The organism is Brevibacterium album DSM 18261 (assembly GCF_000426445.1).
Classification (GTDB): domain Bacteria; phylum Actinomycetota; class Actinomycetes; order Actinomycetales; family Brevibacteriaceae; genus Brevibacterium; species Brevibacterium album.
Map to the genome: position 1 here is coordinate 113,198 of NZ_AUFJ01000013.1, position 57,671 is coordinate 170,868.

At 72.1% G+C, this 57,671-nt stretch carries 42 protein-coding genes and 1 riboswitch (2 of these 43 running past the window's edge); of the genes, 30 read left to right on the forward strand and 12 right to left on the reverse strand.

Annotated elements, in window-relative coordinates:
• A protein-coding gene (locus K318_RS21150) for a LuxR C-terminal-related transcriptional regulator (protein ID WP_051297876.1) crosses the window boundary here: on the forward strand, nucleotides 1-2,204 show its 3' portion. 811 nt of this gene lie to the left of the window's left edge; 2,204 of the gene's 3,015 nt are visible here — the last part of the coding sequence; the start codon falls outside the window, past its left edge; its stop codon occupies nucleotides 2,202-2,204.
• 52 nt (nucleotides 2,205-2,256) lie between these two features.
• Here the strand turns inward: K318_RS21150 and K318_RS0110860 are convergent, their stop codons facing one another.
• A complete protein-coding gene (locus tag K318_RS0110860) occupies nucleotides 2,257-3,399 on the reverse strand; it encodes a YkvI family membrane protein (protein ID WP_051297877.1) in 1,143 nt (380 codons plus the stop codon).
• A gap of 450 nt (nucleotides 3,400-3,849) precedes the next feature.
• On the opposite strand from K318_RS0110860, the gene K318_RS21155 reads away from it, so the two are divergent.
• The 21 genes from K318_RS21155 to K318_RS0110965 all read left to right on the forward strand — a co-directional run bounded on the left by K318_RS21155 (nucleotide 3,850) and on the right by K318_RS0110965 (nucleotide 35,683).
• Nucleotides 3,850-5,409 carry a tyrosine-protein kinase domain-containing protein gene (locus K318_RS21155; RefSeq protein ID WP_051297878.1) on the forward strand — a complete coding sequence of 520 codons (1,560 nt, stop codon included), beginning with the start codon at nucleotides 3,850-3,852 and terminating at the stop codon, nucleotides 5,407-5,409.
• Nucleotides 5,387-6,049 (forward strand): arsenate reductase/protein-tyrosine-phosphatase family protein, encoded by a 663-nt coding sequence (locus K318_RS21160; protein WP_084500055.1) that lies wholly within the window; start codon nucleotides 5,387-5,389, stop codon nucleotides 6,047-6,049. The genes K318_RS21155 and K318_RS21160 overlap by 23 nt, the downstream gene beginning before the upstream one ends.
• 44 nt (nucleotides 6,050-6,093) lie before the next feature.
• Nucleotides 6,094-6,798, forward strand: a complete 705-nt coding sequence (locus K318_RS21165; RefSeq protein ID WP_051297880.1) for a sugar transferase — start codon at nucleotides 6,094-6,096, stop codon at nucleotides 6,796-6,798.
• 39 nt (nucleotides 6,799-6,837) lie between these two features.
• Entirely contained in the window at nucleotides 6,838-7,812 is a 975-nt protein-coding gene (locus tag K318_RS21170; protein WP_084500058.1) for a glycosyltransferase, read from the forward strand.
• Nucleotides 7,812-8,759, forward strand: coding sequence for a glycosyltransferase (locus K318_RS21175; protein ID WP_211233324.1), 948 nt, complete (start codon nucleotides 7,812-7,814; stop codon nucleotides 8,757-8,759). Before K318_RS21170 ends, K318_RS21175 begins: the two co-directional genes overlap by 1 nt.
• A 4-nt stretch (nucleotides 8,760-8,763) precedes the next feature.
• Entirely contained in the window at nucleotides 8,764-10,041 is a 1,278-nt protein-coding gene (locus tag K318_RS0110890; protein ID WP_156913933.1) for an EpsG family protein, read from the forward strand.
• Complete coding sequence (locus K318_RS21180; protein WP_156913935.1) at nucleotides 10,038-11,285, forward strand: hypothetical protein; 1,248 nt, start codon at nucleotides 10,038-10,040, stop codon at nucleotides 11,283-11,285. The genes K318_RS0110890 and K318_RS21180 overlap by 4 nt, the downstream gene beginning before the upstream one ends.
• A 71-nt stretch (nucleotides 11,286-11,356) precedes the next feature.
• On the forward strand, nucleotides 11,357-13,663 hold the full coding sequence (locus K318_RS25245) for a MurT ligase domain-containing protein (protein ID WP_051297883.1): 2,307 nt from the start codon (nucleotides 11,357-11,359) through the stop codon (nucleotides 13,661-13,663).
• Nucleotides 13,660-14,643 (forward strand): phosphotransferase, encoded by a 984-nt coding sequence (locus tag K318_RS0110905; protein ID WP_029089510.1) that lies wholly within the window; start codon nucleotides 13,660-13,662, stop codon nucleotides 14,641-14,643. Before K318_RS25245 ends, K318_RS0110905 begins: the two co-directional genes overlap by 4 nt.
• Nucleotides 14,640-16,154 carry an oligosaccharide flippase family protein gene (locus K318_RS0110910; protein WP_029089511.1) on the forward strand — a complete coding sequence of 505 codons (1,515 nt, stop codon included), beginning with the start codon at nucleotides 14,640-14,642 and terminating at the stop codon, nucleotides 16,152-16,154. The genes K318_RS0110905 and K318_RS0110910 overlap by 4 nt, the downstream gene beginning before the upstream one ends.
• Before the next feature lie 227 nt (nucleotides 16,155-16,381).
• Nucleotides 16,382-19,015, forward strand: a complete 2,634-nt coding sequence (locus K318_RS23760) for a helix-turn-helix transcriptional regulator (RefSeq protein WP_029089512.1) — start codon at nucleotides 16,382-16,384, stop codon at nucleotides 19,013-19,015.
• A complete protein-coding gene (locus K318_RS0110920) occupies nucleotides 19,012-21,906 on the forward strand; it encodes a LuxR C-terminal-related transcriptional regulator (protein ID WP_029089513.1) in 2,895 nt (964 codons plus the stop codon). The genes K318_RS23760 and K318_RS0110920 overlap by 4 nt, the downstream gene beginning before the upstream one ends.
• A 176-nt stretch (nucleotides 21,907-22,082) precedes the next feature.
• Nucleotides 22,083-22,246, forward strand: a riboswitch (glycine riboswitch).
• Between the two features lie 137 nt (nucleotides 22,247-22,383).
• Nucleotides 22,384-25,395 (forward strand): aminomethyl-transferring glycine dehydrogenase, encoded by a 3,012-nt coding sequence (gene gcvP / locus K318_RS0110925; protein WP_084500061.1) that lies wholly within the window; start codon nucleotides 22,384-22,386, stop codon nucleotides 25,393-25,395.
• 242 nt (nucleotides 25,396-25,637) lie between these two features.
• Nucleotides 25,638-26,915, forward strand: a complete 1,278-nt coding sequence (locus K318_RS0110930) for a glycine cleavage T C-terminal barrel domain-containing protein (RefSeq protein WP_029089515.1) — start codon at nucleotides 25,638-25,640, stop codon at nucleotides 26,913-26,915.
• A 161-nt stretch (nucleotides 26,916-27,076) separates the two neighbouring features.
• A complete protein-coding gene (gcvH, locus tag K318_RS0110935; RefSeq protein WP_029089516.1) occupies nucleotides 27,077-27,475 on the forward strand; it encodes a glycine cleavage system protein GcvH in 399 nt (132 codons plus the stop codon).
• A 265-nt stretch (nucleotides 27,476-27,740) separates the two neighbouring features.
• A complete protein-coding gene (locus tag K318_RS0110940; RefSeq protein ID WP_029089517.1) occupies nucleotides 27,741-29,168 on the forward strand; it encodes an L-serine ammonia-lyase in 1,428 nt (475 codons plus the stop codon).
• A 653-nt stretch (nucleotides 29,169-29,821) separates the two neighbouring features.
• Complete coding sequence (locus K318_RS21195; RefSeq protein ID WP_169721462.1) at nucleotides 29,822-30,688, forward strand: IclR family transcriptional regulator; 867 nt, start codon at nucleotides 29,822-29,824, stop codon at nucleotides 30,686-30,688.
• A gap of 168 nt (nucleotides 30,689-30,856) precedes the next feature.
• Nucleotides 30,857-32,023: a thiolase domain-containing protein gene (locus tag K318_RS0110950; protein ID WP_029089518.1), complete on the forward strand. Its 1,167-nt coding sequence runs from the start codon at nucleotides 30,857-30,859 to the stop codon at nucleotides 32,021-32,023.
• Entirely contained in the window at nucleotides 32,023-33,837 is a 1,815-nt protein-coding gene (locus K318_RS0110955; RefSeq protein WP_051297885.1) for an AMP-binding protein, read from the forward strand. Before K318_RS0110950 ends, K318_RS0110955 begins: the two co-directional genes overlap by 1 nt.
• A gap of 74 nt (nucleotides 33,838-33,911) precedes the next feature.
• On the forward strand, nucleotides 33,912-34,730 hold the full coding sequence (locus tag K318_RS0110960) for an SDR family NAD(P)-dependent oxidoreductase (RefSeq protein WP_029089520.1): 819 nt from the start codon (nucleotides 33,912-33,914) through the stop codon (nucleotides 34,728-34,730).
• Between the two features lie 128 nt (nucleotides 34,731-34,858).
• On the forward strand, nucleotides 34,859-35,683 hold the full coding sequence (locus K318_RS0110965; RefSeq protein ID WP_084500066.1) for an SDR family NAD(P)-dependent oxidoreductase: 825 nt from the start codon (nucleotides 34,859-34,861) through the stop codon (nucleotides 35,681-35,683).
• Nucleotides 35,684-35,788: 105 nt separating this feature from the next.
• On the opposite strand, the gene K318_RS0110970 is transcribed toward K318_RS0110965, so the two are convergent.
• Nucleotides 35,789-36,748: a DUF296 domain-containing protein gene (locus tag K318_RS0110970; protein ID WP_029089522.1), complete on the reverse strand. Its 960-nt coding sequence runs from the start codon at nucleotides 36,746-36,748 to the stop codon at nucleotides 35,789-35,791.
• Between the two features lie 268 nt (nucleotides 36,749-37,016).
• On the opposite strand from K318_RS0110970, the gene K318_RS0110975 reads away from it, so the two are divergent.
• Genes K318_RS0110975 through K318_RS0110985 form a run of 3 tightly spaced genes read left to right on the forward strand, consistent with a single transcriptional unit; the run spans nucleotide 37,017 to nucleotide 40,200 of the window.
• The gene (locus tag K318_RS0110975) at nucleotides 37,017-38,027 is read left to right on the forward strand and encodes a DctP family TRAP transporter solute-binding subunit (protein WP_029089523.1); all 1,011 of its coding nucleotides are present in this window, start codon (nucleotides 37,017-37,019) and stop codon (nucleotides 38,025-38,027) included.
• A gap of 35 nt (nucleotides 38,028-38,062) precedes the next feature.
• Complete coding sequence (locus K318_RS21200) at nucleotides 38,063-38,689, forward strand: TRAP transporter small permease (protein WP_051297886.1); 627 nt, start codon at nucleotides 38,063-38,065, stop codon at nucleotides 38,687-38,689.
• Entirely contained in the window at nucleotides 38,686-40,200 is a 1,515-nt protein-coding gene (locus K318_RS0110985; protein ID WP_029089524.1) for a TRAP transporter large permease, read from the forward strand. Before K318_RS21200 ends, K318_RS0110985 begins: the two co-directional genes overlap by 4 nt.
• An 80-nt stretch (nucleotides 40,201-40,280) precedes the next feature.
• Here the strand turns inward: K318_RS0110985 and K318_RS0110990 are convergent, their stop codons facing one another.
• Both K318_RS0110990 and K318_RS25250 read right to left on the reverse strand, forming a co-directional pair.
• On the reverse strand, nucleotides 40,281-41,630 hold the full coding sequence (locus K318_RS0110990; RefSeq protein WP_029089525.1) for a D-serine ammonia-lyase: 1,350 nt from the start codon (nucleotides 41,628-41,630) through the stop codon (nucleotides 40,281-40,283).
• Between the two features lie 223 nt (nucleotides 41,631-41,853).
• The gene (locus K318_RS25250) at nucleotides 41,854-42,759 is read right to left on the reverse strand and encodes a FadR/GntR family transcriptional regulator (RefSeq protein ID WP_051297887.1); all 906 of its coding nucleotides are present in this window, start codon (nucleotides 42,757-42,759) and stop codon (nucleotides 41,854-41,856) included.
• Nucleotides 42,760-42,835: 76 nt separating this feature from the next.
• On the opposite strand from K318_RS25250, the gene K318_RS0111000 reads away from it, so the two are divergent.
• Entirely contained in the window at nucleotides 42,836-43,666 is an 831-nt protein-coding gene (locus K318_RS0111000) for an ABC transporter ATP-binding protein (protein WP_342664208.1), read from the forward strand.
• Nucleotides 43,667-43,699: 33 nt separating this feature from the next.
• On the opposite strand, the gene K318_RS0111005 is transcribed toward K318_RS0111000, so the two are convergent.
• The 5 genes from K318_RS0111005 to K318_RS0111025 form a co-directional block, all read right to left on the reverse strand.
• Entirely contained in the window at nucleotides 43,700-44,125 is a 426-nt protein-coding gene (locus K318_RS0111005) for an HIT family protein (RefSeq protein WP_029089527.1), read from the reverse strand.
• Between the two features lie 237 nt (nucleotides 44,126-44,362).
• The gene (locus tag K318_RS0111010; protein WP_029089528.1) at nucleotides 44,363-45,025 is read right to left on the reverse strand and encodes a DUF6320 domain-containing protein; all 663 of its coding nucleotides are present in this window, start codon (nucleotides 45,023-45,025) and stop codon (nucleotides 44,363-44,365) included.
• Complete coding sequence (locus K318_RS25020; protein ID WP_245579866.1) at nucleotides 45,022-46,674, reverse strand: alcohol acetyltransferase; 1,653 nt, start codon at nucleotides 46,672-46,674, stop codon at nucleotides 45,022-45,024. The genes K318_RS0111010 and K318_RS25020 overlap by 4 nt, the downstream gene beginning before the upstream one ends.
• Nucleotides 46,671-47,621 (reverse strand): alpha/beta hydrolase, encoded by a 951-nt coding sequence (locus K318_RS0111020; RefSeq protein ID WP_245579867.1) that lies wholly within the window; start codon nucleotides 47,619-47,621, stop codon nucleotides 46,671-46,673. The genes K318_RS25020 and K318_RS0111020 overlap by 4 nt, the downstream gene beginning before the upstream one ends.
• Before the next feature lie 251 nt (nucleotides 47,622-47,872).
• Complete coding sequence (locus K318_RS0111025) at nucleotides 47,873-49,084, reverse strand: aminotransferase-like domain-containing protein (RefSeq protein WP_035281580.1); 1,212 nt, start codon at nucleotides 49,082-49,084, stop codon at nucleotides 47,873-47,875.
• Nucleotides 49,085-49,338: 254 nt separating this feature from the next.
• Here K318_RS0111025 and K318_RS21215 point away from each other — a divergent pair, with 254 nt between their 5' ends.
• Entirely contained in the window at nucleotides 49,339-50,667 is a 1,329-nt protein-coding gene (locus K318_RS21215) for a dicarboxylate/amino acid:cation symporter (RefSeq protein WP_051297888.1), read from the forward strand.
• A gap of 145 nt (nucleotides 50,668-50,812) precedes the next feature.
• Here the strand turns inward: K318_RS21215 and K318_RS21220 are convergent, their stop codons facing one another.
• On the reverse strand, nucleotides 50,813-52,648 hold the full coding sequence (locus tag K318_RS21220) for an ABC-F family ATP-binding cassette domain-containing protein (RefSeq protein ID WP_051297889.1): 1,836 nt from the start codon (nucleotides 52,646-52,648) through the stop codon (nucleotides 50,813-50,815).
• A 638-nt stretch (nucleotides 52,649-53,286) separates the two neighbouring features.
• Here K318_RS21220 and K318_RS0111040 point away from each other — a divergent pair.
• The 3 genes from K318_RS0111040 to K318_RS0111050 all read left to right on the forward strand — a co-directional run bounded on the left by K318_RS0111040 (nucleotide 53,287) and on the right by K318_RS0111050 (nucleotide 56,488).
• Complete coding sequence (locus K318_RS0111040) at nucleotides 53,287-54,069, forward strand: class I SAM-dependent methyltransferase (protein ID WP_051297890.1); 783 nt, start codon at nucleotides 53,287-53,289, stop codon at nucleotides 54,067-54,069.
• Nucleotides 54,066-54,881, forward strand: a complete 816-nt coding sequence (locus K318_RS21225; protein WP_051297891.1) for a class I SAM-dependent methyltransferase — start codon at nucleotides 54,066-54,068, stop codon at nucleotides 54,879-54,881. Before K318_RS0111040 ends, K318_RS21225 begins: the two co-directional genes overlap by 4 nt.
• 164 nt (nucleotides 54,882-55,045) lie before the next feature.
• Nucleotides 55,046-56,488 (forward strand): MFS transporter, encoded by a 1,443-nt coding sequence (locus tag K318_RS0111050; protein ID WP_029089532.1) that lies wholly within the window; start codon nucleotides 55,046-55,048, stop codon nucleotides 56,486-56,488.
• Between the two features lie 24 nt (nucleotides 56,489-56,512).
• Here K318_RS0111050 and K318_RS0111055 read toward each other — a convergent pair whose 3' ends face one another.
• Nucleotides 56,513-57,286 (reverse strand): DUF1345 domain-containing protein, encoded by a 774-nt coding sequence (locus tag K318_RS0111055; protein ID WP_029089533.1) that lies wholly within the window; start codon nucleotides 57,284-57,286, stop codon nucleotides 56,513-56,515.
• A gap of 44 nt (nucleotides 57,287-57,330) precedes the next feature.
• On the reverse strand, nucleotides 57,331-57,671 hold the 3' portion of the coding sequence (locus K318_RS0111060; protein WP_029089534.1) for a family 1 encapsulin nanocompartment shell protein. 469 nt of this gene lie beyond the right edge of the window; the window shows 341 of its 810 coding nt (coding positions 470-810); its start codon lies beyond the right edge, outside the window — the gene reads right to left on this strand; its stop codon occupies nucleotides 57,331-57,333.

Below are 57,671 nucleotides of genomic sequence, written 5' to 3' on the forward strand. Positions count from 1 at the left end.
CCGGCGCAGTGCTCGATCTGCTCGACCAGGGCATCCTCACCTGGCGGCACGATTCCGCGCCCGGGCACTCCTCGCTGCAGCTGGCGCCGGAGATGCTGCGGTGGGCTGTGGCCGCGACGACCTCGGCGGCGGAGAACGCGGCGGCCTGGTACGAGTTCGGCGAGGGGCTCGCGACGGCACCCGAGGACCGGGCGGTCCGGACTGCGCTCTCCGCCTGGAGGCTGAGCGTCGAGGCGGGCAGTGCGATCCCGGACGCCGCCGGCTGCGTGCGGACGGCGCTCTTCCACGGCTGGTACCTGTTCGCGGAGCGGCTGCTCACGGCGCTGCCGGGCGGGGCGGCGCCTCGCGGGGCGGGTGAGGCGATGGAGGCGGCACTGCCTCGCGGGGCAGGTGAGGCGACAGGGGCCGAGGCGGCGGGAGCGGCGGGGGCCGAGGCGGCGGAGCAAGCGGCGGCACCGGCCGATCCGGCCGCGCTCGAGGCCCAGGTGCTCCGGGCGGAGCTCGCATGGGCGCAGGGGGAGGTGGACCGGGCGCTGCGCCTGCTGGCTGCCAGCAGTCACCAGCTGTGGCCGGCCGGGCGGGAGGGCGCCCCGGCGGATCCGGGGACTCCGGCGGGCCTGAATGCGCGGGAGGGGTCGGGGGCTCCTGACGACTCGGGGGCACGGGAGGCATCGGGCGCCGGCAGCATCGGCACGGCCGCGCAGGAGTCAGCGCCGGCCCCTGGCGCTGGTCCGCAGGGTCCTCCGGCGGGTCGATTCCTGCTCGGGGGAGATCCCGGAGGGCCCGCCTATGATGCCGCGCTCCTCGTGGGGCAGATCGGGCTCTTCCACCCGGAGCGCGCCCTGGCCGTGGTGCTGGGCGAGGACCCGGCCGCGGTGCTGGGCGAGGCCCCGGCCTCGGCGGCTGAGGTCGAGGAGGAGCGGTTCCGGCTCGGACTGGCATGCGGCCGGGCGGCCGGTCTCACGCTGCTCGCGGATGTCATCGGGCTGCTCCACGAGGGCCGGTGGGAGGACGCCTTCACCGCGGTGCGTCGGAGGAGCCTCGATGTGGGTCTGGAGGAGAGTGCGCTCGCGCGGCTGTGGGTGGGTGCGAGCCTGGGCCTCGGCGGTGCGCACGACGACGGCCGCCACGTCCTCGCCGAGCTGCTGGAGGAGCTGCTGCGGGAGCAGGCGCAGCCCCATCTGGCCGGAACCGTGCGCGGGGTGCTGCTGATCGTCGCGATGCACATGGGCTGGGATCCGCACGAGTTCCTCACGAGCGTCCATCGCACGCATCGGCGCAGGCCCTGGCAGCCCGGGCTCGCCTCCGTCCAGGAGCTGACGGCGGCGGTGCTCGCGATGCAGGACGACAGGATGCTCGGCTGTCTGCACCATGCCCGCGGCGCGCTCGCGGCGACGGCGGATGCGGACCCCTTCGGCCTGCGCCCCGTGGCCCTGGCGATGCTCGCGGCTGCCGCGAGCTATCTGCCGCACCGGCCGGAGGCGGCCTGCGGCGAGCGGGCGAGGGCCGAGCTGCGGGAGCTGGGTCCCGTCCACGGCATCCCCTACCTGCGGTTCTTCGCGCAGGCGCTCGCGCTCGTCGGCAGCGGCCCGCCCACCCTCGAGGTGTCCGAGGCCATCACGGACGTGGCCTGGGCCGCGCGCGAGGCGGGCTATGCCGCGCAGGAGCAGCAGGCGCTCCTGCTCGCGGTGCCCGGGGGGTCGCCCCGTGCACTCGCCGCTGTGCTGGCCGAGGACTGGCAGGTGCACAACGAGAGGGCCGGGATGGTGCGTGCGCTCGCGGTCGCGCTGGCTGCGAGCGCAGACCCCGGGGCCGGGGACGCCGTGCTCGATGCCGCCGAGGCGTTCTTCGCCACGCATTCGCGCTTCCTCGCGCATGTGGTGCTCGGGGCGCGCTGGCAGGCGGAGACGGCCGGGGGCGGGGAGCCCTCGGCGCGTCTCCTCCGCCTCGTGCTCCGCGCACGGGCCGAGGCCGCGGAGTACTCCTGGCTGCTGAGCCGGTTCGCCCAGGAGCTCGACCTGAGCGAGCGGGATCGCATCATCGTGCGGGGGCTGCGCGACGGCGAGCGGACGGGGGCTGTGGCAGGACGCCTGGGCCTGTCCCCGCGCACCGTCGAGAGGCTGATCGCGCAGCTGCTCCACCGCTTCCGCTGCGCCGATCGCCTCGAACTCGTGCGCCTGCTCGAGGGATTCGTGGCGGAGTGACGGTTCCGCCGTACGACGCGCGGGACGTGCGGCTCCCGCAGGCGAGCGCGGCTCAGATGCGCTCGCCGCGTGCGGTCCTCACGACCCTCCCGGCGATCATGATGACCAGCAGCGCGATGCCCACATATCCGTTGATGCTGTAGACGAGCTTGACCATGTCTGCGAAGGGCAGGACGAGCCCCACGAGGGTGCCCGCAGCGGCGAGGGCCACCGTGAGGAGCTTGAAGGGGCGGGTGCGGTCCGGGAAGAAGCGCGAGGAGACCGTCCACAGCAGCGGCACCGCCGTCGTGTAGATCCCGGCGAGGATCATGACGGAGATGAGCCCTGCGACGAAGGGCCCCAGGCCGCCGGCGAGGACGAGCATGGGGATCTGCGCGTCGTGGACCTGCGCGATGCTCGCGAGCAGGCCCAGGCCCACCACCATGCAGGCGAGGGAGAACAGGCCGCCGCCCGCTGCGCCGCCGGCGATCACCTCGCGCCGGCTCTTCGCGGACTTCCCCAGCGCGGCGAGGAAGGCCGCGAGCCACAGCATGCAGAAGCCCACATAGGACAGCGCGTTGAGCGCCCAGTGGGGAGTCGCGTGCGTGACGTCCAGTTCGGCGACCAGGGCATTGCCCTCGACGATCCCGCCGGGGTTCTGGGCGATGCCGTAGACGCCCAGGCCCACCGCGATGACGACGATGACGGGGCCGATCTTCCCGATGATGTCCACGAGGCGGCCCAGGCCGAACCAGACGGTCAGGCCCACGACCACCGCGAGGCCGATCCCGCCGGCGTACTTGGACAGGCCGTAGTGCTCCTCGAACACGGCGCCGGCACCGGACACCATGACGGTGAAGCTGAGGAAGACGAAGAGGATGGAGAACCAGTCGAAGAAGCCGCCCACGTACTTCCCGCAGAAGTGGCGGTAGACCATCGTGGGACGTTCGAACTGCTGGGTCTGGCCCGCGCGGAAGAACTCGACGCAGACGTAGGCCATGAGCGCGAGCACCAGCAGGCCCGTGCCGAAGATCCCCCAGAAGCCGTAGGAGGCGAAGTACTGCAGGATCTCCTGCCCCGTCGCGAAGCCGGACCCGATCAGCAGGGCCAGGATCGCCCCGGCGTAGGTGAGGACGCGGAGCGGACTGGCCTTCTCCCGCGTGTTCAGCCCTGTTGTGCCGGTCCGGGCCGTGCAGGTCTGCGATGTTTCAGCCATGAACGTCCTTGCCCGGGCGGTGAGCTCTCTGTCGAGGTGTCTGTGCCGGCTCCGGCTGGAGAGCTCCACTGCTCGTCGTGTTGATATCTCACTGATGTATCAGACGTCACATACGCTAGCTCCGAATGTGACCCGCGCCAAATCCGCCTGTGTTGGAGGGGCTTCCGCACCGTGCGGGATCGCGTAGGAATGCGTAGTCGCGCTCAGGCATGCAGGTGATCTCACGTAGAGGGCGCGCCCAGATTGCGCAGGAAATCGTGCGCCCCGCGCAGCGATGACGTACGGAGACCGATGCTCCGACCGCTGCCGCGTCTATAGCGTTCATCGCACATTTCCCCAACCGAAAGTTGCAGCCCCCCCCCCCAGGGGCCGAGCGGGCAAGCGCTTCAGCGCCCGCGCCTTCCGGTCGCACAGCGCTGACGCGAGCACGAGAAGCAGGAGCCGCACGCCATGCCCCATTCCCCTCCGGACGATCTGCGGCCGCAGGCCGGTCCGCGGCAGGCCTCCGCATGGCGGGCGAGACGTCCGGAGGGGAGGCACAGCCGGGACGAGACCGGGGTGCTCGGCCTCAGCGACTACCTGCGCATGGTCCGCCGCCACCTCGCGATGGTCATCGTCATCGTGGTGGCCGGCCTCTCTGCCGCCGTCGCCGCCGTCCTGGTTCTGCCGCCCCGCTACGAGGCGACCACCGAGCTCTACGTCTCCGCTCTGGGGGACTACCGGAACACCGACGACCTCGTCCGCGGCTCCGAGTTCGCCCGCAAGAACGTGGAGAGCTACGTCCGCGTCGCGACCTCCGACAGCGTGCTCGATCCCGTGGTCGAGGAGCTGGGGCTGCGGGAGAGCGGCCGCGAGCTCGCCGAGGACGTCGAGGCGGACGCGGACGACGACACCTCACTCGTCTCGATCACCGTCACGCGGCCGGACCCGGGGGAGGCAGCCGGGATCGCGACCGCCGTGGGCGAGAGCCTCACCCGGGTTGTCGAGTCCGAGCTCGAAGGCGCCCGCGCGGGCGAGGCGGCCGGCCTCGTGAAGCTCACGACGGTGCAGGCGGCGGTGCCGCCCGCCGAGCCTTCCGGCCCCGGCACCCTCGTCCTCCTCGCCGCAGGTCCGCTGGCCGGCCTCGTCGCAGGGGTGGGTGCGGCGGTGCTCCGCGCGAGTCTCGACACCCGGATCCACCACCCCGACGACATCGCCGCGGTCACCTCCGTTCCGCTCGTGGGCGAGATCGCCTATGACAGGGAGGCGAAGCGCGCCCCGCTCACGGTGCAGTCGCGGGAGCCGAGCGCCCGGGCGGAGTCCTTCCGCGCCCTGCGCACCAACCTCCGCTTCCTCACCGCCGACCGGTCCGGCGGCGGCAGCGTCCTCGCGTTCTCCTCCGGCAGCCCGGGCGAGGGGAAGTCCACGACCGCGTGCAACCTCGGCATCGCACTCGCCGAGGCCGGCTCGCGTGTGGTGCTCGTCGACGGCGATCTGCGCCGCCCCAGTGTGGCCGAATACATGGGCATCGAGGGCGGAGCCGGACTCACGGACGTGCTCATAGGCCGATGCGAGCCCGAGGACGTCCTCCAGGGCTGGGGCGGCCGCGAGTTCAGCGTCCTGCCCAGCGGGCGGGTGCCGCCCAACCCCAGCGAACTGCTCGAATCCCCGGCCATGGCCGGCCTCTTGGCGGAGCTGCGGCGCCGCTTCGACTATGTGCTCATCGACTGCCCGCCCGTCCTGCTCGCGACGGACGCCACCGTGATGGGCAGGAACGCCGACGGCGTGCTGTTCGTCGCAGCGGCCGGATCGACCCGCGGACGGGCGCTCAGCGACGGACTGCGCGCCTTCGAGACCGCCGGGGCGCGGGTCAGGGGCGTCGTCATGTCGATGTCCCAGCGCAGCGCCTCGCGCGTGTACGGCTACCGGGACTATTCGCCCCGACCGGACCCGCGCACCGCGCCCGCGCACCTGACAGAACCGAAGCCACCGACGAGATGGATCGAACATGAGAACGCCGAACAGCAGTAGCCGCCGCACGGACGACTTCGTGCTCCTCCTGCTCTGCACGGGGAACATCTGCCGCTCGCCGCTGGCCGCCCTCCTGCTGCGGCGCGGTCTCGGCGATCTGCCCGTCCGCGTCCGCAGCGCGGGGACCGCCGCACACGACGGCAGCCCCATGACCGAGCCGGCCCAGCGGACTGCCGAGGCCCTCGGCCTGCGGACGGCCCGCGAGCACCGGGCCCGGCAGCTGACGCTCACCGACCTGCTCGAGGCGGACCTCGTCCTCGGCCTGGCACGGGAGCATCGCCGGGAGGCGGCCGAACTGCTGCCGAGCGCGAGTCGGAGGATCTTCACCCTCCGCGAGTTCGCCCGGCTCTCCGCCGCTCAGGAGGCTCCGGCCGCAGTGACGGGGCCCGAGGTGGCGGACCCGCGGCTCCATGCCGTCGCCGGCCTGCGCCTCGGGGTCGAGTCCGTCGCGCGGACCCGCGGTACCCTGCCGCCGCCGGCGGACCCCGCCGAGGCCGATGTCCTCGATCCCTACCGCGGCGGCGCCTCCGCCTACGAGCGCTCCGCCCGGCAGATCGTGCCCGCGGTCGAGGCCGTGGCCGAACTGCTGCGGCGGTCCGCCGCCGGCCGCACGGAACAGCTCTGGGCGGGACTCTCGTGATGCTCCGGCAGATAACGCGGCCCGGAGGGGAGGGCACTGCCCGCATGCGCGAAGCCGCTGACGCTGAGGACGTCCGGGACACCGCGCTGGCGCTGCGGGACACCTCTGAGCACGCGCTCGCCGGGACGGCCCCTCCGCGACCGGAGGGGCCGGCACGCGCCCTCAAGCGCATGCTCGACGTGAGTGGAGCGCTCGCGGGCCTCCTCGCGCTCGCACCTCTCCTGCTGCTCCTGGGTCTGCTCGTGCGGCTGGACAGCCCGGGTCCGGTCCTGTTCACGCAGCAGCGGGTGGGCGCACACGGGCGTCTCTTCCGCATGGTCAAGTTCCGCACCATGGTCCCTGACGCGGAGGCGCGCCTGCCGGAGCTGCTGGAGTCCTCCGACGGCAACGGCCTGCTCTTCAAGATGCGCAGCGACCCCCGCGTCACCCGGATCGGGACCTGGCTGCGGAGGTTCTCCCTCGACGAGCTGCCGCAGCTGCTCAACGTCCTCGCCGGCGACATGTCGCTGGTGGGTCCCAGGCCGCCGCTGCCGCACGAGGCGGAGCGCTTCACTCCCGTCATGCGCCGCCGCCAGCGGGTGCGGCCGGGCATGACCGGCCTCTGGCAGGTGAGCGGGCGCAGCGACCTCGGCCAGGAGGAGAGCATCCGGCTGGATCTGAGCTATGTCGACCACTGGTCCCTGGGGCTCGACCTCGTCATCCTCGCGCGGACGTTCCGCGCTGTCGTCCGAGCAGAAGGGGCGTACTGATGAAGCGCATCCTCCACATCACCGAGTGCTTCGCCGGCGGTGTCAAGCGCGCCATCGAGGCGCGGGTCGGCGCCACCCCCCCACTACGAGCACCATCTCCTGCATTCGGGCGATGAGGCAGTGGATCCGGGGACGCCCTGGACCTCGGTCACCGCCCTGCCCGCCGGCCACCTGCCTGCCGTGGCGGCGATCCGGCGGACGGTGCGGCGGCTGCGCCCCGATGTCGTCCACGCCCATTCGAGCTGGGCGGGCTTCCACAGCCGACTGCTGGAGCTGCGCTGCCCCGTGGTCTACGAACCGCACTGCTTCAAGTTCGACGATCCCGGTGCCTCCCCGCTGGCCCGCTGGGCCTACCGCACCGCCGAGCGCGTGCTCGCCCGCCATACGGCGGCCTTCGGCACGCTGTCCCAGCACGAGGCAGCACTGATGCGCGGTCTCGTGCCGTCCGCGCAGACAGTGCGACTGGAGAACGTGCCCAGCATCGCCGCGGCGGCGGAGCATCCGTCCTTCGGCCGGCAGCGGGACACGATTGTGATGATCGGCCGGCTGGTGCCGCAGAAGGATCCTGAGTTCTTCCTCCGGACCGTCGCCGCGATCCGCGAACGGGACCCCGGCCTGCGCCCGGTGTGGGTGGGCGACGGCGCACCGCACTACCGGGAGATGCTCGAGGCCTCCGGTGTGGAGGTCACAGGCTGGCTGGGGCCCGAGGAGGTGCGCGCCCGCCTCGTCGACGCCGTCTACGTCCACACGGCCGCCTATGAGGGACTGCCGCTGAGCATTCTCGACGCCGCGGCGGCGAACGCGCCGATCGCGGCTCGCGCCATCCTGTCCGTCCGGGATCTGCCCATCGTGCTGGAGTCGACCCCGGAGACGCTCGCCGAGGCCGCCTGCCTCCTCAGCCGCCCGGGCCACCGGCAGAATGCGGCGCTGCGCGGCAATGCGAGCATCCGGCGCGCGCACAGCCTCGAGCGGCTGGGCGCCTCGCTGTCGCAGCTCTACGAGGCGGCGGCGTGATGCGCGCCGCCGAGGGGCAGGCCGCCGAGGTGCGGGGGGCCGTCTGCCTCGTGCTCGCCTATTTCGAGGAGGGCGAGGCGCTGCGCACCTCGCTGGCCTCCGTGCGGCTGGAGGAGGGGGACTCCGTCGTGGTCGTCGACGACGGATCGCGTCGTCTGCCTGCCCGGGACTTCTGCCCTGAGACGGCCGGCGGGGCGCCCGTGCGCCTCGTCGAGCTCCCCCGCAACCGCGGGGTGGCGGTCGCCGCCCGTACGGGAGTGGCCGCCGCTCCGCCCGAGGCCGCATACATCGCCAGACTGGACTGCCGGGACGTCTGCTCCGCAGAGCGGTTCACGCTGCAGCGCGCCCATCTCGACGCCCATCCGGAGTGCGGGATCGTGGGCAGCGCGGTGCGCTTCCGGGACCCGGCCGGCCGCCACCTCTACACCCTCGTCCAGCCGACGGAGGACGCGGCCATACGTCGGCGCATGCGAGTCAACTGCGCCTTCACGCAGCCGGCGGTGATGTTCCGCCGCTCCGCCTACGAGGCCGCGGGCGGCTACTCGGAGGACTACCCCTGGGCGGAGGACTACGCACTCTTCCGCGCGCTGCTGCGGGTGAGCGCCGGTCACAACCTCGCCTCTTCCCTCGTGGCCTGCACGACGATGGACGGGGGCATCTCGCAGCGCCATCGCCGCAGGCAGCTGTTGACCCGGATGCGGATCATCCGCGAGCACTGGGACTGGCACCCGGGCTCGGCCTACGGCCTGCTGAGGGCTGCGGCGCAGCTCCTCACCAGCCGGAACCTCACGAGCCGCGTCCGGCGGGCAGACGATCGCCTGCGCGGTGGGTCCGCTCGCGCGCAGATCGGCGGCCTCGAAGGGGCTGAGCCGGGTGCCGTCCGGAATGTGGGGTCCACCGGCGCCTCGGGTGCGGTGCACGGTGCCGAGGGCCGGAGAGGCGGCTGAGACCATGCAGGTCTATCTGCTGAGCGCGCTCGCCGCCCTCGTCGGCGGGAGGGTCGGCTCCGTGCCGGGGCTGCGCCTCCTGTGGTGGGTGCTCCCCACCGGTGTGCTCGTGCTGCTCGCGGCCGGACGCGGCGAGGAGGTGGGCACGGACACCAGCATGTACCACCGCTTCTTCCGGGAGGTGGCCCCGAACTCGCTGGCCGATTCGCTCGAGCGCATCCCCCAGGAGGCAGGCTATGTGACCCTCATGTACGTGGTGCGTCAGTTCACGGGCGACTTCCAGGTGTTCCTGCTGCTCTGCTCCCTCCTCACCGTGGTCCCGGTGCTCATGGCGATCCGGAGGGCGAGCTCCATGCCCGTCCTCTCCCTGTTCCTCTACATCGCCCTGTCCTACTACCTGCTGTCGTTCAACGGGATCCGGCAGTCCATCGCCGTCTCCCTCGTGCTGCTGGCGGAGACCCACCGGCGCAGCAGCCGGCTCACCTGGCTGCTGCTCCATCTCCTCGCCCTGAGCTTCCACATCTCCGTCCTGCCGGTGTTCCTCCTCATACTCGCGGCGCGGTGGCAGTCCGCGCGCCCGGGCCGGCTGCTGGCACTCGTGCTGGGAGCCTCCGCGATGGGAGCCGCACTGTTCGGAGTGCCTGTGGTGGGCAGGGTCCTGTCCCTCCTCAACAGCCGCTACGACGAGTACCTCTCCACGGAGGAGGGCGCCGGCCTGGGCACGGTCCTCGTGCTGGCCGTGCACGTGGTCATCGCCGTCTGGCTCATCCTGAGCATCCGTGCGGCCCAGGCACGGGCCGAGGAGGACCGGGCGCCGTACTCGGAGACGCTGCTGCGCGAGTTCACGGCGATCTACCTGCTGTCCTGCGGCATACTTGTCCTCGCGACCTCCAACTGGGTGGTGGGTCGGCTCGAGCCGTATTTCGGCATCTTCGCGATCCTGGCCCTGCCGCATGCGCTCACCGCAGCCCGTCCCCGTCACGCGCTGGGCCTCCTCGCGGCACTGGTCCTCGCCGCCTCCGTGCACTTCGCATTCCACACCTCCCGCTACAACGAGCTCCTGCCCTATGAGCTCGGCGCGGCAGCGATCGCCGGAGGCTCCGAGGCCGGAGCGCATTCCGGGACCGAGGCTGCCGCCGGAGCGCTCGCGCAGGGCACGGAGGAGACCGGAGCGGTGGTGCCCGCGATAGGGGGCGCGCCCGCTCGGGCGGAGCCCCCTGCATCCCCGGAGCCTCTTCCGGAGGTCGTCCTCTCCGCCCGGGCCGCAGGGAGGTCGCTGTGATGCTTCGCGATCTGCTGCGCCGACCGCGCCCGCCCCGAACGCGCCACCGCCTCCGGGCGTTCGCCCTCGTGTGCGCGGTCCTCGTCTGCCTCACTCTCCTGGCGGTGTGGACGGTGCGCCTCTCCGCTGACCTCTCGGCCGTCCGTCCCTGGCCGGGTGCCGCGGAGGTCGCTCCGGCGGCTCAGGACGGCCTGTTCCCCAGCGATCTCAGCGGTCTGTCCTTCGCAGCGGATCCGGGGACGGAGACTCCGGGCCGCGCGGGCAGCGGTGGCGGCGAGGACGCGGTGTCGGAACGGCCCGCCGCGCTCTGGGCGGTGCAGAACAGTCCCGGACTCCTCCACCGGCTGGGCCACCGGGCCGGTCGCTGGGAGCCGGATGCGAGCTGGAGGCTCGCCTACGCCGATGGTGCCGGCGCCCCCGATGCCGAGGCGGTCGCCGTCCTCGCGGCGGCCTCGGCGACGGGAGGACCCGGCGTCTACGTCGCGAGCGAACGCGACAACGACGCCCCGGATGCTTCGTCGCTGACGGTCCTCCGCTACGCGCCCGGGCGTTCGGCACCCGATGCGGAGGCCGCCGCGGCCGCGGGGTCACCGGGAGAGGCCGTCGAGGAAGACCTCCCCGTCCTCACCGCTGCCGCCGAATGGGACCTCACGGGGGACTTCTTCCTGCCGCCGGAGCCCAATGAGGGTTTCGAGGGAATCGCCTTCGTCCCCGATGCCCACCTCGTGAAGAGGAAGCTCACGGACGAGACCACGGGCGAGCGCTATGACCCGGACGGCTACGGTCCGCATGCCGGGGGCGTGTTCTTCCTCGCCCGGGAGGACACCGGCGCGATCTACGGATATGTGCTCGAGGACTCGGGCGCGGCAATCCGGATCACCGCTGTCGACAGCGGTCTGCCGCGGCTCGCCGAACTCGAGTACGAACCGGACACCGGCCTGCTGTGGGCGGTGTGCGATGACTCCTGCGAAGGCGAGTCCGCCGTCCTGACCGTGCGCCGCAGCACCCCGGGACCTTGGGGATGGGAGCTGTGGGGCCGGCGGCAGACGGGCGAGCTCCAGCCCGTCGCCCGCTACGCCCGGCCGGCCGACATGCCGGACACCAACAACGAGGGCTTCGCGCTCGCCCCGGCAACGGCCTGCGCCGATGGCCTCCGACCCGTCTACTGGGCCGATGACGACGCCTTCGAGGCGCAGGCGCTGAGAAGGGGCGCGATCAGCTGCGAGCGCGGGCGGAACCCGTGAGAACTGCTCCCCTTGCCTCCCCGGGCACCCGGCATACGAGAGAAGACCTGAGAGAAGAAGGACCCGCACACATGCACTCCTCCACCCGCCCAGTCGCACAGTCTGCGCCCCCGCACATCGCGGTCCCGGCCTTCCCGGTCGTCCGACCGCTGCGCGCGCGGGCCGTGGGGTTCGCCGCCCGTCTCATCGCTCGCACCTCGCGGGCTCTCGGCTGGGGGAGCGGCACGATGACCGGCGGCCGCCTCGCACTCCGCCTCGACTCCGGCGCGCTCGCGCGGCTGGGTCTGGGGCGCACGCATGTGCTCGTCACCGGGACGAACGGGAAGTCGACGACGAGCCGTCTGCTCGCCGCGGCACTCACCGGGACCGGACCGGTCGCCGAGGGCACGGGTGCGAACCAGATCCCCGGCCTCGTCGCAGCGCTGGCGGAAGCGCCTGCGGGGGCGATCGTCGCGCTGGAGACGCGGGAGAGGGACGTGGGAACCGTGCTCGCCTCCCTCCGCCCGGCCGCGCTGGTCCTGCTCAACCTCAGCAGCGAGCACGCGGACCGGCCCGACGAGGCTGCAGAGCTCGAAGCCGCGCTGCGCGCCCGGATCGCGGCGCATCCGGACGTCGTGCTCATCGCGAACTGCGATGACGTCCGCATCGCCTCGGTCGCCGCCGCCGCGCCTGCTGTCGTCTGGGTCGCCGCGGGCATCGGCCGCGAGGGCCCGGTGCGCAGCTGCCCGCGCTGCGGCGCGCTCATCCTGGCCGCTGCCGCACCGGGAACCGCTGCCGATCCGCATCCGGACTGGCGCTGCTCCGCATGCTCGTTCTCCCGTCCCCGTCCGCACTGGTCGCTCGACAGGGAGGGCGGCGGCCACGTCCTGCGCGGCCCGGAGGGCTTCTGCGCGCCGCTGACCCTGCAGCTGCCGGGCGAGGCCAATCTGGGCAATGCGGCGCAGGCCGTCGCCGCGGCAGTCGCCCTGGGCGCAGAGCCCCGCACCGCCGTCGCGGCGGTTGCGCAGGTGCACGGGATCGGCGAGCGCTACAGCACGCTCGAACTCGGGGAGCACCGCCTGCGGCTGCTGCTCGGCAAGAACCCGCCCGCGGCGCAGGAAGGCGTGGCCGCAGCCTCGCCGGAGGCTGCTGGGACGGTCATAGTGCTCAACGCGCAGGGGGACGAGACTCGCGACACGGCCTGGGTGTGGGACGTGGACTACAGCGCACTCGGAAGGCAAGGCCGCGCGCCCGCAGCCTCCGGGGCCGCGCGGCCTGACCCCGATGCCGAGGAGGCGCCCCCGCTCGTGCTCGCCGCGGGGGACCGGGCCGCAGATCTCTCCGTGCGCCTCACCTATGACGGCGTGCCCCACGTCGTCGAGACCGATGTCCTCCGGGCGGTCGCGCGGTGCGCACCCGGCGGTGTGGACGTCCTCGTGCCCGGGGTCGACACGATGCAGGCGCTCATGCGGGAGGCGACGGCCGCTGCCCGCCGGGGCGGAGTGCCGCTGTACGGTTCCCGTGTACGCGCTCGTTCGCTGCCGCTGCCGCTGCCGATGCCGTCGACGGGACCGGACCGGCCCTGCGCGGCGGTGCCCGGCGGCAGGGGCGACGGCCGGACGGTGCGGATCGGGCTCCTGCTCCCGGAGCTGCTCGCGGCCTCGGGCGACCGCGGCAACGCGCTCGTCCTGCGCGAGCGCTTGCGGTGGCGCGGCTTCCGCGCCGAGATCCTCCCACTGGGCTTCGACGACGCGGTCCCCGCCGATCTCGACCTGTGCGTCCTGGGCGGAAACGGGGGAGAGGAGCAGCGGCTCGCGGTCGCACACCTCGGAGGCTCCCGGGGGTTCCTGGCCGCAGCGGAGTCCGGTGTGCCGATCCTCGCGGTGCGTGCCGGAGCCCAGCTGCTGGGAGAATGGTTCGAGGACCGTGCAGGCCGCAGGCATGCGGGCCTGGGTCTGCTCGACGCCGTGTTCCCTCTGGCCGCAGGCGCCGCTGGGGCCGGCGACAGCGTCCCCGCACCCCGCGGGAGGCGCACCGGTGCCGCGCGCACCCGTGCGGGTGCGCTGCCCGCTGCCGGAGAGGTCGTCTGCTCCCCGCTCATGGACGAACTGAGCTCCGCGCTCAGCGGGGTGGTCCCGGGCACGCACGACTGGGTGCGCGGGAGCGGCTGCGCGCCGCTGGGCCGCGTGCTCGGCAGCGGCCGTGAGCCCGCCCGGGTCGAGGGGGCGGTGCAGGGAGGCATCATCGCCACGGACCTCCAGGGCCCCGTCCTCGCCCGCAGTCCGGAGCTCGCCGACGTGCTGCTGGCCCGGGCGCTGCGATTGGACCCCTGCGCGCTCACCCCGCTCGACATACCCGCTGTCGACTCCCTGCGCGGGGAGAGGCTGACGGCGGTATGAGCGGTGCCGCACCCGGCCGTGCCCCGGCAGAGACGATCACCGTGCATGCAGACGACGCGGACGGCCGCCGGCGCAACCGTCTGGAGGTCTACGGCAGGCGGTGGGCCGCCGCACAGGGAGTGCCCGTGCCGCAGGTCATCGAGGCAGCCGAGGACGGCTCCCGATTCGTGGGCCGGCGGATCCGTGCGCTCCCGTCCGAGGGACGGGCCTACGTCGACGCCGCCCTTGAGTCGGCAGCCCTCATCGCTGCGGGGGCAGCCCCGCGGCCGCCGGCGCCCGCGACCACCTGGCGTCATCCCGACCGCAGGCGGACGGCGGTGAGAGCCGTGCAGCTGGCGGCAGCGGGGATCAGCCCCGTGCGCTTCGCCGCGGCCCGGGCAGCGGCGAACCGGCTGCCGTCCGCAGTGCCCTCCCACTTCGACTTCCACACCGGCAACGTCCTGCTGTCCGCGGCAGCTCCCGGTCCGGCCGCTGCAGGCACGGACGCCGCTGCCTTCGTCATCGACTTCGAGTACCTGCGCATGGGCCCGGCGCACGCGGATGCGCTGCGGCTGCTCACGACCGTGCCACGGGCGGAGGACGCCGAGTACGGCCTCGATCTGCTGCTGCGCACGGCACCGGCGCGGGAGTGGCCGGGGATCGCTGCGCAGCTGCGCTGGCTCGCGCTGCGTCCGCTCGCCGAGTTCATCACCGCAGAGGATCCGCAGGATCCGCATCGTGTGGCACGGGCGCGCCGCCGCTGGGCACTCGGACGGGCCTGGGCCCAGGACATCGAACGCGCCCACGGCCTGGCCTCCCGCAGAGCCGGGGCCGCCCACCCCAGCCCGCCCAGACGGACCGCAGTCCCCTCTTGGGCCGTCGCGGTGGACGCCCTGCCCGCCGGCGGCTCCCCGCGCGGCCGCCGGCCGCACGGCGATCTGCCGGGGGCCTTCTCTCCGCCGTATCCGCATGCGCATGCACCCGAAGGCGGGTGCCCATGAGTGCCGGCACCGGCACGGCAGGACGCGAGCGCCGGCTCGCGGCGGCACTCCTCTCCCTGGCCGGCGGCGAGGTGGCGGGCAAGGTGCTCACGCTCGCCACCCTCGTGCTCGCGGCCCGCGCAGTGGGGATCGAGGGCTTCGGCCTCCTCACCTTCGGCATGGGGCTGGGCACGCTGCTGGCGACGCTGCCCTCGCTGGCACCCTCGGCGAGGATGGTTCAGCTCGTGGGCCGGGATCTCAGCACGCTCGGCGTCCGCCTGGCCGCCCTCACCGTGCTCCGCTGGGCATTCACGGTGCCCGCGGCGGCACTCGCGGTGCCGTTCGTCCTGCTGCGTCCCGAGGCCGCGGACCGCTGGGCGCTCGCGCTCATGGTCGCGGCGGCCCTGCTGGACAACACGCTCAAGGTCTGGCTCGCGGCCTGCACCGCCCTCGACAGGCAGGCGGCCACGGCGGCGGTCCTCGTCGCCCAGCGCCTCGTCACGCTGCTCCTCGTGCTCGGCGCTCTCACGCTGCATCCCACCCCCGTGACGGTCGCGGCGGCCTTCGTCCTGGGAGCGCTGTTCGCCAACGCGGCGATGGCCCGGCTGGCCCGCAGGTTCGGGGCCCGGGCAGCCTACCGAGGGCTGCGTCGCGAGCACTTCCGCGAGCTGCTCGCGGCGGTGCCCGTCTCCGGAGCGAGCAGCATCCTCGAGGCAGGCCTCGCCCGTCTCGACGTCATCCTCCTCGGGCTGCTGGCGGGGGACGCGGCAGTGGGCGTCTACGGCGTGGCCCATCGGCTCATGGAGACGGCCCTCTTCGTGAGCTGGTCGCTGGCCCGTGCGCTCACGCCGGACCTCGTGCGCGCCCGGGACGGGGCCGAGCTCGGTCCGCCGCTGCGCCTCGGGCTGGTGCTCCTGGGCGCGCTCTACGTGCCCTACGGAGCGGTCCTCGCCCTCGCCGGGGACCGGCTCGCAGCGCTCCTGTTCGGCTCCGGCTACGAGACCGGCGGGGTGCTGGCCCTCCTGGCGGCGGCCCCGCTGCTGTTCGGGATCGCGCACTTCTCTCAGGTGGCGCTCTTCGCCCGCCGTCCCGACCCCCTCGTCCCGCTCGCCCTGCTCCTCGCCCTCACCGTCAACCTCGGGCTCAACCTCGTCCTCCTCCCGCACCTGGCAGCGGAGGCCGCAGCACTCGCCAAGACCGCCGCCTTCGGCGTGCAGGCCGCGGTGCTGGGACTCGGACTGGCCAGGCTGGCTCCGATCCCCGGCCTCGTCCGCGGGGCTGCGGTCACGGTCGCTGCCGCTGCGTGCGCCTGCCTGCCGCTGATCGCGGTCCTCCCGCGGGTGCCCGCTGTGCTGCTGCCGGTGCTCGCACTCGCGGGCACTGTGTACTGTGCGCTCTGGTATCTGCTGTGCCGTCGCTTCGACCGCGAGACCGCGGCGTGGATCGGGAGAGCGCGAGCGGGTGCTGCCGGCACTGGTCCGATCGCGGCTTCGCCCGCTTCCGCCCGGACCGCGGGGGAGGTGCGGAGATGAGCACGCGCGCCGCGTATCCCCTCGGGAGACGGCCCCGGAATCGAGCTGGAGGCACGAGCGTTTACCCCCGCGGACGCCGGAGGTCCTCATCCGCGGCCACGCCGCTTAAAAGAGGCGAGTATCGTAGCCTCGGAGCGTCTGAGCGGTGGTCCGCGTGCTCCCCCACGCTGCGGAGAGTCGCTCCGCCAGACGACGGAGTTCTGCGGCACAGGAGGTGCGACCCGCACATGGACGATCGACGCACGGAGGCGAAGGGCGGGGAGACGCCCCTCCCGGCACTTATCGCGCGCCTGAGCGACCACTGCCGCTCCCATCGCGGGGCCGTGGTGTCGCTGACGGGGACCGTCGGCGCCGGCCAGCGGCAGGTCCTGCAGATGCTGGTGCGCTCCCTCATGTGCGACGGCGCCCCGGCGGTGCTGCGTGAGTGCGTCTCCCGCAGACTCGGGCCGGACGCACCCGTCCGCCGCTTCGAGGCCCTGGACGGCGGAGCCGAGGCGTCTCCCGCCGCACTCCTCCGCCGGCTGGTGCCGCAGGACGGCACCGGCGGCAGCCGGGTCATCGCCTTCGTCCCGCATGCGGACCTGCTCGACGACGACTCCCTCCGCCTCCTCGACGCGCTCGTCCACAGCAGCGCCCATACCGTCGTGCTGGCCAGCCTGCAGATCCCGCAGCGCTATCTCGAGATCCTCGACTCCCCGCGCGGGCTGCACGCGGAGCTGCCGCCGCTGACGCCCGCGGACGCGGCGGACATCGTGGCCCGCCGGACCGGCGCACCGCCGACCCCGCAGGCGCTCGCCTACCTCCTGGAGCAGGCAGGCGGCATGCTGGGCCTCTTCCACGCCGTCGTGCACGTGGGCCGGAGCGAGCAGTGGCTGCAGCACCGGGGGGACTGGACCGTCATCGCGCGCTCTCCGCTGTGGCTGGACCGCCGCTGGGCGCTCAGGTTCCATGACAGGTACGCGGAGGTCGTCACGGTCGCGGGGCTGCGCCTGCTGGAGCGCGCCGCACTCACCGGCCGGGCTCCTCTGCGGGAGGCGATGGAGGACCCGCTGCGGCGAGCGGCTGCCGTGCGGCTGGAACAGGCCGGGATCGCGCACGTGTCCGGCGGCGCCCTGCGCATCCGGCAGCCCGTGGTCGCGACGGCCTTCGAGCTCGCAGGCTCCTCCTCGCCGGAGGCGCAGGACGACTGGGAGCGCGCCGTCGCCGAGGACGCTCCCGACCGCTCCCCGCTCATGGCGCTGGCCTCGGGCATCCCCGTGGCACCGGCCGAGCTGGGCCGGGGTGCGGTCCTCGCCTCCGGCGACGGACGCCTGCATCAGGCGTACGCCCTGCTCAGCCCGGTGATGGACCCGGGGCCCCGCACCTTCTTCGCACGTGCCACCATCGAGGCCTCCGCGGCACGCCCGCACAGGGCGCTGGACACTCTGCGCGCAGCCGCCGAGCGCGCAGCCGCGGCAGGCGACCGCGTCTCCCAGGCCGAAGCCGAGGCCGTGGCCCAGTTCGTCGTCGCCGCCAGCTTCCGCTTCGAGGAGATCGTCTTCGCCCCGGCGCCGCCGGTCGATGAGTCGCTCCTGGGCCCGGGCTCCTCGGGGCTGTACCGGGCCGCCAGGGTGATGCGCAGCTTCGCCCTCGCGCTGTGGGCGGTGCACGAGCCCGCCTCGGCACCGTGGTCCGCGGAGGGGCCGGCGGATCACCCTGCGTACACCGGCACGGCGCTCCCGCCGCACCAGGAGCCGACGACGGAGGCGGGCGCACCGGCCGGGGAGTCGCTGCCGGTCAGCATCGGCGACCGCCTCATGGGCGGCCGCAGCAGCGAGCTCGCGTACGCCTGCGAGCTGACTGCTCAGGCGTGTCTGGCTGTCCTGCAGGACCGGAGCGAGGACGCCCGCGCCCTGCTGGCGGAACTTGCGGCAGTGGACTGGGTGCGATTGCCGCTGCTGGGGGTGGTCTGGTGCCGCGAACTTCAATTCTTCACCCGGCTGCTGCTGGAGTTCGACGCCGACCCCTGCACTGATCGCTGGCTCGCCGAAGCCCCCATCGGCATCCGCCTGCAGGCCGCGGTGCCGACGGATTCCCTCGAACTGGTCGGCGGGCTCGTACGGGGGGAGCCGATCGCCCAGCTGCAGGAGCAGCTGAGCATGCTGTGGGCGAAGACGGATACCGAGCTGCTCAAGGGCACCGTCACACGGGGGCTGATGGAGATGATGGACCGGGCAGTGCCCGGGACCGTGAGCACCGGGCTGTCGGGACCGCTCGGTGCGGAGCTGCGTGAGGGTCCGCTGCCCGCGGCCTACGAAGCCGAACCGGGTCTGAAGATCATGGCGGAGTTCGCGAGGCTGCTGCACGGTCCCGTCGACGTGCTGGACGCCGCACATATCTTCGCCGGCAACTCGTACGGGGTGCTGGTCCGTCGGATGCTCGTCCGGACCGTCATCATCCGCAGGGCCCCGGAGCTGCCTCCGAGGATCTGCGCTGATCTTCGCCGTACCGCTGAGCACGTGGGGGTTGAGCCCGAATGGCTGGCCCTGGCGCAGGCATGTGCGGCGCAGGACGAGATCGCCTACGAAGAGGCCCGGGCACAGGCTCACCGCAGGCATCCCCGTGTGCACGTCGCGCCGTGGAACGGCGGGTCCCCGACACGGGACGGTGCTCCGGAGACGATGTTCCGTCACGATCGCCTCTCGGTGCTCTCTCCGCGTGAGCAGGAGATCGCACGCGCCCTCGCTGAGGGCCGCACCACGGCGGAGGCGGCCGGGCTGTTCGGCGTGTCCGTGAGGACGGTGGACACGCACATCCGCAGCATCTACCGCAAGCTCGACGTGCACAGCCGCACGGAGCTGCGTGCGGAGATCGTGCTGTGAGGGCGGGACCCCGGTCTCGCGAGCAGGGAGAGCCGCACGGACAGGACACGGTGGAGCCCGTCCCGCAGGAAGCGCCCCCAGCGCTCGGGATCGCCGCTGCCAGTGCCCGCGCTCTCGTGGCCGAAGAGCGGGCGGCAGCACTCGTGCTGCCCGGGCTCTGGGGCATGGGCGGCGTGCTCGCGGCTGCCGCACAGACCCACGGCCGGGAGCCGGACCTCGTGCTCATCGGCGGTCTCGGCGGCCCCGGCGCATTCGCGGACCTGCTGACGGCGCTGCTGGCTGCCGGTGTCGGCGTCGAGACCACCGAGCAGGCGCTGGAGGCCTGGGACCGCCTGTGCGCCGGAGGCGCCTACGCGGTGGTGCGGGAGGCTGCCGCGCTCGATCCGGAGACCGCCTCCCTGCTCACCCGCGCCGTCCATGACTCCCGGCTGCGGCTGCTCGTGCTCATGCGCACCGACGAGGATCTCTGTCCACCGCTGCGCACCCTCCTGCGCGGAGGGAGCCTGGTGTGGGCCAGAATCGCACCGCTGAGCGCTCAGGAACTCGCGCAGAGGCTGCGCACGGGCCCGGGCGTGACCGGCCAGACCGCGGTGCTGGACCGGGTGCACGACCTGACCGCGGGGCACCCGGAGCTGGTGGACCAGCTGCTGGCGGCTGCGGTCGGGACGAGCGTCCTCGTCCGAGTTCCCTCCGGCTGGCTGTGGAGCTGGGACGAGGACGCGCTCAGGACAGCCCTGCGCCCGGTGTGCGCCCGCCTGCTCACGCACTTCAGCGGTGAGCACGGATTCATCGTCCGGCACACCGGACTCGCCGGGGTGCTGCCCGAGGCGCCGGTCGAGGCCGCGACCAGCTGGTCCACCGTCCTCGACCTGCTCAACCTGGGCGTGCTCACCTGGAGGCACGATTCGGCACCCGGCTGCTCCTCCCTGCAGCTGGCCCCGGAGATGCTGCTCTGGGCGGTTGAGGACACGACCTCGGCGGGGGAGAAGGCGGCGGCCTGGTACGAGTTCGGCCACGGGATCACGGCCGCGCACGGGGACCGCAGCGTCCAGGCGGCGTTGGCGGCCTGGAGGACCTGCGCCGAGGCTGAGCCGAGCACGCAGACAGCGGCGGCCCACGTTCGCACGGCGCTGTCGCTGGGCTGGTACCCCGCGGCCCAGCGCCTGCTCGCCGGGCTGCCGGGTGTGACAGAGGGAGCCCGGACGCTCCGAGAGGTCGGGCAGGGCGGGGCTCCCGTGCTCGGTGCGGCGGCGGACCCTTTCGCGCTGGAATTCGAAGTGCTGCGCGCGGAGCTCGCCTGGGCACATGGGAACGAGGACCGTGCGCTGTCTCTGGTGGCTGCGAGCAGCCGCTTCCTGTGGCCGGACGCCGTGACGGCTCCGGCGGAGACCCGGGGCGCCGCGGCGAATGCGTGTGCTGCGCCGGAGCATCTGGCCGTGCTCCCTGCGGCATCGCGCGCGGAGACGGTGCTGGGCCGGCGGCAGAGCGGGCCGGCCTATGCCGCTGCGCTGCTGATCGCGCATATCGGGCTGTTCCATCCGGAGCGGGCGCTCGCGGCGCTCACGGGCCGGGAGCCCGCGGCGACAGGTCCTGTCGACGAGGCCCAGTTCCGGCTGGGGGTGGCCCGGGGGAGGGAAGCTGGCCTGACGCTGCTGGCCGATGTCATCGCTCTGCTGCACGCAGGCCGGAAGGAGGAGGCCTTCACCCAGGTCCGGCGGCGCTGTCTGGAGGTGGGGCCGGAGGAGAGCGCCCTGGCACGGCTGTGGGTGGGGACGAGCCTGGGCCTCGGCGGGGCACACGATCGCGGCCGTCATGTCCTCGTCGAGCTGCTGGAGGAGCTGCACCGTGAGCAGGGCCCGCCGCACGTGGCCGAATCCGTGCGCGGGGTGCTGCTCCTCATCACGATGCACGTGGGCTGGGACCCCGAGGTGTTCCTCACCACCGTGCACCGCGCGCATCAGCGCCATCCCTGGCAGCCGGGCCTGGCCGCGGCACAGGAGCTGGTCTCCGGGACGCTGGCGATGCAGGACGATCGGATGCTCAGCTGTGTGCGCCATGCCCGCGGGGCGGTCGCCGCGACCGCGGGCGCCGATCCCTTCGGCCTGCGTCCCACCGCCCTGGCGATGCTGGCGGCGGCCGCGAGCTATCTGCCGCAGCGTCCGGAGGCGGAACTCGGGGAACAGGCGCGGGCCGAGCTCCGGCAGATGGGCGGACTGCGGGGCATGCCCTATCTGCGGTTCTTCGCACAGGCGCTCGCGCTCGTGGGCGGCGGCCCGCCGACTCCCGAGGTGGCCGAGGCGATCGTGGAGGTGGCGAGGCAGGCGCATGCGGCCGGCTATGCCGCGCAGTCGCAGCAGGTGCTGATGCTCGCGGTGCTCGGGGCGTCCCCCACGGCTCTCGCAGCGGTGCTGTCCGACGGCTGGCAGGCGCACAACAGCAGGGCCGGGATGGTGCGGATGCTCGCGGCGGCCCTGCGGGCCTGCCCGGAGCCGGCCGCGGCGAGCGCGGTCTTCTCCACGGTCGAGACCTTCCTCACCTCACGCTCGCGGTTCCTGGCGCATGTGGTGCTCGCGGCCCGCTGGAGCGCGGAGACGGACGGGGGCGGGCAGCCCTCGACGCAGCTCATGAGGCTGGTCCTCCGTGCCCGGGCGGAGGCGGAGGAGGACCCGTGGCTGTTGGACCAGTTCGCACAGGAGCTGTGGCTGAGCGAGCGGGAGCGGACCATCGTGCGGAGCCTGCGCGACGGCGAGCGGACGGCGACCGTGGCAGGGCGGCTCAGCCTCTCGCCGCGCACGGTGGAGCGGCTGATCTCCCAGCTGCTGCGGCGCTTCCGGTGCACTGACCGCCTGGACCTGGTGAGGCTGCTGGAGAGCTTCGTCCCGGAGGAGTGAGAGGTTCCGTCGCCGCGCGGCGGAACCGCTCACTCCTCCGGTCATCCGGCACTTTCCGACGGTGCGGGCACGTGGCATGGTGCCCGCGCCGTCAGAAAGTGCCCGGAGCGGCGAGGAGACGGCCCCTGTTGGCCCCTGCCCGCCGCGTCCCCTATCCTGGTCCGTGACTGCCGTTACGACACATCGTGGGAGAGCCGCGCGTCCGCGAACGGCCGGGCAGGTCCGCTCCGGACCCGCACGGACCTACGCAGACACACGGTCCGGCCGGCAGGCCGGGCAGCGGCGCCGTAGGTGCAATCCCTCCCCGGGAAACTCTCAGGCCCAGTACCGCGATGCGCAGGCACCTCTGGAACGGTGATCCGTTCGCAGCGCCCCACCGGCGCTGCGGGCCGCGGATCACGGCGACAGAGCGGGGAGGACGAGCCCATATGCGAGCCCGTCCCCCAGGGGTGCGGGCACACCCAGTGGAGGAGTTCCATGACCGCCGTTGCCCAGGACGCACAGACCGCACACGCGCAGGCCGACAGCCCGCAGGCCGCACCGACGCAGCCCGGCCCCGATGCCGCGCAGACCCAGCTGGTCCCCCTGGCCGGTGACGCTCCCCGGCCGTTCGCGGACCGGCACATCGGTCCCCGTGCCGGCGAGACCGAGGCGATGCTCGCCGCAGTGGGCTTCGACTCCACCGAGGCGCTGGCCGCCGCTGCCGTGCCGGACTCCATCGTCCAGGAGACCCCGCTCGGCACCCCGGCCATGAGCGAGGTCGAGGTCCAGGCCCGCCTCCGCGAGCTCGCCGCGAAGAACACCGTGCGCGTGCAGATGATCGGGCAGGGCTTCCACGACACGGTCACCCCCGCGGTCATCCGCCGCAACGTCGTCGAGAACCCCGCCTGGTACACCGCCTACACCCCCTACCAGCCGGAGATCAGCCAGGGTCGCCTCGAGGCGCTGCTGAACTTCCAGACCGCGGTGCAGGACCTCACGGGCCTCGACGTCGCCAACGCCTCCCTGCTCGACGAGTCCACCGCCGTCGCCGAGGCCGTCCTCCTCATGCGCAGGGCCTCGAAGAAGGGCTCGGCCGTGGTCCTCGACTCCGAGCTGCACCCGCAGTCCATCGCCATCGTCCGCGCCCGCGCCCGTGCCATGGACTTCCAGGTGCGCGTCGAGGACCTGTCCGCGGGGCTCGTGGGCGAGGATGTCTTCGGCATCGTCTGCGCCCAGCCCGGCACCTCGGGCGTGATCCGCTCCTTCGACGCGGCGGTCACCGGTGCCAAGGAGCGCGGCGCGCTCGTCACGTTCGCCGCGGATCTCCTCGCGCTCACCCTGCTCGCCTCGCCGGGCTCGCAGGGCGCGGACATCGCGGTGGGCAGCGCCCAGCGCTTCGGCGTCCCGCTGTTCTTCGGCGGACCGCACGCCGGCTTCATGGCCGTCCGCGCCGGTCTGCAGCGCCAGCTCCCCGGCCGCCTCGTGGGCGTGAGCCACGACGCCGACGACAAGCCCGCGTACCGTCTCGCGCTCCAGACCCGCGAGCAGCACATCCGCCGCCAGAAGGCCACGAGCAACATCTGCACCGCGCAGGCGCTGCTGGCCAATGTCGCCGGCTTCTACGCCGTCTACCACGGCCCCGTGGGCCTCACCCGCATCGCCTCGCGCCTGCACCGCCTCGCCGCCGCCTTCGCCGCCGCGGCCGTCACCGCGCCCGGCACCTCGCTCGCGGGCGAGGAGGGCCAGTTCTTCGACACAGTCGCGCTCACCGTCCCGGATGCGGACGCCGCCCTCACCGCGGCCGATGCCGTGGGCGTCAACATCCGCCGCATCGATGCGACGACGGTGGGGGTGAGCTTCGGCGAGCCGCACACCGTCGCGGAGGCGAACATCCTCCTCGAGGCGCTCGGCGCGCAGGAGGCCATCGACGCCGAGGCGTTCGCCGCCGCAGGGGCAGAGGGCTCCTTCGGCCCGGCCCAGGTGCCGGCCCCGGCCTGGAGCGAGGCCCTGCACCGCGAGGGCGAGATCCTCACGCACCCCGTCTTCCGCACGCACGGCTCGGAGACGCAGATGATGCGCTACCTGCGCACGCTCGCGGACCGGGACCTCGCGCTCGACCGGACCATGATCCCGCTGGGCTCGTGCACCATGAAGCTCAACGCCGCGGTGGAGATGGAGGCGATCACCTGGCCCGAGTTCGCCTCGATCCACCCCTTCGTCCCGGCCTCGCAGTCCGCGGGCTGGCGCGAGCTCATCGCCGACCTCGAGAGCCTGCTCGTCGACGTCACGGGCTACGATCGCGTCTCCCTCCAGCCCAACGCCGGCTCCCAGGGCGAGCTCGCGGGCCTGCTCGCGATCCGCCAGTACCACCTGGCGAACGGCCAGCCCGACCGCCGCATCTGCCTCATCCCGCAGTCCGCGCACGGCACCAATGCGGCCTCGGCGGTGCTTGCGGGCCTCGACGTCGTCGTGGTGGGCACGGCCGAGGACGGCTCGATCGACCTCGCGGACCTCGATGCGAAGATCGAGAAGCACGCCGAGGCGCTCGCGGCGATCATGATCACCTACCCCTCCACGCACGGCGTGTTCGAGGAGGACGTGCGCACCGTGTGCCGGAAGGTCCACGAGGCCGGCGGCCAGGTCTACGTGGACGGGGCGAACCTCAACGCGCTGGTCGGCCTGGCGCAGCCGGGTCAGTTCGGCGGCGACGTCTCGCACCTCAACCTGCACAAGACCTTCTGCATCCCGCACGGCGGCGGCGGACCGGGCGTGGGTCCCGTGGCCGTCCGCGAGCACCTCGCGAAGTACCTGCCCGGCGATGCGCGCGATGCGCAGCTCGTGGCCGGCGGCGAGCAGGCCGCTGACCTGGGTCAGCCCATCAGCAACACGCTGTTCGGCTCCGCCGGCGTGCTGCCCATCAGCTGGGCCTACCTGCGCCTCATGGGCGGCGAGGGCGTCACGGAGGCCACGCGCACCGCGCTCCTGAACGCCAACTACGTCTCCCGCGAGCTCGCCGATGCCTTCCCCACCCTCTACACGGGCGACTCCGGGCTCGTGGCGCACGAGTGCATCCTCGACCTGCGCGATCTCACGGCAGCGACCGGGGTGACCGCTGAGGACGTGGCCAAGCGTCTCATCGACTACGGTTTCCACGCGCCCACCCTGGCCTTCCCCGTGGCCGGCACCCTCATGGTGGAGCCCACGGAGAGCGAGGACAAGGGCGAGATCGACCGCTTCATCGAGGCGATGCGCTCCATCCGCGCGGAGATCGATGCGATCGGCGAGGCCTACTCGTACGAGGAGTCGCCGCTGCGGAACGCCCCGCACACCGCGACGAGCGTCATGGACGACTGGGACGGGGCGTACTCGCGCGAGACCGCGGTGTTCCCGGTCCACGGGCTGCGGCTGACCAAGTACTTCCCGCCGGTCCGCCGCATCGACGGAGCCTACGGGGACCGCAACCTCGTGTGCTCCTGCCCGCCGCCCGAGGCCTTCGAGACGGCCTGAGACCGGGATGCCGTCCGGCGGGGTCGCTCCCGCCGGACGGTCCGGCCTCGGTCCGCCCCACGTATGTGCGTTCTCCGGTCTTCGCCGCTGATCACCGCAGAACGCACATACCTCCGGTGCGGGGCTTCGGGCACGTATGCAGTTCATCCGCGGATGCGGCCGACTGCACGCAGAATGCACATACCCGGAGCTGGTGACCACGGCTCCGCAGACAGACTTCCTCCTACGACAGGGGTTCATCCATGACCAGGACCACCGCCCTCCACGGGCTGCACGCGCAGCTGGGGGCCTCCTTCACCGACTTCGGCGGCTGGGATATGCCGCTCAAGTACGGCTCCGAGCTCGCCGAGCATCGCGCGGTCCGCGTCTCGGCCGGCATCTTCGACCTCTCCCATATGGGCGAGGTGCGCGTGACGGGTGCGGACGCCGGGGCCTTCCTCGACTACGCGCTGCTCGCGAAGTACTCGATCCTGCGGATCGGCAAGGCGAAGTACGGCCTCATCCTCGACGAGGCCGGGCACATCCTCGACGACCTCATCACCTACCGCCTGGGCGCCGACGAGTTCCTCGTCGTCCCCAATGCGGGCAATGCGCAGGCCGTCGCCGAGGCGCTGGCCGCCCGCGCGCAGGAGTTCACCGGAACCGTGGTGCCCGGTGCGGCGGTGACCGTCTCGGACGAGTCCGAGGCGACCTCGCTCGTGGCCGTCCAGGGTCCGCAGTCCGAGGCGATCCTGCTGGCGGCCCTGGCTGCTGCAGGCGGGGACGGGGCCGAGGGGGCGTCCCCGCAGACCGGGTCCGGTTCCGCTGAGGCCGGTTCTGCAGGATCCGGCGATGGGCAGGCCGAAGCCGTGCGTGCCCTCGGCTACTACGCCTGGACCCGCCTGGAGCTGCCGGTGGGCACGGCGGATGCTGCGGCCTCGGACGCCTCGGACGCCTCGGACACGACGTCCGGCACCGTCCCCGTCCTGCTCGCGCGCACCGGCTACACGGGCGAGGACGGCTTCGAGCTGTACGTGGCGAACGCGGATGCGGCACCCGTGTGGCACGCACTCACGGCCGCCGCGGAATCGGCCGGCATCGCGCTGCTGCCCTGCGGCCTCGCCGCCCGCGACTCGCTGCGCATGGAGGCGGGCATGCCCCTCTACGGCAACGAGATGGACCGCACGAGCGTCCCGGCCGACATCGGGCTGGGCCGGATGGCGGCCAACGCGCTGAAGAAGGAGCACGTCTTCGCACGTGCCGCGCTCGAGGCGCAGGCGGCCGAGGAGCCCGCCCGCGTCCTCGTCGGCCTCACCTCGGAGGGCCGCCGGGCCGCGCGCGCCGGCTCCGCCGTGCAGGCGGACGGTCAGGAGGTCGGGATCGTCACCTCGGGCCAGCCCTCACCCACTCTGGGCCGTCCCATCGCGCTGGCGCGCGTGGACCGGGCGCTTGCGGAGCCCGGCACCCCCGTCGTCGTGGACATCCGCGGCAAGGCGCACGAGTTCGCCGTCGCGGCGCTGCCCTTCTATTCGCGCGGCTGATCGCCGCACCCCGGCCCGCACGGCTGACCGGCCCGCACGGCTGGCCAGCCCGCACGGCTCACCGGCCGCCCGGGCCCGGCGGACGGCCCACCCCAGGCCGCCGTCCCCGAACCGTCCCAAGCACCCTGAGAAGCAGACATCCTGAGAAAGAGGAAATCATCATGGCCGAGCTCCCCCCGCTTCCCGAGAACTTCTCCTACTCCGCGGAGCACGAGTGGGTGAACGCCTCCGCCGATGCCGTCGCCGGTGCGACGGTGCGCGTGGGCATCACCGCCGTCGCCTCCGATGCACTGGGCGAGGTCGTCTACGTCGAGACCCCCGGTGTGGGCGATTCCGTCACCGCCGGCGAGGTCTGCGGCGAGGTCGAGTCCACCAAGTCCGTGTCCGACCTCTATTCGCCCGTGAGCGGCGAGGTCGTGGCGGTCAACGAGTTCGTGTCCGGGAACCCGGGCATCCTCAACTCGGACCCCTACGGCGAGGGCTGGCTCTTCGAGGTCGCCGTCACGGAGGCGGGCGAGCTCATGGACGCCGCGGCCTACGCCGAGGCCAACCACGTCTGACCTGGCCTGCCCCGGCACTGTGGTCTGCCGTGCGAACGCGGAAACCCGGATCCCGTGTTCGCAGGGCAGACCGCAACGGCGGCGTCTGTCTCCTCGGGCCACGATGGGGCCGCCCGCCCTGCGGCTCCGGATGACCCCACGGTCTTCTTCTCTGCACTCCTTCCCCTGGGCCTTCCTCTCCTCTGCTTTCCGATCCCCTGGCTTTCCCCCTGACCTTCCGCCTTTCCCCGTTCCCCGCAGCGCTGCGGGCGATTGGAGCACCACCATGCCGATCAGCGTCTTCGACCTCTTCACCGTGGGCATCGGCCCGTCCAGCTCTCACACCGTGGGCCCCATGCGGGCCGCCGCCGGATTCGTCGCCCTCGTGGGAGCACGCGCCGGCGAGGTGCGCTCACTGGAGGTCGACGTCTACGGCTCCCTCGCTGCCACCGGCAGGGGACACGGCACCTTCGACGCGATCCTCCTGGGGCTGGAGGGCTGTGATCCGGAGTCCGTGCTCCCCGATGAGGTCGATGCGCGGATCGCGCGGATGACGGAGTCCGGGATCGTGCGGTTCGGCGAGGCCTCGTCCGCGACCGAGGGGTCCGTCGAGATCCCCTTCCGCGTCGAGGACATGCGGCAGCGTCCGCTCACGGTCCTGGAACGGCACACGAACGCGCTCGAGCTGCGCGCGCGGGGCGCCGACGGCGAGGAGCTCGCACACGAGACCTACTATTCGGTGGGCGGCGGCTTCGTCGTCACGCACTCGGACGAGGAGCGAACGGTGCTGGGGGCCGAGGCGGAGGAGTTCGCCCGCGAACCGGCCACACCGTACGACTTCCAGACCGGGGCAGAGCTCATGGAGATCGCGAACCGCGAGGGGCTCGCGATCTGGGAGGTCATGCTCGCCAACGAGATCGGCGCGGGCCGGACCGAGGGCGAGATCCGCGAGGGGCTGCTCCACATCGCGCAGGTGATGGAGGAATGCGCACAGAACTCACTCGACCGCTCGGGCTTCCTGCCGGGCGGGCTCAAAGTGCGCAGGCGTGCCCACGACTGGCACCTGCGGCTCAAGGCGGAGGATCCGGACCGGGACCCGCGCTTCTACCAGGAGTGGGTCAACCTCATCGCGCTGGCGGTGAACGAGGAGAACGCGAGCGGCGGCCGCGTCGTCACCGCACCCACCAACGGTGCGGCGGGCATCATCCCGGCCGTGCTCCACTACGCGCTCAACTACGTGGACTGGGTGACAGAGGGCGGCGACGAGGCGCGCGAGGAGGCGACCGTCCGCTTCCTCCTCACCGCGGGGGCGATCGGGGTGCTGTACAAGGAGCGCGCCTCGATCTCCGGCGCCGAGGTCGGGTGCCAGGGCGAGGTGGGCTCGGCCTCGTCGATGGCCGCAGGGGGACTCGCGCAGGTGCTGGGCGGGACCGTCGAGCAGGTGGAGAACGCCGCGGAGATCGCGATGGAGCACAACCTCGGGCTCACGTGCGATCCCATCGCCGGTCTCGTGCAGGTGCCGTGCATCGAGCGCAACGCGATCGGGGCCGGCAAGTCGATCAACGCGGCGAAGATGGCGCTGTGGGGCGACGGGCAGCACTTCGTCTCCCTCGACGAGGTCATCGCCACGATGAAGGCCACGGGCGAGGACATGAGCCACAAGTACAAGGAGACCGCGATGGGCGGCCTCGCCGTCAACGTCGTGGAGTGCTGAGGACGCGCCTCGGGCTGTCCTCGCGTCTCAGTCTGCTTTTGCGTCTCGATGCCCACTCGCGTCTCAATCCGCATCGTCTCGAGGCGCGTTCCTCGACGCACAGTGAGACATGAGCAGGAACTGAGACGTGAGCGCGCAGGGGCGGCCGAGGCGGCCGTGCACCCCTGCGAATCGGCGAACTCGCCCTTGCGAACCGACAGACTGCCGGCAGTCCGGAGCCATGTCCGCCGTCCTCACCAGGCGCGATGAACCTGTGGCCGCCGAACGTCTGCGCTGCTTTCCTGCGTTGGGCATCGAGATGAAGGCGGCAGCCTCGTGCACCTCCCGGCAGTTCACGGATTTCGAGAGCCACCGGGAGGCCCTGGGGATCGAATCACCGCAGGTGTGGTCCTCGGCACCGCGAACGCCGGATACCGCTATGCGGAGAAGCTGTACGGGTTGCCGATTTCCGCGCTGTGGAAGCTGCGCGCATGACCGGCCGCGAGCACCGGAGGCCTGAGATCCCAGTGGGGCGGGGCGCGAGCTGGTTCCACACACTGGGACTCCAGGGTGAGTGGCGTGAGGCTGCAGTCTGCTGAGCCGCAGTCGCGACATGGTCCGCATGCCGGTACATGTGTTGCGATCTGAGGGTGCAGTGCGCCACACTCACGGCTATGAGCGAAGGCGCGATATCAGAGGGCGGTTCCATGCAGCGGAACTACGGCAATCGCTCTTTCCGGCGTGCGGCCGTGATCCTCGACGCGCTCGCCCGCGCCCAGGAGCACATCGGCGCGCCTCTGTCCCTCACTCGGCTCACCGAGGAGACCGGCCTCGCGAAGTCCACCGTCCACCGCCTCCTGCGCGCGCTCCAGGACGTGGGCCTCGTCAGCGGCGACGGAGACGGGCAGTACGTGCTCGGCCGCGGCCTCGTGCGCCTGGGCAGGCTCGCGCGCGGCGCGCATCGGGATCTGGACGCCATCGGAGACGCCCTCGCCCGGCTCGCCGCCCTCACCGGGGACACCTCCTTCTACACCGAGCGCTCCGGGACCATCGCCGTGTGCCTCATGCGCGAGGACGGCAACGGTCCGTTCCGCAACAACGTCCTCGCGGTGGGCGACAGGCATCCCCTGGGCATCGGCGGCGGCTCGCTCGCGATCCTCGCCGCACTTCCTCCGGCGGAGGCCGCGCGCATCACGGAGGAGAACCTGCGCGCATACGGTGACGACACAGAGGCCGGCGCGATCCTGCGCAGCGAGCGCTATGCCCGCGCCCTGCACGAGGCGAGGAGCACCGGCAGGGCGGTGAACCCCGGGCTCGTCGTGGACGAATCGTGGGCGGTGGGCGTCGCCGTTCCGCCTCCCGGCCGCACGTCCGCCTCGGAGGGGGCCGAGCCGGTCCCGGACGATGAGCGCGAGGCCTGGGGCGCGCTCTCCGTCGCGAGCATCCGCAGCCGACTGCAGGAGCCGCGCCTCTCCCAGATCACGGCTGCGCTGCGGAAGGAGGCGGCGGCCCTGGCCGAACGAGCGCGGTCCGCATCCTGAGCCGCCCCCTCGTCCGCGCCTCGTCGGAGGCGCCCTCCGCCCGCAGACCTCCGACCGCCGGCACCACGCATGCCCCGCTTACGGCAGCGGCCCGGATCCGGGGCCGCCGCACCCAGCGACTCAGACTCAGTTACCGACACCCATTGACCCAGACCCAAGGAGATGGAGATGACGACACCGGCGATCATCGGCTGGTCCCACCTGAAGTTCGGCAGGAGGGACGACACCCTGCAGGAGATGATGGCGGAGGCCGCCCGCGGAGCGCTGGAGGACGCCGGCCTGGCCCCCGGCGACATCGACGCCGTCCACGTGGGCGTGTACAACACGGGCTTCAGCTCGCAGGGCTTCGACGCCGCGCTGCTGGGTGTGGAGATGCCGGAACTGGCTCAGACCGCGGCCCACCGGCACGAGAACGCATGTGCGACGGGCTCGACCGCCGTCTTCGCCGCACACGACCAGGTGGCCGCCGGCCGTGCGAAGGCCGTGCTGGTCATCGGCGCGGAGAAGATGACGGCGGTCTCGGGCGCCCAGGTCAACGACGTGCTGCTGACGGCCTCCTACCGCGCCGAGGAGGAGCAGTACGGCTCCTTCGCGGGGGTGTTCGGCGAGCTCGCGCGCCGCTATGCGGATCGCTACGGCGACATCGGGGATCCGCTCGCACGGATCGCCGCGAAGAACCATGCCAACGGCGCCCACAACCCCCTCGCCCACATGCAGAAGGACCTCGGCTTCGAGTTCTGCTCCGCGGTGAGCGAGAAGAACCCCTATGTGGCCGAGCCCCTGCGCCGCACCGACTGCTCGATGGTCTCCGACGGCGCCGCCGCCCTCGTCATCGCCGCCCCCGAGGTCGCCCGGAGCGCCGCGAAGGGCGTTGCCTGGCGGGGGATGGGCAATGCCAATGAGGCGCTTCCCCTGTCCCGGCGCGCAGATCCGCTCGTGCTCTCCGGCGCCCGCGCCGCGATGGAGCAGGCGCTCGCCCAGGCAGGCGTCGGGATCCTCGATCTGGACCTCCTCGAGACCCACGACTGCTTCACCGTCGCCGAGCTGCTCGAGTACGAGGCGTTCGGCCTCGCGGAGGAGGGCAAGGGCGCCGAGGCGATCGAGTCCGGCCTGACGACGATGACCGGGGCGCTGCCGGTCAACCCCTCCGGCGGGCTCAAGGCCAAGGGCCATCCCATCGGCGCGACGGGAGTCTCGATGCACGTGATGGCCGCCTCTCAGCTCACCGGCACGGCTCCCGGGCTGCAGGTGCCCGAGGCCGCGCTCGCCGGCGTCTTCAACATGGGAGGGCTCGCAGTGTCCAACTTCGCCTCCGTCCTCGAGAGGGTGCGCTGATGACCATGACTGCACACGGCTCCTCCGCACCGGAGGCTCAGCGGGTCGCCCAGGCTCAGCAGTCCGGTGAGCGCTTCTCCCCGCCGGTGCCCGAGGGGTTCGCGCTGCCGGAGCTCCCCCCGGTCTCTGCGGCCTCGCCCGCGGCGGCCTTCGCCCCCGTGCCGCGGCGCGCGGTCAACGTCGCGCAGTTCCTCCGGCAGACCGCCGCCCGGCTGCCCGAGCATCCTGCCGTGATCGCAGGCGGCACCTCAGCGGGCGGGGAGACCGCGCTGAGCTGGGCCGAGGTCGACGAGCGGGCCTCGGCGCTCGCGGCGGCACTGCTGGCCGGCCGGACCCGCCGCCGCGACACCGTCATGCTGGTGGCGGACAACTGTCCCGATGTCGTGACCGCGTTCTGGGGCATCCTGCGCGCCGGCGGGGTCATCGCCCCGCCCAATGCGAAGCTCTCCGTCGAGGAGCTGCTGGGCATCGCGGAGGAGGTGCGGCCGGCCGCGGTCCTCGCCGATGCCGCGCATGCGGAGTTCGTGACGGCGCTGCGAGAGACGGGCTGGGACGGCGACGTCCTCACGGTGGGCGAGTTCGACTCGCTGCCGGCGGCGCCGCAGCAGACGGATGCGCCCGTGGACGAGGACGACCCGTGCTGGTACTTCTTCACCTCGGGCTCCACGGGCAGGCCCAAGGCCGCGGTGTTCACGCACCGGCATCTGGCGGCCGTGCTCGCCAACCACCACGGCGACCTCTTCCCCGACGAGGGCGAGGACGGGGCGAGCCTCGTGATCGCCCCGCTCTCGCACGGAGCGGGCATCCACATGCTCGCCCAGGTGTTCACCGGCTGCGCCTCCGTGCTGGTGCCCGGCCCCGGCTTCGACGCCGGTCTCGCATGGGAGCTCATCGATCGGCACGGGGTCACCAACGCATTCACGGTCCCGACCATCCTCAACCGCCTCGTGCAGGCCTATCCGACCGACCGGGGGCCGGAGGACCACACCCTGCGGTACGTCGTGTACGCGGGCGCCCCCATGCTCGCGACCGACCAGGCGGCGGCGCTGGAGCGGCTGGGACAGTGCCTCGTCCAGTACTTCGGCCTCGCCGAGGTCACCGGCTCGATCACGGTGCTGCGCCGGCACGAGCACGGGCGCATTCCCGCCGATGCCGCGGGGATCGGCACCTGCGGGCGGGCACGGACCGGTGTGGTGGTCTCGATCCGCGACGAGTCCGGCCGTGAGCTGCCCGCGGGCGAGCAGGGGGAGGTGTGCGTCTCCGGTCCCACGGTCTGCGCCGGCTACCTCGGCAGGCCCGAGGCCAATGCGGAGTCCTTCGCCCACGGCGTGTTCCACACCGGCGACGTGGGCTACCTCGACGCCCGGGGCTACCTGTTCCTCACTGGACGGAAATCGGACATGTTCATCTCCGGCGGCTCGAACGTGTATCCGCGCGAGGTCGAGGAGGCGATCCAGACCTTCCCCGGTGTGAGCCAGACCTGTGTGGTGGGCGTGCCGGACCCGGACTGGGGCGAGATGGGCGTGGCCGTCGTCGAGCTTGAGAGCGGTGCCCCTGGAAGGACGGGCGCACCCGGCACCGAAGCCTCGGCGACGCAGTCCGCTTCCGAGGCCGCAGCGCAGCCCTCGCTCGAGGCCGCAGCGCAGCCCGAGCTCGCCGCCCGCCTCAGAGCGCACCTCAAGGAGCGCCTGGCCGCCTACAAGGTGCCCAAGGAGTACGTGTTCGTGGCGCAGATGCCGGTGACCGCGTACGGCAAGATCGCGCGCAAGGAGCTGAGAGCCGAGCTCTCCGCAGGAAGGGGGCGGGCACGATGAGCCCCAACTCATCGAGTGAGCGGTTTCCGTCGGATCGCGGCGCCCAAACCGACACATACCGCTCACGTGACGGAATGAAGAGCGGACGGCTTCGGGAGGAGACCGTCCTCGCGGTGGGCTGCGGTTCGCCGGACGGGCAGACGAACAACGGCCTCGCCGCCGCCCGGGCGTTCCTGGCCGAGGGCGCGCGGGTGTGCATCGCGGATCGGGAGCCGGCCGCGCTGGACGCCGCGGAACGGGTGCTGCTGGAGGAGGCCCCGGAGGCCGCGGACCGGCTCCTGACGCGGGTGGCCGATGTCGCCGACGAGTCCCAGCTCGCCGCGGCCGCACATGCGTGCGCCGAGGCATTCGGCGTGCTCACGGTGCTCCACTACAACGTGGGCATCGTGGTCAACGGGGGAGTCGAGGAGCTCGACATCGCGGGCTTCCGCCGGGCGCTGGACATCAACCTCACGGGAGCCTTCGCGGCGATGAAGCACGCCGTGCCGCATATGCGCGAGGCCGGCAGGGGGTCGATCATCACGGTGTCCTCGGCCGGCGGACTGCGCTGGATGGGCTACGACTATCCGGCCTACGCGGCCTCGAAGGCGGGACTCATCGAGCTCACGAACGCAGTGGGCATGCGCTACGCCCGCGAGGGCATCCGTGCGAACTCGATCGCTCCGGGACTCATCGAGACCCCGCTCATCCACACCTCGATCGTGGGCCACCACGAATCGCGGGAGGCGATGCTCGCGGCCCGGCACGCGGCCAGCCCGACGGGCCGGATGGGCACTCCCGAGGACGTTGCGCAGGCCGCGGTGTTCCTCGCCTCGCCGGAATCGGCGTACGTCAATGCCACGACCGTCCCGGTGGACGGCGGGCTCATCCACTCCTCGTTCGCCGCCCACTGAGCGCGGCGGACGGGACGGCTCCTCCGCCCGCTGCGGCAGGGGAGCCGCTCACTGCGCCCACGGCCTCCGCTGTGCGGCGCCCGCACCCGCGGCGCGGGAGCGCCGGACCGAACCCACAGGAGTCAGTCATGGATGGAACACAGTCATCGGCGGGTGCGGCGCAGAGCCGCACCCCGGACCCCGCGGTGCTCACCGAGAGCCTCGCCGGCCACCGCGCGCTCGTCACGGGCGCGGCGCGGGGGATCGGCTATCGGATCGCCCTCGCGCTCGCCTCTCGCGGCGCGACCGTGGGGATCGTCGACCTCGCGGGCGCACAGGAGGCCGCCGAGGCGCTCACGGTCGCGGTGCCGGGGACCAGGGCGACGGGGATCGACCTCGACGTCCGCGATGCCGAGGCCGTCACCGGCGCCGTGAACGGCTTCGTCGAGGAGTTCGGCGGGCTCGAGATCCTCGTGAACAACGCGGGAACGGCCGCGCGCAAGCGCCTCGACGAGATCACCGCCGAGGAGTGGGAACGCGATCTGTCCACCAACCTCGGCGGGACGTTCCACTTCACCCGTGCGGCGCTCTACCCGCACATGGTCGAGGCCGGCGCCGGCTCGATCGTCAACATCTCCTCGATCTCCGGCATCAACGGGGGTGCGGTGTCCGACGGCGAGGCCGGTGCGCGCTCCGGCCCGGCCTACTCCGCGAGCAAGGGCGGCATCATCGCGCTCACCAAATGGGTGGCGAAGGAGGTGGGCGTCCACGGCATCCGCTGCAATTCCGTCGCGCCGGGTCCGGTCGAGTCCGCGCTCACGGAGGGACAGGCCTACGACCTCTCCGGGCAGGCGATCAGGCGCATGGGCCGGCCCGAGGAGATCGCCGGGGCGGTGGCCTTCCTCGCCTCTCCCGCCGCGGAGTTCGTCACGGGCCAGATCCTGCGCGTGGACGGCGGTGCGGTGATGAGCTGAGGCGGGCGCAGGCTCCGGGGACGGACTCCGGAGCCTGCGCTTCCTGCTCGTCCCGGGTGCCCGCGTCGTCCTGTCGGGTGGTGCCGGGCGGTCGCCGACCCTGCGTCAGCCCCTCGGACCTGCGAGCATGAGATCGTAGGTCGCTCCCACGACATTGCGGCCGACCGCCAGCGATCCGGAGTGGACCGCGCCGTGCCGGTCGATGAGCGAACAGGTCAGCGCGGGCGCGCCCTCGCCCAGGATCCCGCTCAGCGTGATGACCTCCGTCGCGGGGCCGTCGACCACACGTCCGCCCTCGTAGAGCGCGCCCACGAAGCTGCCCGTGCCGCCGCGAACGCTGCCGCCGGCCAGCCCGTGCTCGGCCGAGAGCGAGGCGATCACCTCGCCGAGATCGACATTGGGCCGCACCCGTGCGAACACCGCGGTGCGGTCCCCGCGGAGGGCACCCTCGGTCTCGGCGATCGCGCCGCCTCCGGAGGTCCCGCGGCCGGCGGCCGTCAGCGGAGGCTCCGGCGCGAAGACCGGCAGCAGGGTCTCCTCGCACGTGCTGTTGACCAGGGACATCCCGTAGAGCGGCCAGACCACCGCATTCGTCAGCGGGCCCGCGGTCGTGGTCTCCGGCCACAGGTGCCCGCCCAGCAGCTCGCCGTCCGCCGCCTGCCAGGCGGCGTGGAAGTGCACCCAGCGGGTCAGCGGAGCCTCCGGTGCCGTGCGTCGATATCCGACCGTCGCGGTCCCGGCCGTCACGACCCCTGAGCTCTCGTGGGTGTCGGAGTAGAGCATGGGGCGGACGTCGTCGCCGTAGGCGGGGAAGCAGTAGGAGATGCGCGGAAGCAGAGCACCGGAGAACTCGACGACGCCTGAATCGGCGCCCGTCGCCTCGACGGCGGCGACGACGGCGTCGATCAGCGGCCATTCGGTCTCGGACGCCACGTGGGCCGGGAGGAGATCTGCGGTGGAGAAGGGCTGCGTCCTGCCGACCCGCACCGTCGTGCGCGACCCGGCGACGATGCCGGGGTGCGTGACCGGGCGGCCGGGGACGATCCCGTGACGGTCGTTGTCCATGCGGGAACTGTATCCGGAACTGGCTTCGAGCGTCTCCGTGAGTTCCACTGAGCGGGACAAGTATCGCGGTGCTTGACCCGTCTTTCCGGGGATGAGCGATGATCACAGGGCTGCCCAGGTCGCCTGAGGTCCGTATCGTGGAACATTGCTTGTGCGCTATCTCACGGATGAGTACATTCCCTTCCATGCGCTCGGCGGGATGTCGTCGGGTGGAGACCCAGGACCCGGTTGCCGGGCTGCCCCTCAGAGGGACCTCAAAGGAGAGACGATGAAGAACAAGGCACTGCTGGTGACCGGCGCGATGGCCGCCACTGCACTCGTGGCCTCCGGCTGCTCGGGCGCGGGCGGCGGTGAGGGCGGCGGGTCCTACACCTGGGACTTCACCATCACGACCTCGGACAGCTCGACCTGGTACGAGGGTGCGGAGCGGTTCGGCGAGCTGCTCGAGGAGAAGTCGGACGGGAGAATGACGCTGAACATCGTCGCGAATGAGCAGCTCTCCGGCGGCGACCCGGCCGCCGGCGTGGAGATGCTCGCAGACGGAGGCAAGGCGTTCTCCTACAACTCGCCCATCATCTACTCGGGCATCGACCCCCGCTTCGGTGCGATCACGGCGCCGTTCCTCTACGAGAACATCGAGGAGGCCGATGCAGTGCTCGCCGGCACCGGCGCCGAGGCCTACGACCAGCTCACCGAGGAGATGGGCATCGAGTTCCTGGGCTTCGGCGAATCCGGCTTCCGCCAGCTGACGACGGCGGACCGGGAGGTCACCGCGCCCGAGGACCTCGACGGTCTGAAGTTCCGCGTGGCCGGCTCTGCCCTGTTCCTCGACATCTACCGCGAGATGGGTGCCGATCCCGTGTCGATGAACTGGGCGGAGGTCTTCACCTCGCTGCAGAACGGGACGATTGACGGGCAGGAGAACCCGATCGACATCATCCACTCCTCCAGCCTGTCCGAGGTGCAGAGCCACCTGACCCTGTGGAACTACGTCTATGACCCGCTCATCCTCGGCATGAACAAGGGCATGTTCGACGAGCTGAGCGAGGAGGACCAGCAGATCGTCACCGAGGCCGCGGCGGAGGCCAATGAGTTCCAGGTCCAGGCGAACCGCGACAAGGCCGATGAGCAGCTCGCGGAGCTGCAGGAGACGATGCAGGTCGTGGAGCTGAACCCGGAGCAGCGCGAGGTGTTCCGCAGCGCGATGGAGCCGGTCTACGAGAAGTACGAGGCCGAGTGGACGCCCGAGATCTTCGAGAAGGTCCAGCCGCAGGGCTGAGCGCACGCTCAGCCCCTCCCCGGAAGCCGGTGCCCATGTTCGACAAGGTCCTCACCCTCACGGAGAACGTCCTCATGGCCGTGACGTTCTTCACGATCACGATGGTGGCGTTCGTCAACGTCGTGGCGCGCTACGTCTTCAGCGCCTCGCTGTCCTTCACGGGCGAGCTCATCGTCAATCTGGCGGTGCTGCTCACCCTCGTGGGCGCCTCGGCGGCGACTCGCATGGGGTCGCACCCGGGGTTCAGCCTGCTCCGCGACTCCCTGCGCGGAGGGCGGCGGATGGCCGTCGCCCTGGTGATCTGCGCGGCGATGTTCGCGTTCTACGCCGTCTTCTGCTGGCTGGGCCTGGACATGGTGCAGAAGCAGGCGGCGAGCGGCCGGCTCACTCCGGCGCTGGGCTTCCCGCAGTGGATCTTCTCCCTGGCGCTGCCGTTCGGTGCGCTGCTGGGCGGGATCAGGACGGTGCAGATCGCCGTCATCGAGCTGCGCGGTGGGCAGGCGCTCGTGGGTGAGGAGTCCGAGGCCATCGAGGCCGCCGAGGCCGTCCGGGCGGAGTATGCAGAGCCGCCGGTCGCGGCCGCCGGGCGGTCCGGAGAGACCACGCGGCCGGCCGGTGCGCCGCGAACCGCAGGACACGAGCAGGGGGAGTCCCAGCCATGATCGAGCTCATCCTGTTCGGCACCTTCGCGGTGCTGCTGTTCCTGGGCGTGCCGGTGGCGTTCTCAATGGGCGTGGCCGCCTTCGCCGCGATCATCTGGCAGGGCGGCGTGCATGCGCTCGTCCCGGCCTCGGCGGTGCTGTACGCGGGGATGTCCTCGGAGACGCTGCTCGCGATCCCGTTCTTCATCCTCGCGGGCACGATCATGGAGGTCACGGGCATCTCCGCTCGCCTCATCGCGCTGGCGGATGCCTGTGTGGGGCACCGGAAGACCGGCATCGCTCTCACCACCATCATCGTGGCGCTGCTGTTCTCCTCGATCTCCGGTTCGGGGCCTGCGACCGTCGCGGCGATCGGCGGCATCCTCATCCCCGCTCTGGCGAAGAAGGGCTATGCGAAGCGGCATGCGGCCTCGCTCGTGGCGAGCGCGGGCGAGCTGGGCATCATCATCCCTCCGAGCATCGCCTACATCGTCTTCGCGGTGGTCGCGGCCGACTATGAGCGCGTCTCCATCGGCCGTCTGTTCATGGCCGGTGTCATCCCCGGGCTGACCCTGCTGGTGGCGCTCTACGCGGTCACGTTCTTCCTGCCCCGGGTGGGCGAGATCGCGAAGGCGAGCGCCAGGGAGCACGCCGACCGAGCGCTCGACCGCGTGGGCCTGCGCGCCGGGGGTGCTTCCGGGCAGGGCTCCGCGACCGCTGCGGGCGCAGCTCCGGGTGAGGTCGCAGCCTCGGGCTCCACGGCCTCGGGCGTCGGCGCGACCGCTGCGGGCGCAGGGGTCGCGAAGGCTGAGCGTTCCGAGCCGGCTGCCGTGGGTGTGGACGTGGTCCGGACGGTGCGCGCTCCCTGGTCGGAGATCTGGCGGGCGTTCTACCGGGCGGTGCCGGGTCTCCTGGTCCCGGTGATCATCCTGGGAGGCATCTACGGGGGCATCTTCACGCCCACGGAATCCGCGGCGGTGGCCTGCGTCTACGGCCTGGTGGTGGGGCTGTTCGTCATGCGGGAGCTGTCCCTGCGCGAGCTGTACCGCGTGTTCACCGCGGCGGGCCTGGCCTCCGGGCGGATCATGCTCATCATCGCGACGGCCACGGTCTTCGCCTATGTGATCACCCGCAACCAGATCGCGCGGACGGTGGCGGACTGGCTGCTCGCGCTCACGGACAGCTGGGTCCTCCTGATCCTCATCATCAATCTCATGCTGCTGATCGCGGGCATGTTCCTCGACGCGATCTCGGCGTTCTACCTCTTCGTGCCCCTGTTCGTGCCGGTCATGCTGGAACTCGGCATGGACATCACGACGATCGGCGTGATGATGACGATGAACCTGGCCCTCGGCCTCATCACGCCGCCGGTGGGCATCGACCTGTTCGTGGCGGCGGGCATCGCGAAGATCCCGTTCGCGGAAGCGGTGAGGGGCATCGGGCCGTTCCTCGCGGCCGGCATCGCCGTGCTCATGCTCGTGACCTTCGTCCCCGCGCTGTCCAACTGGCTCCCGGATCTGCTGGGGCTGTGAGCGCGGGTTCCTGCTGAGCTTTCCGCTGCGGTCTCATTCGACGCAGAAGCATCTGCGCCGAATGAGACCGCAGCCGGAACTCACTCCGCGAACAGCGCCGCGTCCGCGGTGAACTCCTCCGCGAGCGCCCTGCCCTGCTCCAGGTAGGCCTCCATCTCCTCTGCGGGCACCATGCTCCCGCCCGTGAGCCACACGAGGTGCACCGTCTCCGGTGAGTTCCACGAGGCGGGCAGGCCTCCGGCCTCGGCCGCGCGGGCCATGCGCCACGGCAGGGTGAGCCCGGCGGCTGCGGAGGGCTCGATGCGGATTCCCTCGGCCTCCTCGAGCACGGCGACCCCGGCCTGCATGACGGCGTCCCCGACCGTGGCGAAGCCGTCGATCATCGGTGCGAGCCGCTCGCCGATGAACCGGGAGGGGCGGGAGACCGCGAGGCCGTCCGCGGCCGTGAGACCGGACAGCCCGATGTCCTGGACGCAGATGTCGCTGTGCAGTCCCGAGCGCACGCCGAGCGCCATCGCGGGCGAGCGCACCGGCTCCGCGAAGACGCAGCGGACGGAGTCCCCGAACTCCCGCTTGAGTCCGTAGGTCACACCGCCGGGACCTCCGCCCACGCCGCAGGGCAGGTGGACGACGAGGGGATGCCGGGCGTCGATCCGCACGCCGCGCTCCTCCAGCTGCGCCCGCAGCCTCGCAGCCGCGGTGGCGTAGCCGGCGAACAGGCTCACGGAGCTCTCGTCGTCGACGAAGTGCACGCGGGGATCGTCGCCCGCTGCCGCCCGTCCGGCGGCGACCGCCTCGTCGAAGGGCCCTCGGTGTTCGACGACCTCGACGCCGCGCTCGCGCAGCAGCGCCTTCTTCCACTCCCGCGCATCCGCGGACATGTGCACCGTGACGGAGAAGCCGAGGGCGGCGCTGAGGATCCCGATCGACATGCCCAGGTTGCCCGTGGAGCCGACCACCACCGAGTAGGTGCGAGCGGCGTCCCGGAAGGACCGCGAGCCGTAGGTCCGCGGGTCCTCGGCGTCGAGGGATGCCTCTCGGGCCACGGCCTCGGCGAACTCGAGCACCTCGTGGAAGCCGCCGCGGGCCTTGATCGACCCGCTCACCGGCAGGGCGTCGTCGCGCTTGAGGAGCAGGCGCCCGCGCAGGTGTGCGCCCAGGCGCGCGTTGCCGAGCGCGCGGAGGCCGGCGGCCTCGGCGAGTCCCGATTCCACGATGCCGCCGGCCGCGCGGGTCTCCGGGAACGCCTCGGCGAACCACGGCGCGAAGCGGCGCAGCCGCGCGGCCGCATCTGTGATCAGGGTGGGGTCGAGGCCGGTCTCCGCGAACGCCCCGGCGATGGGCGGGAGGCCTGTCCGCAGCCAGGTGAGCGGCTCGCTGCGGGCGAGGGTGCCGATCACGGGATCGGCGGTCAGGGTCATCGGTTCCATGGTCTCTTCGCGCACTGCCGTGGTCCTCCCGTGTGGGTCGATAGGGGATGGGCGGTCCGCACCGGACGGAGAGTCCGCCGTTCGCCCCGCAGGCTGCTCTCGCCGCCCCGGAGCCATTCTCGCAGTGTCGTCTCGCGGGGAACAGTGCATCCGGGTGACCCCGTGTCCGGAGTTCCGGGTGCAGTGGCGCCCGCCGAGGCGTCTCAGGCGCCGGTACAGGCGCTCACGCAGGCGCCGAGGGTGCCCCGTCCGTCTCCAGACCTGAACCCAGCGCGGTGAGATGGGCGCGGGCGCAGCGGGCGGCCTCTGCGTCCCTGCCGCAGATGACTGCCTCCGCCAGCCGTACGTGCCCCGTTTCGTCCGTCGTCCAGTCGAGCCGTCCGGTGAGATCGAGCATCTCCTCCATCGCCGTGCGGAGGCGGTCGGTGAGCCCGTCGAACACGCTGAGCAGCACCTCGTTGTGCGCCGCCGCGATCACAGCTCTGTGGAAGCGCATATCGGCCTCGACGAGAGCACGGGCGTCTGCAGGAGCGGTGGGTGCGAGGATGGGTTCTCCGGAGTCGGCAGGCGGCGCCTCAGCTGCTCCCAGGGGCCCGGCGCCGGGGTCTGCGCAGAGCCCGGCCGCGGGTGCGGAATCTTCCGCGCGCTCGGCCGGCGGGGGCGCAGCGCCCTCCTGTCGCCCGGGCCTCTCGTCCTGCGCCGTCGCGCTGGGACGGGGGAGGAGGCGGGCGCGTGCGGACAGGGCGCGGCGGATCGAGCGGACATCCTCGGGGGTACGGCGGAGAGCGGCGAGCGAGGCGGCCTCGGCCTCGATCGCGCAGCGGGCCTCCAGCACGGCCGTGATGTGCGCGCGTCGCAGGACGGTGTTCCAGTCCTCATGCGGTGCGAGTGCGGTGAGGAAGGCGCCCGCGCCCTGCCGCGTCTCGACGACTCCGCGGCCCGCGAGCTGCCGGACGGCCTCGCGCACGGTGGATCGTCCCACTCCCAGCTGCGCGACGAGTGCGCTCTCCGAGGGGAGCCGCGCGCCCACCTCCCATTCGCCGGCCGCAATGCGGGAGAGAAGAGCCTCGGCCGCCTGATCTGCCAGAGGTCGCCGCGTGAGCGGGATGCGAGCTGTCGGTGTCGCCATAGTGCCTCCGTGTGTCCGTGTTCGGCCAAGCCGTCCCACTTATCAGCTTGTCTGATGAGTTGTGTAGAGTCCAGTCGTGATCGGGAGGAAGGATGCGCGGATGGACGGTGCGGGAACGGGAGTCGCGGAGGCGGTTCTCACGATGGAGTCCGTGGACTTCGTCCGGGACGGCGGACAGATCCTCCACGGCGTGGATCTCACCGTGCGAGCGGGGGAGCACTGGGCGCTGCTGGGGCCCAATGGTGCGGGCAAGAGCACCATTCTGAGCATGTGCGGCGCAGTGAACCACCCCACGCGCGGGACGGTCCGCGTGCTCGGCCATCGGCTGGGACGGGTGGACATCCAGACGCTGCGGAGATCGATCGGCCACGTGAATCCGCGGCACCCCCTGCGTTCGCCGCGGACGGTGCTCGAGGTCGTGCTCACGGGTGCGACGGGCAGTACCGAGCTCGTGCCGCGCTGGACGCCGAGCGCGGATACGGCCGCGCGGGCCGAGGAGCTCATCGACCGCATGGGACTGCGCGGCATCCGCGATGCGAAGTGGCCCGTGCTCTCGCAGGGGGAGCGCGGGCGGGCGCTCATCGCCCGCGCCCTGCTGCCGGACCCGCCTCTCCTGCTCCTCGACGAGCCCGCGACCGGCCTCGACGTCGCCGCCCGTGAGCGGTTCCTCGCGACAGTGGACTGGCTGCACCGCGATCAGCCGGAGCTCACCACCGTCCTCGTGACCCACCATCTGGAGGAGCTGCCGGCTTCGACCACGCATGCGCTCCTCGTGAAGGACGGTGCGGTGCTCGCGGCCGGTGAGGCGGAGGCGGTGCTGACGACGGAGCGCGTCTCCACGTGCTTCGACTACCCCGTCGCCATCGAGCGCAGGAACGGTCGCTGGCGCGCGTACGCCGGCGGTTGAGCGCGGGGCGAGGTCCGGGCCGGAATCGCACGCTCACCCCAGCGCCGAGGCGAGTCGGCCGCCCAGCTCCTCGAGGAGTGCGCGGTCCCCGGAGATGCCCGGCCGCCACGGCGGGACGAGGGCGTCCTTCGACTGGTCCGCATAGCGCGGCACCACGTGCAGGTGGAAGTGGTAGACGCTCTGCCAGGCCTCCGCGCCGCAGCAGTTGAGGAGGTTCACGCCGTCCGCGCCCAGCTCCTCCACGACGACGCGGGCGATCCGCTGGGCCGCGAGTGTCACCGCCGTGAGGTCCTCGGCGCCGATCTCCAGCAGGTCGCGGCTGTGCAGCCTGGGGATGACGAGCAGGTGCCCGTCCGTCCCGGGGAAGATGTCCATGAAGGCGAGCGTGCGCTCATCCTCGTACACCCTCACCGCGGGCGACTCTCCGGCCACGATCTCGCAGAACACGCAGTCAGTCATGGGCACAGGCTATCCGGAGCACAGGCTCTTCCGGGACGGCCCTCCGTGCTCGCCCGCCGTGCCTCCTTCGCGTCTCCGTTTCCGCTCATGTCTCGTTCTGCTTCGTTACCCGGCCCGGAAGACGACGCGCATCGAGACACGAGCGAGAACCGAGACGCGAGTGAGAACTGAGACCCGAGCGGGAACCGAGACGCGAGCGGGAACCGAGACGCGAGCGGGAACCGAGACGCGAGCACTCTACAGGTGCAGGCGCTTGGCGAGCTCGTGCCGCAGCTCCTGCTCGCGCACCAGCTGCAGTGCGAGGGCCGCGATGCTGAGCGCGCCGCAGAAGATCGAGGGCAGCGGATCGGCGACCCAGCCGAGGGCCAGGAACACGAGCGGCGCCAGGCCGAGCACCACGGTGAGTCCGCTGTAGACGATGTGCTCGCCCACCTCCATGCGCAGCACCCTGACCGTGATGAGCACGGCCGCGATCGCACAGGCGCAGACCACCGGCACGGCATAGGAGAGGGACCAGCCGTCCCAGCCGGAGAGATAGTCCCAGTACGCGCACACCCCTCCCACGACCACCACGAGGTACACGGTCCCCTTCGCGACGTTGCGGCGCTTGCCCACCGCCATGAGCACCACGAGCCACATCGTGCTCACTCCCAGCCAGACCGCGCGCAGCACCCCCACGCTGTCGTCCTCATGCCGGAACAGGAGCTGCGCGAGGAAGGACGCGAGCACCACCGCGAGCGAGGCGAGCACGAGCACCCGGAGCACCCTCCTCCGCGAGAAGGACAGGGGGACTGCCGGGAACGGGCTCGGGCCAGGCGTCCCTGCAAGCGGTGAGGCGCACAGGGGGCAGCGCTCCCAGTCGCCCTCGACGTCCACGGAGCAGTCGGCGCAGCGTCTCATCCCCGCTCCTCCTGTGTGCCGTCCGCATCCTCCGCCCGGCCGGGGGCGCTGCGCCGCCCGCAGGCCTGGGCCAGCTCGGCGAGGGCGGCCTCGGCGAGCTCCTGCTCCGTCACGCGCGCCGAGGCGACCGTCACCGGCACCCCGGCCCCTGTCAGCATCCGCGCGAACTCGCGGACGTGGTCGGTCTCCGTGAACGGCGAGGTGAAGGTGACGGTGAGCAGGCCGCCGTGGGAGACGGCGCAGAACTGCGGCCGCACCGCGGAGACGTGGAAGAGCATCCGCCCCACGCGGGACTCCGCCGGCTCCGGCAGGCTCACGCGTCCCAGGTTCGACACCGCGACCGTGAGCCCTCGATTGCTCAGCGCGTTGATGAGCCGGAGCAGCAGGTCCTTGGCTCCCCGCGGCACGATGCGGAGCAGAGGCATCCGCTCGAACCGGATGAACCTCCGCAGCTTCTTCTCGAGGGCCGCCGGTGCCGTCTGCGGACGGAACTGGCCCTCGAGGCTGCGGCAGATCGCGGAGAGGTCGTCCGCGCCCTGACCGTAGGTGTGCGCCACCCGCACCGTCGTGAAGAAGTTGCGCGGCGAGGAGGAGGGGAAGAACTGGCGCAGGTTCACCGGCACCGAGGCTGCCACAGTCCGGCGCCGGCCCAGCCCATGCGGGGAGCGCGCCTCGGCGGCCGTGCGGATCGCCTCGAAGAACAGCGCCGTGAGGTACATCGTGAGCGAGGTGCGCTCCGCCCGCGCGAGTGCGAGCACGTCCGCCGCCGGCATCGTGAGTTCGACGGCGCGCGTGCGGTTGTCCGGCGTCCGCGTGCCCTTCACCCGATGCGCCCGCCCGGCGGAGAGGCCGAGCAGCCGCTCCTGCGCTGTTTCGGGCGGGCGCGCCGCTTCAGGCGGAGGTGTCGCTTCGCGGGGAGGCGCTGTGCGATGACCGGATTCCGCGTCCCCGGAGCCCTCGAGGAACGCCTCGGGCTCCCCTCCGCTCCGCCTCCTCTCGCGCCGCCGGGGCTTCCGGAAGTAGTGCGCGAAGCTGTCGGCCGTGAGCTCGTGGACGGGATCCGCTCCTGTGCCCGCATCATCGGCATCGGAGAGAACGGCGCCCGCCGAGGCCGCAGCGGGGACCGGGCCCACACCGGACGAGGCCGGAGCGGGGAGCAGGTCGGCACCCAGCGCCTCGGTGTCCGCCTCGGCGTCCGCGGGCCGGTCGTCCTCCGCACTGCACAGCCGCAGGTAGGACGTCACCACATCGGTGAGGAACCACAGGGCACCGGTGCCGTCGGACAGGGCGTGGAAGACCTCGAGGGTGATCCGTCTGCGGTGGTGGACGAGCCGGAAGAGGAGCGTGCGCCGGTCCGGCTGATAGATGGGCGCGCAGGTGTACTGGTTCTCGGCTGTGACCTCCGGATGCAGCGCGCTGTCCTGGAGGTAGTGCCAGAACACTCCGCGGCGGAGCACCGCATGGTAGATCGGGAACCGGGCGCAGACGGCGTCGAGGGCCTCCTGCAGCAGGGCGGGGTCCACCTCGTGATCGACCTCGGCCGCGAGCCGGAACACCTTCGAGTCCACATCGCTGCGGGCGGCGAGGAAGATGTTCGAGGCGTTGTCCAGCCGAGCCCAGGCCGGGCGCGTGCCCACCCGGCGGCTCATGCGCCGGCTCCCGCGGTGTCTGCGGTCTCGTCGAGGAACGCGTTGATCACCTCGTAGGCCTCCCGCAGGGGCCGGGCGAAGCGCGGCAGCGCTATGAAGCCGTGCAGGGCCCCGCCGACCCGGTGGACGCGCACCTCGTTCCCGGCCGCAGCCAGCGCGCGCCCGTAGTCCTCCCCCTCGTCGCAGAGCAGGTCGAGCTCCGCCGTGATGAGCAGGGTCGCTGGCTGACCCGAGAGGTCGTCGGCCATGAGCGGGGAGATGAGCCGGTCGCAGCGCTGGGCGGGATCGGGTGCGTAGAGGTCCATGTAGTCCTGGATCTCCGTGTTCGTGAGCCGGTAGCCCTCACCGTGGGCGCGCACGGAGGCGAAGGGCGAGGTCCGCGGATCATGATCCCAGTGCGTCACGGGGTAGAGGAGGATCTGCCTGCGCGCGCCGGGATGTCCCTCCTCGCGCAGCAGCAGCGAGACGGCCGCGGCGAGGTTGCCGCCTGCGGAATCGCCCACGAGGACGAGGCGCCCGGGGTCCGCGATCTCCGCCCTCCCGGGCTCGTCCAGGAGGAGGCGGGTCGCGCGCACGCAGTCCTCGAGCCCGGCGGGGAAGGGGTGCTCGGGCGCCAGCCGGTAGTCCACGGAGGCCACGACGCAGCCGGTGAGCTCGGCCATGGTGGTGCATGCGGGGGTGTAGCTCTCGATGTCGCCGGTGACCCATCCGCCGCCGTGGAAGAAGAGCAGGACGTCCTCGCGGCGCCGCTCCCGGGGGCGGAACACGCGCACCGGGATCTGATGGCTGCCGTCCGCGGACATGATCTGCCTGTCCAGGATCCGGTAACGGGGCACGGGACGGGCGGCGAGCTGGCGCTGCAGGCGCCGGACGCGCTCATAGTCCTCCCGCATGTTCACCCGTGGTGCGGCGAAGAGTCCCAGCAGCGCTCTGACCAGGCGGTTCACGGGTTTCCGCGCCTCTGCGGGGTGCATGCCGGGCAGCGGTCCGATGCGCGGGGGCCGAGGCGGGCAGCGGGAGCGCTCATGGGGTGAGTGTAGAGGGCGCGGCGTGAGGAATGCGCAGGTCCCGCGCGGGCGCCCGTCGCCGCCGGTGGGGAGGCGGGGTGCCTGTGCCTGCGCGGGGCGGAACGCCGGAGACGAGGAGGCCCGCAGAAGGCAGTGCAGCCGTCGCACCGAAACGACCGGGTTCGGGCCCCTCAGACGCGGTAGTCCTCTGCGAACACACGGTGCAGGCGCTCGATGCCCTCGTGGATCCTCTCGACCGAGTTGGAGACGAAGCTCAGTCGCAGCGTCCCCGGCACGGGATCGGAGACGTAGAACTGGGAGCCGGGGATGTAGACGACCCCATCGGCGATCGCGACCGACAGCGCATGGTTGGCGTCGTACGGCTCGGGCATGCTCGCCCAGACGAACATGCCGCCATCGGGCCTGTTGAACGTCGATCCTTCCGGCAGTGCGTGCCCCAGACCGTCGACCATCGCGTCCCTGCGCCGCATGTACTCTGCGCGCACGGGGTCGAGCTTCTCCTCGAGGTCGTGGTTCTCCCACCAGTGTAGTGCGGCGAGCTGGTCGATCGTGGAGGTCTGCAGGCTGATGCCCTGCTTCGTGGTCGTGAGGGTCTCGAGCACCTCCTGCGGTCCGCGGATCCAGCCGATCCGCAGTCCCGGCGCCAGGATCTTCGACAGTGTGCCGAGGTAGAGGGACTTCCCGGCCAGGCGCGGATCGGAGCTGATGGGGGAGTAGGGCTCGTCGCGGAAGCGGATCTCCGAGTACGGATCGTCCTCGATGAGCCAGATGTCGTGGCGGGCCAGCACGTCCGCGATCTCGTTGCGCCGCTCCCGCGGGGTGGTCACACCAGTGGGGTTCTGGAAGGTGGGGATCGTGTAGACGGCGCGGGGCGAGTGCCGGATGATCGCCTCCTCCAGCGCCTCGGGCACCATCCCGCTCTCGTCCGTCTCGACGGCCCGGAAGCGGGCGCCGCCCAGGGCGAACGCCTGGAGCGCGGAGACGAAGGTGGGGTTCTCCGTGAGCACGATCGCGTCCTCGTCGAGCACCACCTGGCCGATCAGCCCCAGACCCTGCTGCGAGCCCGAGGTGATGATGATGTCATCGGCCGTGCTCCACACCCCCTTGGCGGTGAGGAACTGGGCGATGCGGGCCCGCAGCTCCGGCTCTCCCTCCGTGGAGGAGTACTGGAGCGCCCGAGGCCCCTGCTGGGCGAGCACCTCGGCGTAGGAGCGCGCCACCCCGGCCACGTCGAACAGCTCGTTCGCCGGGGATCCCCCTGCGAAGCTGATCATGCCCGGCGCGGTCGCGATCCGCAGCAGCTCGCGGATGGGCGAGCCGCCCAGCCCGGCGACACGGGCGTTGATGGGAGGGACACCTGAGCGGAGGGCACCATTCACCATGCCCTCATCATGAGGGCCGGAGCCTGCCGGGGCAAGGGGCCTCCGTCGTCATGCCCCGCCTCTCGCCCCATCTCCCCGGGTGAGCATTTCCTGTCGCTTCTCGGCCCGAAAGGCGACAGGAAACGCTCACCTGACGGAGAAGGAAGCAGGGGGGCCTGCTCACTCGCCCGGCGACGAGTCGCTGAACCTCCGCCACCGCCCGACTACAGTGGTGTGGCTGACGACGTGATCGGCATGAGGAGAGGCAGAGCCCCATGAATGCAACCCAATCCGCGGGGAAGAACCCGCAGTCCGGGCTCCGCGCCGCCCTGCGCAGCTACCGGTTCCCGCTCGCGATCCTCTCCGGTGTGCTCATCGGCGCGATCATCGGCCTGGTCTTCGGCGAGCGGGCCGCGGTCCTCAAGCCGTTCGGCACCCTCTTCATCAACATGATGTTCACGCTCGTGGTGCCGCTCGTGTTCCTCTCGATCGCCTCGGCGGTGGCGGGCATGCAGTCGGCCAGGCGTCTCGGCGGAATCCTGGGCGGCATGATGGGCGTCTTCATCGCCACCGGCGTCGTCGCCTCCGTGATCATGATCGCGGCGCTGTGGGTCTTCCAGCCGACGAACGGCATGGACATCGAACTCGCCGCGCCCGAGGCGGTCGAGGAAACCGAGGGGTCCCTCGGCGACCAGATCGTGGGCTCCTTCGTCGTCGACGACTTCTCCAAGCTGCTCTCCGCGGAGAACATGCTCGCCCTCATCGTCTTCGCGATCCTCGTGGGCTTCGCGACGAGCACGCTGGGGGAGAAGGGCCGGCCCTTCAACGCATTCCTCCAGTCCGGCTCCGAGGTCTTCCTGAAGTTCACCTCGCTCATCATGTACTACGCGCCCATCGGCCTGGGTGCGTACTTCGCCGCGCTCGTCGGCGAGCTCGGGCCGCAGCTGGTGGGCGGGTACCTCCGGGCTTTCCTCGTGTACTTCCCGGTCTCGATCGGCTACTTCCTCATCGCGTTCTCGCTCTACGCGTTCCTGGCCGGAGGCAGGCGCGGCTTCGCGAGCTTCTGGAAGAACATCATCGAGCCGTTCGCGGTCTCCGTGGGCACCTCGTCCTCGGTCGCGGCGATCCCGGCGAACCTGCGCGCAGGAGCGCGCATCGGCGTGCCCCGCGACATCCGCGAGACGATCATCCCCATGGGCGCGACGATCCACATGGAGGGCTCGTGCCTCAGCGCGATCCTCAAGATCGCCTTCCTCTTCGCGATCTTCGAGCGCGACTTCTTCACACCCGGCACCATCCTCACCGCGATCGCCTTCGCGCTGCTGTCCGGCATGGTGATGGCGGGCATTCCCTCGGGCGGCTTCATCGGCGAGCTCATGATCATCACGCTCTACGGCTTCCCGCCTGCGGCCCTCCCGGTCATCCAGATCATCGGGACCGTGGTGGACGCCCCGGCCACCACCGTCAATGCGGTGGGCGACCAGGCCTCGTCCATGATGGTCGCGAGGCTGCTCGACGGGAAGGACTGGCAGGAGAAGGGCCTCGCCGCCGAGGCTGCCGAGGCGCGTGCGGCCGGTCCCGCCGCGGGGGCCGCCGAAGCCTGATCCGTCCCTGCCGCGCGGCCGCGGCGGTCGTCGCGGCAGCTGCCGTGCCGCACCGCCCCGGCGGTTGTCGTCTGCCGTGCGAACCCGATTTCGGCGTTCGACGGTTCGCACGGCAGACGACAGTGGAAGCGCCGGTGTGCCGCCCCTATCCTGCGGCGGGTGAGGCCATGCGCGCGTCCGCACCGGCTCCGGCAACCGGCTCAGCTCCGGCGTCCGGCTCAGCGCTGGACGAGAGACCGCCCAGCTCCAGCCGCGGCCAGTGGGCCAGCCTCCGCAGCACCTGCCTGTCGTGGCTGGCGATCACGACCGCCGCCGAGGTGTCCTCCAGCGCGTCCAGCAGCTCCTCGACCAGCAGCATCGACATGTGGTTGCTCGGCTCGTCGAGGAGCAGGACGGTGGGGGAGGCGCCCAGGACCGTCGCGAGATGGAGCCTGCGGAGCTGCCCCTGCGACATGTGCCGCACGCGCGTGCGCAGGGCCTCGCCGCTCAGCAGGCCGAACATCCCGCCCGGATCGCGGCTCTCGGAGAACGCCTCGCGCCCGGCGGGCACAGCAGCCTCGGCGCCCTCCGAAGCCGCGGCTCCGGCGCCCTTCGCGGCTCCGGCACCCATCGCGGGCCCGGTCGCGCGCGCAGCCGCTCCTTCGCGCACCTGGTACGGCAGCGCTTCGGTCGGCCAGTCAGGCACCTCCTGGCCCAGCAGCCCGATCCGCGCGCCGCGGTGAGGGCGGACCTCACCGGTGCCGGGTTCCAGCGCACCGGCGAGCATCGCCAGGAGGGTGGACTTCCCCGCCCCGTTGGGTCCGGTCACCACGAGGCGCCCGCCCCCGCGCAGGGTGAGGGAGGCCGGTGCCGCAGACCGTCCGGGCACCGCCACGGCCTCGGCGGTGATGAGCGGGGCGCCCTTCTCCGCACGGAGGGCGGGGAAGTTCAGGGCAGGCGGTGGGGGAGGAACCGTGAGCGCGTGCGCGGCCAGTTCGCCCTCCCTCCTCCGCAGCGCCTGCACCACGCCGGGCGCGCGCGACTGCCGCTGGTGCTTGTGCGTGCCCTTGTCGGGGCGCCAGCCGGTGGACAGGCGGGAGCGGGCGGCGTCGACGGCCTCGCTCAGCCGCCGGTGCTCGGCCTGCTGTTCGTCGTACTCCGCCTGCCAGGCCTCGCGCTCCCGTGCGCGGCCGCTCCGCCAGCCGTCCCAGCCGCCCGCATAGCGGCGGGGCAGGCCGTCGGAGCTGGGGTCGAGGTCGAGGAACTCGTCCGCGACATCGGAGAGCAGGGCCGCATCGTGGGAGACGAGCACGAGCCCGCCCTGGTGCGCGCGCAGGGACTGCGTGAGGAAGTCCAGGCCCGAGGCGTCCAGGTGGTTCGTGGGCTCGTCGAGCAGGAGCAGGTCCGGCGCCGCGCCCAGCACGCATGCCAGGCGCACCCGGTAGCGCTGGCCCACGGACAGCTCCGCGAGCGGACGCTCCCGGTCCGTGCAGGCGCCCAGCGCTTCCAGCGCGATGTCGACGCGCCTGTCGGCGTCCCAGGCGTCCAGCCGCATGGCGGCCTCGAGGGCTGCGGCATAGCGGTCCTCGGGAGCGGGGCCCGAGGCGTCCCCGCTCTCAACGGGGGAGGCGCCTTCCGCCTCTCCCGCCAGCTGTGCCGCCGCCGCGTCCAGCTCCGCGAGCGCGGACCGGGCGGGGGCGATCGCCTCGGCGATGAGCGAGCCGACCGTCGCCCCTGCCTCCGCGCTGAGCTCCTGCTCCGCGAAGGCGAGGCTGCCCGTGCGCTCGACGGTGCCGGAATCGGGCGCGAGCCGCCCGGCCAGGATGCGCAGCAGGGTCGTCTTGCCGCGTCCGTTCTCTCCCACCAGGGCCAGGCGGGTGCCGGTGCCGACGGCGAGGTCGACGCGGTTCAGCAGCGGGGTTCCGCTGAATGTGTGGGTGAGGGCGCGGGCGCGGATATGGGCGCTCCCGCCCGCGGATGGGTGAGTGGGGGTGAGGGTCATGTCTTCGTCCGTTCGGTTCCAGCCGGTGCGGACGGCACAGGTGCTCGGCGGTTCGCGGCGCGCACGGTGCGGGCGGATCCGGCGCGCGGTCCGGTCAGGGCCGGAGAGCGTGCGGAATCGCTGGGCCCGGTCGCCGAGGCGGTCGAACCGGTACGGGTGCGCGGCAGAGGGTGCCGGAGAAGTGCCGTCGTGGGGTCATGCGTTCCGACGGCGAGGCGAAGAGTGCAGAAGCGCGGGGATGCGACAGTGCGCTCAGGGGCACAGCAGGAGGAGCCGAAAATGGGAGTGCGGCGCGTCTGCTCGGGGCCGAGGCGATTCTGCGGGACTCGGGTGCTCGCCGTCAGCGGCGGATGCGGTCCCTGACCCAGATGGAGGAGGTGCGTTGCATGTCACCAAGTCTATATGTGATTCCGGGGCGCAGGTCAAGCTGTCAGGGCGGGTGTGCGCGTGAGGGGGCGCACACTGATCGTGATGCACGTCACCCCTTGTGAGGTAGTCGATGTCCTCTGGGGGAGTCAGCCGGTTCCTCACTGGGTATTCTCAAAAAAAGCACCAGCTCCGCACACTGCCGGTTCCTGCGCGAATGGGTCGTCCGTGGGCCTGGGGCAGACCGGAATCCCAGAGAGGAGCGACGGCGCATGAATATGAGCGCAGCCGCTTATGAGAACTCCACACGGTTCACCGGCCTGGCGGGAATGTACGACCGCTTCCGTCCGGGCTATCCGGATGCGTGTCTGCAGTGGCTCGCCGATCGCGCCGGCCTCACCGGCAGCGCCGTGGTCGCGGACATGGGTGCCGGCACGGGCAAGCTGTCGGAGGAGCTCGTCCTCACGGGGCTGCGGACGGTAGCCGTGGAGCCCAATCCGGACATGTACTCCGTCCTGCAGAGGAAGTCGGAGATGACCTCTCTGCTCACGACGGTGCAGGCCACAGCGGAGGACACGAGGCTCGAGGACTCCTCCATCACCCTCGTGACGGCGGGACAGTCGTTCCACTGGTTCGACCCCGAGGCCTTCCGCGAGGAGTGCGCCCGGATCCTGCAGCCGGGCGGCAAGGTGGCGCTGCTGTGGAACTCCCGGCGCAGGGAGACGGCGCTCGTCCAGGCCAATGCGGCCGTCTTCGAACGGCATGTGCCGTACTTCCCGGGGTTCAGCGGGGACCACCGCGTCTCCGCCGACGATTTCGCGGACTTCTTCCGGCCCGCGGGCTACGAGTACCGGGAGTTCGAGCACGACCAGATGCTCACCTGGGACGAGTTCCTGGGCCGCAACCTCTCCGCCACGTACGCCCCGCGCGAGGGCGATGCCTCCTACCAGCCCGTCGTCGAGGAGCTGCGCGCGCTGTTCGAGGAGCACCGCGAATCCGATCTCATCCGCTTCCCCCTCGTCACCCGCGTGTTCGTGGGCGGGGTGCAGGGGTGAGCGCCGGGGGCGCCGAGGCGTTCACCGGCCTCGGCGAGGTGTACAGCCGTGCGCGTCCGGGGTACCCCGAGGCCTGCTATGCCCTTCTGGAGCAGGCGGTGGGCGGGAGCGGTGCCGCAGCCGGCGATGCTGCGGGGAGCGAGCGCGACGCGGCCGAGGCCGGAGCCGCCGTGGTCGCGGACATCGGCGCCGGCACGGGCAAGCTGACGGCGGGACTGCTGGAGCGCGGGTGGCAGGTCACCGCGGTGGAGCCCAATCCGGACATGCTCGGCCAGCTGGAGGCACACCTCGGCGGCCGTCCGGGGCTGCGGACCCTGCAGATGCCTGCGGAGTCCACAAGCCTCGCCGACGGGAGCGTCGACCTCGTCACGGTGGCGCAGGCGTTCCACTGGTTCGATGCGCGGGCCTTCCGCGAGGAGTGCCGCAGGATCCTGGCGCCCGGCGGGCAGGTGGCGATCATCTGGAACTTCCGCCGCGCGGAGGAGCCCTCGATCCGGCAGACGGTCGAGGCCTTCCGGGAGCATGCGAGCGGTTTCGTGGCGCTCACGCTGGGGGAGACGGTCACGCAGGAGGACCTCGCGGAGTTCTTCGGCCCCGGCGGGTGCTCGCATGCAGTGTTCGACAACGACGAGGACCTCGACCGGGAGACCTATCTGGGGCGCTACCTCTCGACCTCGTACTTCCCCAAGGAGGGCGATCCCGGCCGCGCGCCGCTCATCGCGGAGCTCGAGCGCATCTTCGACGAGCACAGCACGGACGGCGTGTACCGCTTCCCGAATGCGACGCATGTGTACCTCGGCTCGCTGAGCTGACCCCCGGTCTGCCGCCCGCTGCGCCGCCCGCTGCGCCTCCCGCCGAGTGAGCGGTTCCTGTAGGTTTCAGCGTCGCAGACCGACCGGAACTGCTCACTCGGCGGATACGGGCTGAGCCGCACCCGGTGCGCGGTCATGGGAACGGCGTGGGCTAACCTCGGCATGTGAGCGGAAGAGACGGGAGACGGCGCAGACGCCTCTCCCGCCGTGCTCCCGACTGGGCGGTCGTCGCAGCGCTCGCCTTCTCCGGACTGTGCTCCGCCTTCATGTTCACGCTCGTGGTCCCGCTGCAGGGCGAACTGCCCCTCCTCCTCGACGCGGAGCGCGAGGACACCGCCTGGGTCGTGACCATCACCCTCCTCGTCTCCGCCGTCGCGACCCCCATCTCCGGCCGCCTGGGCGACATGTACGGCAAGCGCCGGGCGATCCTCGCCCTCATGGGCGTCATGATCGTCGGCTCGCTCGTCGCCGCCCTCACGGGCTCCCTCCTGGGCGTCATCATCGGCCGGGGCCTGCAGGGTGCGGCCATCGGCGTCATCCCGCTGGGCATCGCGGTGATGCGCGATGTGCTGCCGCCCGAGCGCCTCGGCTCGGCCGTCGCCCTCATGAGCGCGACGATGGGCGTGGGCGGCGCGATCGGCATGCCGCTCGCGGCCTATGTGGCGCAGAACGCGGACTGGCTGGTGCTGTTCTGGATGTCCGCGGGTCTGGGCCTGCTGGGGCTCGTGATCATCGCCGCGGTCGTGCCCAGCGACACCCTCCGGGCCGGCGGGAGGCTGGACGTCCCCGGCGCCCTCGGCCTCGCTGCGGGCCTGACCGGAATCATGCTCTTCATCTCCCGAGGCGCGGACTGGGGGTGGTCCTCTCCGCTCGCCCTCGCCTCGGCGGCCGGAGGCGGCGTCATCCTCCTGCTGTGGGGCTTCCACCAGCTGCGCGTGCGGGGGCCGCTCGTGGACCTGCGCGTCGCGTCGCGGCCTCCCGTGCTGCTCACCAACCTCGCCGCGATCGGGATGGGCTTCGCGCTCTTCGGCTCCAATGTCAGCTTCCCGCAGATGCTCGTCATGCCGGAGTCCACGGGCGCGGGGTTCGGCCTCACCATGATCCAGGCCGCGCTGTGCATCATGCCCTCCGGCATCATCATGATGCTGCTGTCACCGCTCTCCGGCCTGCTGGAGCGGACGTTCGGGCCGCGGCTGCTGTTCACCGTGGGCGCTTCATCCGTAGTGCTCGCGTATGTGTTCGTGCTGCTGTGGTCGAGCGAGGTGTGGCACCTGGTGACGGCGAACGCGCTCATCGGCGTGGGGATCGCGTTCTCCTTCGCCGCCATGCCGATGATCATCATGCGTGCCGTGCCCGCCGGCAAGACGGGGGTCTCCAACGGCCTCAATGCGCTGTTCCGCTCGATCGGCTCCGCCAGTGCCGCCGCCGTCATGGGCGGGGTCCTCGCGGCGATGAGCCGCCTCGATGCGGACGGCGTGCCCCACCCCACCGCAGCGGCGTTCACGGTGTGCTTCTGGATCGCGATCAGCGCCGCACTCGCCGCCACCGCGCTCTCGATCGCGATCCCCCGGGGCCCGTCGCCGGAGCAGCGCTCCGCCGTGCGGTGAGTGCGCCGGCCCGACCCGCGCAGCTCAGTTCACGCTCACGAGCTGCAGCATGAGGCTCGTGGCCGAGGCGAGCACGACGCTGCCGAAGAAGAAGCTCAGCAGGCTGTGGCTCAGCACCGCCCTGCGCATCTCCGTGGTGCAGACGCTCGCATCCGAGGTCGCGAAGGACGCCCCCACCGTGAATGCGAAGTACGCGAAGTCCACATAGGTGGGCTCCTGGCGGGAGTTGAAGTCGATGGGAGGGATCGCCGAGGCGGTGTCCGCCCGGCCGCTCTCGTCGGTGACGGTTTCCGCGGCGACCCGGGACGCCTCCGCGGGTGCGGAGGCGTCCGCCGCGGGTGCGTCCCGGTAGTAGATCGCCGCATAGCGGAGCATGTACATGAGCTGGACGACCACCCAGGCGCCCAGGACCGCAGCCAGCCCCAGCCCGGCATTCACGGCGCGTCCGACCGGATCCGAGCCCGAGGCCAGGAGCATGGCCCCCATGCCCGCCACCGAGGCGAGCGCCGAGGCCACGTGCAGCCCCTCCCTGACCGCGCGCACAGGGTCCTCCCGCTGCGCGTGCATGCGGGTCCTGCGCGCATCGAGTCCGCGCACGGACAGGCACACCCACACGGCGTGGACGAGGACGAACGCGAGCCAGCCGGACAGGGCGCCGCTGAGCCAGGGCGAGGTGCCGGTGGGCGCCCCGGCGGCGGCCTCCCAGAGGCGCACCGCGGCACCGACGAGCACCCCGGCTCCCACCGCACCGGCGAACCGGTTCCAGTCCCTGAGCCAGAAGAGCCGCGGCTCGGTCATGTCAGCAATCCGTCATGTCAGCGGCCGGACGCGGCAGCAGGCGGTCACGGCAGCAGGTGGATCGCGGCGCAGTCCTCCGCGATGCGGAAGGTGAAGGTCTCCTGCAGGTACAGGTTCACCGTCGTCGCATCGTGCGAGTCGTAGCCCACCGAGAGGTCCTGACCCAGGTGCAGTTCGTAGTCGCCCCCGCGCGCGGAGATGACGACGGCGCCCTCGATGGCCGGCGCGAAGACGACATCGCCGTCCTGGAGGATCCGCTGGATGTGCGCGGACACCGGATTGCCCTCGTCGGCGGCCTCGGCCAGCTGGGTGTAGAGCTCCGCGGAGAGCACCAGGTGGTACGGCCCGCCGATGCCGTCGAGGCGCAGGGTCGTGATCGCCTCGG

What these genes read in the sequence shown, in the direction of transcription:
- K318_RS0110860 (WP_051297877.1), bottom strand. Translation starts at nt 3,399, where the DNA reads ATGGCTGAAACATCGCAGACCTGCACGGCCCGGACCGGCACAACAGGG.
- K318_RS21155 (WP_051297878.1), top strand. Translation starts at nt 3,850, where the DNA reads ATGCCCCATTCCCCTCCGGACGATCTGCGGCCGCAGGCCGGTCCGCGG.
- K318_RS21160 (WP_084500055.1), top strand. Translation starts at nt 5,387, where the DNA reads ATGAGAACGCCGAACAGCAGTAGCCGCCGCACGGACGACTTCGTGCTC.
- K318_RS21165 (WP_051297880.1), top strand. Translation starts at nt 6,094, where the DNA reads ATGCGCGAAGCCGCTGACGCTGAGGACGTCCGGGACACCGCGCTGGCG.
- K318_RS21175 (WP_211233324.1), top strand. Translation starts at nt 7,812, where the DNA reads ATGCGCGCCGCCGAGGGGCAGGCCGCCGAGGTGCGGGGGGCCGTCTGC.
- K318_RS0110890 (WP_156913933.1), top strand. Translation starts at nt 8,764, where the DNA reads ATGCAGGTCTATCTGCTGAGCGCGCTCGCCGCCCTCGTCGGCGGGAGG.
- K318_RS25245 (WP_051297883.1), top strand. Translation starts at nt 11,357, where the DNA reads ATGCACTCCTCCACCCGCCCAGTCGCACAGTCTGCGCCCCCGCACATC.
- K318_RS0110905 (WP_029089510.1), top strand. Translation starts at nt 13,660, where the DNA reads ATGAGCGGTGCCGCACCCGGCCGTGCCCCGGCAGAGACGATCACCGTG.
- K318_RS0110910 (WP_029089511.1), top strand. Translation starts at nt 14,640, where the DNA reads ATGAGTGCCGGCACCGGCACGGCAGGACGCGAGCGCCGGCTCGCGGCG.
- K318_RS23760 (WP_029089512.1), top strand. Translation starts at nt 16,382, where the DNA reads ATGGACGATCGACGCACGGAGGCGAAGGGCGGGGAGACGCCCCTCCCG.
- gcvP (WP_084500061.1), top strand. Translation starts at nt 22,384, where the DNA reads ATGACCGCCGTTGCCCAGGACGCACAGACCGCACACGCGCAGGCCGAC.
- K318_RS0110930 (WP_029089515.1), top strand. Translation starts at nt 25,638, where the DNA reads ATGACCAGGACCACCGCCCTCCACGGGCTGCACGCGCAGCTGGGGGCC.
- gcvH (WP_029089516.1), top strand. Translation starts at nt 27,077, where the DNA reads ATGGCCGAGCTCCCCCCGCTTCCCGAGAACTTCTCCTACTCCGCGGAG.
- K318_RS0110940 (WP_029089517.1), top strand. Translation starts at nt 27,741, where the DNA reads ATGCCGATCAGCGTCTTCGACCTCTTCACCGTGGGCATCGGCCCGTCC.
- K318_RS21195 (WP_169721462.1), top strand. Translation starts at nt 29,822, where the DNA reads ATGAGCGAAGGCGCGATATCAGAGGGCGGTTCCATGCAGCGGAACTAC.
- K318_RS0110950 (WP_029089518.1), top strand. Translation starts at nt 30,857, where the DNA reads ATGACGACACCGGCGATCATCGGCTGGTCCCACCTGAAGTTCGGCAGG.
- K318_RS0110955 (WP_051297885.1), top strand. Translation starts at nt 32,023, where the DNA reads ATGACCATGACTGCACACGGCTCCTCCGCACCGGAGGCTCAGCGGGTC.
- K318_RS0110960 (WP_029089520.1), top strand. Translation starts at nt 33,912, where the DNA reads ATGAAGAGCGGACGGCTTCGGGAGGAGACCGTCCTCGCGGTGGGCTGC.
- K318_RS0110965 (WP_084500066.1), top strand. Translation starts at nt 34,859, where the DNA reads ATGGATGGAACACAGTCATCGGCGGGTGCGGCGCAGAGCCGCACCCCG.
- K318_RS0110970 (WP_029089522.1), bottom strand. Translation starts at nt 36,748, where the DNA reads ATGGACAACGACCGTCACGGGATCGTCCCCGGCCGCCCGGTCACGCAC.
- K318_RS0110975 (WP_029089523.1), top strand. Translation starts at nt 37,017, where the DNA reads ATGAAGAACAAGGCACTGCTGGTGACCGGCGCGATGGCCGCCACTGCA.
- K318_RS21200 (WP_051297886.1), top strand. Translation starts at nt 38,063, where the DNA reads ATGTTCGACAAGGTCCTCACCCTCACGGAGAACGTCCTCATGGCCGTG.
- K318_RS0110985 (WP_029089524.1), top strand. Translation starts at nt 38,686, where the DNA reads ATGATCGAGCTCATCCTGTTCGGCACCTTCGCGGTGCTGCTGTTCCTG.
- K318_RS0110990 (WP_029089525.1), bottom strand. Translation starts at nt 41,630, where the DNA reads ATGGAACCGATGACCCTGACCGCCGATCCCGTGATCGGCACCCTCGCC.
- K318_RS25250 (WP_051297887.1), bottom strand. Translation starts at nt 42,759, where the DNA reads ATGGCGACACCGACAGCTCGCATCCCGCTCACGCGGCGACCTCTGGCA.
- K318_RS0111005 (WP_029089527.1), bottom strand. Translation starts at nt 44,125, where the DNA reads ATGACTGACTGCGTGTTCTGCGAGATCGTGGCCGGAGAGTCGCCCGCG.
- K318_RS0111010 (WP_029089528.1), bottom strand. Translation starts at nt 45,025, where the DNA reads ATGAGACGCTGCGCCGACTGCTCCGTGGACGTCGAGGGCGACTGGGAG.
- K318_RS25020 (WP_245579866.1), bottom strand. Translation starts at nt 46,674, where the DNA reads ATGAGCCGCCGGGTGGGCACGCGCCCGGCCTGGGCTCGGCTGGACAAC.
- K318_RS0111025 (WP_035281580.1), bottom strand. Translation starts at nt 49,084, where the DNA reads ATGGTGAATGGTGCCCTCCGCTCAGGTGTCCCTCCCATCAACGCCCGT.
- K318_RS21215 (WP_051297888.1), top strand. Translation starts at nt 49,339, where the DNA reads ATGAATGCAACCCAATCCGCGGGGAAGAACCCGCAGTCCGGGCTCCGC.
- K318_RS21220 (WP_051297889.1), bottom strand. Translation starts at nt 52,648, where the DNA reads ATGACCCTCACCCCCACTCACCCATCCGCGGGCGGGAGCGCCCATATC.
- K318_RS0111040 (WP_051297890.1), top strand. Translation starts at nt 53,287, where the DNA reads ATGAATATGAGCGCAGCCGCTTATGAGAACTCCACACGGTTCACCGGC.
- K318_RS0111055 (WP_029089533.1), bottom strand. Translation starts at nt 57,286, where the DNA reads ATGACCGAGCCGCGGCTCTTCTGGCTCAGGGACTGGAACCGGTTCGCC.